This is a genomic window from Streptomyces sp. NPDC012827 (assembly GCF_042900905.1).
Taxonomy (GTDB): domain Bacteria; phylum Actinomycetota; class Actinomycetes; order Streptomycetales; family Streptomycetaceae; genus Streptomyces; species Streptomyces gulbargensis.
The window spans coordinates 5,214-61,676 of the sequence record NZ_JBIBBY010000009.1 but is presented as its reverse complement, the minus strand read 5'-3'; the positions used below and the strand labels follow the sequence as shown (position 1 = coordinate 61,676).

The following is a 56,463-nucleotide window of genomic DNA, read 5'->3' as shown; positions in this document are numbered from 1 at the left end:
AGGACCAGGTCCTCGCCGCTGGTGGTGTGGGCGGCGGGCAGGTGGTCGACGGTGACGGCGGAGACCGTGCCGTGGGAGAAGTCGAGGTGCAGCCGGTCCAGGTCCTCGGTGGCGAGCGCCCGGATGCGGGTGACGGCGGCGAGCGGCTCGCTGTTGGTGCCGGGGTAGGTGAGGGCGATGTCGTACGCGAGGACGTCGTAGCCGGGGTTGCCCAGAGTGGGGAACAGCCGGTCCCCGATGCCCAGCGGCTCGGGCACGGTGCCGGGCGCCGCAGCGGTGCCGCCCGGCGGCGCGAACGGCGTGCCGGGTCCAGGAGCGGTGCCGGTGTCCGCCCGAGGCGCCGGCGCACCGGGGGCGGCTTCGGAGGCGGGCAGGGCGGCGGCGACCAGCCCGGCCGAGGAGGCGACGAGGGCGGCGGCACGGAGCCACCGCGCGCGGGGAGCGGTGGGGCGGGGTGTGAGCGGCATGCGCTACCGCTACCAGGGCCTTCCCCACTCCCCCGGGCGGCGCGCTCGCCCGCCACCCGAAGGGGTCACGCCCGGCGGCGGTCCTCCGGTGCTCCACCCCGCTCGCCGGGGGCGCGGTGCCGGGCGCGGGCCACGTCGTACACCCCGGGCACGTCCCGCATGGCGCGCATGAGGGCAGGCAGCCCGGCCGCGTCGGCCAGCTGGAGCGTGTACGTGTGGCGGACCCGCTGCTCGCTGGGCGGCTCGACGGTCGCGGCGACGACCTCGGCCCCGGCGGCGGCGATGGCCTCGGTGAGGTCGGCGAGGAGACCGGGGCGGCCGAAGGCCTCGGCGACGAGCGTCACCCGGCACCGGGCGGTGGCGCCCCAGCGCACGGTGACGGGCGCCCGGCCCAGCCGGCGCATGGCGTCGGCGGCGGCGCAGCCGGTCCGGTGGACGGTGACGGAGCCGCCGCGCACCTGGAAACCGGTGATCTCGTCGGGCGGTACGGGGGTGCAGCAGCCGGCCGGGCGGACGGCGGCGGGTGCCCCGCCGTCCAGTTCGGCGTAAAGCTCGGCGCCCGAGCGCCGGTCGGCCGTGACGCTGAGGGGCGGGCGCGGGTCGCCGGCGGCGGGGGCCTCGGCGGCCTCCGGGTGGGCCCGCAGCCAGGTGGTGATCGCGATCCGGGCGGCGGGGGTGCGGGCGTGCTCCAGCCACTCCGGGGAGGGCCCGGAGACGGTGTCCTGGCGGGCTGCTGCGGGGGTGGCGACGGGTCCGCCGGGGAGCAGGAGCTGGACGGTGTCGCCGTCGGCGAGGACGGTGCCGAGAGGGGTGAGCCGGCCGTTGACGCGGGCGCCGAGACAGGCGTGGGCGGCTTCGCCGTGCTGGGCGTAGGCGGCGTCGACGCAGGTGGCGCCGGCGGGGAGGCCGAGGGTGCCGCCGTCGGCGCGGAACACGGTGATCTCGCGGTCCTCGGCCAGGTCGGCGCGGAGCGAGGTCCAGAAGGTGTCGGGGTCGGGGACGGCCTGCTGCCAGTCGAGGAGGCGGGCGAGCCAGCCGGGGCGGGTGGGGTCGACGCGCTCCCCGTCGAGCGGTTCCCGTCCCGCGGACGGCTCCGGGGCCGCGGACGGCTCCGGGCCCGGGGAACGCGGAGGTCCCGCGGCCGGCCCGGGCCCGGGGGCGGCGGGGGCCGGTTCGTGGCCCACGTACGGGTTGCCCAGGGCGACGACGCCCGCCTCGGCCACCTTGTGCATCCGGTGGGTCCGGATGAGGACCTCGGCGACGGAGCCGTCGGGAGCGGCGACGGCGGTGTGGAGGGACTGGTACAGGTTGAACTTGGGGGCTGCGATGAAGTCCTTGAACTCGGAGATCACCGGGGTGAAACAGGTGTGCAGTTCACCGAGGACGGCGTAGCAGTCGGCGTCCTCGGCGACGAGGACGAGGAGCCGGCCGAAGTCGCAGCCGCGCAGCTCGCCGCGCTTGAGCCGGACGCGGTGGACGGAGACGAAGTGGCGCGGCCGGACGAGTACCTCGGCGTCGATGCCGGCCTCGCGGAGCACGGTGGAGACCTGGTCGGCGACGGCACCGAGGGTGTCCCCGGACCGGGCGTCCTCGGCGACGAGCGCGCGGGTGTTCTCGTACTCCTCGGGGTGGAGGATGGCGAAGACGAGGTCCTCGAGCTCCGTCTTGAGGGCCTGGACGCCGAGCCGTTCGGCGAGGGGGATGAGGACGTCCCGGGTGACCCGGGCGATCCTGGCCTGTTTCTCCGGCCGCATGACCCCGAGGGTGCGCATGTTGTGGAGGCGGTCGGCGAGCTTGATGGACATGACCCGGACGTCGTTGCCGGTGGCGACGAGCATCTTGCGGAAGGTCTCGGGTTCGGCGGCGGCGCCGTAGTCGATCTTCTCGACCTTGGTCACGCCGTCGACGAGGTACGCGACCTCGTCGCCGAACTCCCGCCGCACCTGATCGAGCGTCACCTCCGTGTCCTCGACGGTGTCATGGAGGAGGGAGGCGGTCAGGGTGGTGGTCTCCGCGCCGAGTTCGGCGAGGATGAGCGTGACGGCCAGCGGGTGCGTGATGTACGGCTCGCCGCTCTTGCGGAACTGGCCGCGGTGGGAGGACTCGGCGAGGACGTACGCCCTGCGCAGCACCCCCAGGTCGGCGTCGGGGTGGTGGGCGCGGTGCGCCTCCGCCACATGGCTGATGGCGTCGGGGAGCCGGTCGCGGGGGGTGGGGCCCGCGGTGGCGCCGAGGAGGGCGGCCCGGCCGAGCCGGCGCAGATCGAGCCGGGCGCGTGCGCGTCTGCGGACGGTGGTCCCGTCGGCGGTCTCCGCCGCGCTCACGGGATGGGTGGCCTCTGCGCTCATGGGGCACCTCCGGCAACGTCGACCGGCGGTGGGCGGGCCAGGCGTGCCCGGGGGCCGGTGCTTGATGCTACCGACCCCACCACGCGGCGCAGTCACGCTCTCGCCGAGCGTGAATCGGATCACCCGATCGAGGGACGGGTCAGTCGTTGACCGGAGCGTCCGCGGGGCCCGCGAGCCAGGCGGGGTCGACGGTGCCCTCGGCGACGATCACGGCCGGTCCGGTCATCTCGATCGCGCCGTCGGGGTGCTCGGTGATGACGAGGGTCCCGCCGAGGACGTCGACGGTGTACGTGACGGGGGCGCCGGTCACGGCGGGGTCGGCGCCGTCGCGGCGGGCGGCGGCGACGGCCACGGCGCACGCGCCCGTGCCGCAGGAGCGGGTCTCGGCGGCTCCGCGCTCGTGGACGCGCATGGCGACGTGCCGGGGGCCCCGGTCGACCGCGAATTCGATGTTGACGCCGTCCGGGTAGACGGAGGCGGGCTCGTACGGCGGCTCGTCGTACAGGTCGCCCGCGTGGCTCAGGTCCTCGACGAAGGCGACGGCGTGCGGGTTGCCCATGTTCACGTTGCGCGCGGGCCAGCTGCGGCCGCCGACGGTGACGGTGACCCCGGACTCGGGGAGGGCGGCCCTGCCCATGGAGACGGTGACGGAGCCGTCCTTGTCGAGGTGGACGCGCTTGACGCCGCCGCGGGTGGCGACGGCGACCTCACCGGCGGTGACGTGCCCGGCGTGCTCCAGGTAGCGGGCGAAGACCCGGACCCCGTTGCCGCACATCTCGGCGACGGAGCCGTCGGCGTTCCGGTAGTCCATGAACCACTCGGCCTCGCCGGCCAGGTGCCGGGCCTCGGGGTGGGCGGCGCTGCGCACGACGTGCAGCACCCCGTCGCCTCCGATGCCGGCCCGCCGGTCGCAGAGGCGGGCGACGACCGCGGGGGGCAGGTCGACGGCGTTCTCGGCGTCCGGGACGATCACGAAGTCGTTCTCGGTGCCGTGTCCCTTGAGGAACCGGAGGGCGGGTGAGGTCTGCGCGCTGGTCACACGATCAACTGTACGGGGTCGGGCCGGGCGGGCCGCTTGGTTGTCCACAGGGCGGCGGTCCTGGTCCGGGTGGGGGCGCGGTGGTCAGCGGAGGCGGGCGACACGCCAGACGGCCAGGGCGACCAGCGCCGCGATCGTCACCGTGTAGAGGGCGAGCACGCGCCAGTTCGGGCGCTCCCCCGAGCCCCGCTGCGGGAGCCCCGGCCAGGTGTGGCCGACCTTGCGGGCGGCCATCATGCCCCACCCGGCCGCGCAGGAGCTGATCAGCAGACCGAGCATGGCGACCACGGCCCCGCCGTCGCCGGAACCGAAGGCGAGCGGGAAGGCGAACATCAGGGAGCCGACGGCCGCGAGGGCCACGATCGGCGCGAGCTGCCAGATCCGCAGCCGGCGCTGGGGCCGCAGCTCGACCTCGACCTCGGCGGCGTCCACCTCGACGGCGGTGCCCTCGGCCTCGTCGGGACCGTCCGGGGTCAGCCCCGGCGCGGGGGCGGCGGCGTCACCGTCCGCGCGCAGGACCGCGTCGTGCTGCTCTCTGTCGCGAGGGCCGGCCTCCATCGCCACGCGCCCTCCCACTCGGACTCCACTTGGTCGATCGATGCTCGATGATGGCACGCTCCCGACCGCCGGAATGACGACCGGGGCGTCCCGATGCCATCACGTGATCAGGCTGTAACCGCTCGTTCGACCAACGACAGGGCCTCTCGCGGGAGTTCCCCGCGGTGGTCCGCGGCTCCGCTGAGCCAGTGGACGCGCGGGTCGCGGCGGAACCAGGAGTCCTGACGGCGGGCGAACCGCTTGGTGGCGCGTACGGTCTCGGCGCGCGCCTCCTCCTCGGTGCACTCTCCCGCGAGCGCGGCGAGCACCTGCTGGTAGCCGAGGGCCCGGGAGGCCGTACGCCCCTCGCGCAGACCCAGGGCCTCCAGCGCGCGCACCTCGTCGACGAGGCCGGCCTCCCACATGCTGTCCACGCGCGCGCTGATGCGGGCGTCGAGTTCGGGGCGGGCGACGTCGACGCCGATCTGCACGGTGTCGTAGACGGACTCGTGACCCGGCAGGTTGGCGGTGAAGGGCCTGCCGGTGATCTCGATGACCTCCAGGGCCCGGACGATGCGCCGCCCGTTGCTGGGGAGGATGGCGCGGGCGGCCTCGGGGTCGGCGGCGGCGAGGCGGGCGTGCAGGACGCCGGAGCCGCGCTCGTCGAGCTCCGCCTCCAGGCGGGCCCGGACCTCCGGGTCGGTGCCGGGGAACTCCAGGGCGTCGACGGCCCCGCGTACGTACAGGCCCGAACCGCCGACCAGGACGGGGGTGCGGCCCTCGGCGAGCAGCCGGTCGATCTCGGCGCGGGCCAGGCGCTGGTACTCGGCGACGCTGGCGGCCTCGGTCACGTCCCAGATGTCGAGGAGGTGGTGCGGAACGCCGCCGCGCTCCTCCACCGTCAGTTTGGCGGTCCCGATGTCCATCCCCCGGTAGAGCTGCATGGAGTCGGCGTTGACGACCTCGCCGCCGAGCTGCTGGGCCAGAAAAACGCCCAGATCGGACTTTCCGGCCGCGGTGGGACCGACGACGGCGATGACCCGCGGGGCGGGAGCTGCACTTCTCACCGCCCCAGTCTCGCAAACCTCCCGGCCCGTCCCCGAACGAGCGACGTGACGGGCCCTTCTCCGCCTTCGTTGCCCTGTCGGGGTTTCGGCCCGGCGTTTCGCCGCGAAGCCCTTCCCGCCGAGTACGCTATGGAGTGAATATGGGCGTTTTTGCAATGTTCCGCCGCAAGAAGAAGGACCTGCCGGAGGGCTCCGCCGAGGAGGCCGCGGCCGCCGCACCGGCGGCCGGGTCCGCCGAGGAGGAGGCCCCGGAGGCCACGGCTTCCGCGGGCGGGACGGCGGACGACGCGGCACCGGAGGCCGCCAAGACCACCGGGCAGCCGGCCGAGGCCGTGGACATCCCCCGGCAGCAGTCCACCGGCGCCGACGCCGACAGCGAGGCCGGCGAAGGGGCCCGCAGGTAGCAGGACCGGGCCGCGAGGAGTGGAAAGCGGTCCACGGGCAACAGAGCAGTAGGCAGGAAACGGACGAGGATCCCCCACGGGGTCCGCGGAGGGAAGGTGCCCCATGGGTCTCCTGGATTCGCTGAAGGCCAAGCTCGCCCCGGCCAAGGACAAGGTGGCCGACCTCGCGCACCAGCACGGGGACAAGATCGACCACGGCATCGACAAGGCCGCCCGGATGGTCGACGAGAAGACCAAGGGCAAGTACAGCGACAAGATCCAGTCGGGTACGGGCAAGGCCAAGGACGCGCTGGACCGGATCGGTCACAAGGACGACGGCACGGACGGCACGCCGGGCGCGGGCGGCACGCCGGGAACGCCGGGCACGGGCGGCACGCCCGGTACCGGTGGTACCCCCGGCCCCGGTGGCCCCACCCCGCCGCCCGCCGCCTGAGGCGGCGCCGTCCGGGACGGTCCCCGCACGGCGGACGGCCGCGAAGCACCCTCGCTTCGCGGCCGTCCGCCGTTTCTCGTCGGGAGTCGGGCGTCAGGACCAGGCGGCGACCATGTAGCCGACGCCGTACGGGGCGTCGTCGTGGAGCAGACGGCCGTCGAGACCCGCTCCTTCGGCGGCGCCGGCGAGTACCTGCCAGGGGGCGCGGCCGGCCACCTGGAGCGCGAAGGCGAGTTCCGCGTCGAGCGCGAGGAGCGCGGGCACGTCGGCCGCGCCCAGGGCGCGGGCGGCCTCGGCGTCGAAACCGGCGGCCCGCTCGTCGAAGTAGCCGGGCGCCTTCACACTGCGGCAGGCGCTGCCGTCCCCGAGCACGAGGAGGGCGATCCGGCCGGTGCCGGCGGCGAGTTCGCGCCCGGCCGCGGCGCAGTCCTCCGGGGCGGCGGTCGCGGGCACGCCCCGGCCCTCGACGGGCGCGGCGGCCCACCCGGCCCGGCCGAGCAGCCAGGCGCCGACGGCGAGCGGCGCGGGCAGCGCCCGGTCCCCGCCCGGCCCGGTCCCGAGCCGTACGGAGAGGTCGACCCCGAACCCGGCGAAGGAGCCCTCCGAACCGGCCGGGTAGACGCCCCGGGCGGCGTCCTCCTCGACGGGCCCGACGACGTACAGCCGGTCGGGGCGGGAGGCCGCGAGCACCCCCACGGCGTCGACGCAGGCCGCCCGCGCGGCCTGGAGCTCGGACGCGGCGCCGGTGGCGACCTCGGGCACGAGAAGCGGCGGACAGGGGCAGACGGCTGCGGCGACAAGCATGATCCGCAGCCTACTGGCCCGGCCCGCCGCCGGGGGCGGACGCGCAGGACGGCGCGGGGCGGGTGTCCCCCGCGCCCCGGAGGCCCGGGCCCCCGGGTGTCAGGGCATCCGGGCCCGGGCGGCCCCCGTCGTCCGTTCAGTGGGTCCCGCAGGCCGGGACGTCGGCCGCCGGGAGCGGCTCCGGGACGCCGATCTTCGGAAGGCCGAGCAGGACGCCGGCCGGCTTGGCGGCGGCGGCCGTGGTGCGGCGCTCCCAGGCGTCGCCCGCGCGGGTGCGGCGCACCGCGTGCGTCGGGCCCTCGGCGAGGAGGTGGTGCGGGGCCGCGTAGGTGATCCCGACGGTGACCACGTCGCCGGGGCGGACCTCCTCCGCCGGCTTGGTGAAGTGGACGAGCCGGTTGTCGGGGGCCCGGCCGGAGAGGCGGTGGGTCGCGCCGTCCTTGCGGCCCTCCCCCTCGGCCACCATGACCTCCAGGGTGCGGCCGACCTGCTTCTTGTTCTCCTCCCAGGAGATCTCCTCCTGGAGGGCGACGAGGCGCTCGTAGCGCGCCTGCACGACCTCCTTGGGGATCTGGTTCTCCATCTCGGCGGCCGGGGTGCCGGGCCGCTTCGAGTACTGGAAGGTGAACGCGTTCGCGAAGCGGGCCTCGCGGACGGTGTGCATGGTCTGCTCGAAGTCCTCCTCGGTCTCGCCGGGGAAGCCCACGATGATGTCGGTGGAGATGGCGGCGTGCGGGATGGCCGCGCGGACCTTCTCGATGATGCCGAGGAAACGCTCCTGCCGGTACGAGCGGCGCATCGCCTTCAGGATGGTGTCCGAGCCGGACTGGAGCGGCATGTGCAGCTGCGGCATGACGTTGGGGGTCTCGGCCATCGCCGCGATCACGTCGTCGGTGAAGTCGCGCGGGTGCGGGGAGGTGAACCGGACCCGCTCCAGGCCCTCGATCTTCCCGCAGGCGCGCAGCAGCTTGGAGAAGGCCTCGCGGTCGCCGATGTCGGAGCCGTACGCGTTGACGTTCTGACCGAGGAGGGTGATCTCGCAGACGCCCTCGGCGACCAGTGCCTCGATCTCGGCGAGGATGTCGCCGGGGCGGCGGTCCTTCTCCTTGCCGCGCAGGGCCGGGACGATGCAGAACGTACAGGTGTTGTTGCAGCCGACGGAGATGGAGACCCAGGCCGCGTACGCGGACTCGCGGCGGGTCGGCAGCGTGGAGGGGAACGCCTCCAGGGACTCGGCGATCTCGATCTGCGCCTCCTCCTGCACGCGGGCGCGCTCCAGGAGGACCGGCAGCTTGCCGATGTTGTGCGTGCCGAAGACCACGTCGACCCAGGGGGCCTTCTTGACGATGGTGTCGCGGTCCTTCTGCGCGAGGCAGCCGCCCACGGCGATCTGCATGCCGGGGCGCGCGGTCTTCATGGGGGCGAGCCGGCCGAGGTTGCCGTAGAGCTTGTTGTCGGCGTTCTCGCGGACCGCGCAGGTGTTGAAGACGACGACGTCGGCGTCGCCGTCCGAGCCGCCGGGGGCGCGGACGTAGCCGGCGTCCTCCAGCAGACCGGAGAGCCGCTCGGAGTCGTGGACGTTCATCTGGCACCCGTAGGTGCGGATCTCGTAGGTCTTGGGTACCTCAACGCTCACTGCGGGGCTCCGGTCGCTGCTGCTCGTCATGCGTCAAGGGTAGGCGGTCCGGGAGAGGCCTCCGTCCGGCCCGGGCGCCCGCCGCCGACGGGTCGCCGGCCCCGGGCGGTTTCACGTCGGGGTCCCCCGGTGCGGTTTTCCGCAGGGTCGGGGGTACGGGGAACGGCACGGGACCGGGCGGGAAGACGCATACCGCCGCCGGGCCGGCGTTCCTAGCGTGGAGGGCGCCGGCGCGGACACCGCTCCGGTTCCCTTGCCCCGTCCCCTGCCGACTGGAGTCCCACGATGCGTCTTCTGTCCTCGGTCACCACCGCCGCCCGGGAACCCCTGCCCCGTCCACCGGGAGAGATCCTCGCCCGAGCCGCCGAACCCGCCGGCGGGGTGGCCGGCTGGGCGACCGACCTGGTCGAGACCCTGGGCGGGCCGGGGGCCGGACTCGCCATCGCCCTGGAGAACCTCTTCCCGCCGCTGCCGAGCGAGGTGATCCTCCCGCTGACCGGCTTCGCCGCCGGGCAGGGCTCGATCACCCTCGTCTCCGCCCTGTTCTGGACGACGCTCGGCTCGGTGGTCGGCGCGGTGGCGCTCTACTGGATCGGCGCGCTGTTCGGCCGCGAGCGCATGTACGCCCTCTGGGAGCGGCTCCCGCTGGTGAAGGTGTCGGACCTGGAGCGCACCGAGGAGTGGTTCGGCCGGCACGGCACCAAGGCGGTGTTCCTGGGGCGGATGGTGCCGATCTTCCGCAGCCTCATCTCCGTGCCGGCCGGCCTCGAACGCATGCCGACGCACGTCTTCCTCCTCCTCACCGCCCTCGGCAGCCTCATCTGGAACAGCGTCCTGATCACGGCCGGTTATCTGCTCGGCGACCAGTGGGACCTGGTGGAGCGGTACGTGGGGATCCTGTCGAAGGTGGTCCTCGTCCTCGTGGTGGTGGCGGTGGGTGCCTGGATCGCGGTACGGGTCCGGGGGCGCCGGTCGGGTGCGGACTCCGGTGCGGGTTCGGGTTCGGGGTCCGGTTCGGGTGCGGACTCCGGGTCGGGGTCGGGGTCCCGGTCGGCGTCCGGCCGGGGCGCACAGCGCGACCGGGCGCGCGGGCGGCAGGCGCAGCACCGCCGGACGCCGTGAGCGGAAGGGCCCGGCGTGAGGTCCTGCGGACGGCGGCCGCCGCGGACGGGGCACGCGCGGGACCGGGAGCCGGCGGCCCCGGCGCCCCCGGCTCCCGCTCCGGTCGTCCCGGGGCGGCTCCCGGACGATCTTGTCCGGCCCCGGCGCCCGCACTAGGGTCGGGTGCCGTGCGGCAGGACGGAGAAGGCGAGCCGACGGCGCCGGCCGTCCGTCGGGGTGCCGCGCCGCGGGCCCTCGGCGTCCTCGCGGGCGTTCCGACCGCCCTCCTCGTCGTGCTGCACCTGCTGCTGGTGGGCGGCGGGCTCGGTCCCTTCCTCCTGTGGCCCCGCACGCGGGCGCGTGCCCGGACGGTCCTGGTGGCCGGGGCGCGGCGGCTCGCGGGCCTGGAGCGCGCCCGGCGGGCCTTCTTCTTCGGCGACCGCTTCCCCACCGCGTACAAGACCTCCGACCGGCGGCTGCTGCGGTACGTGGCGGTGCGCGGCTGGACCGGCCTCGTGTGCGGGGTCGTGCTCGGACTCCTCGGCTTCGGTGCCGCCCTGGCCGCCCTGCTCGCGGTGGCGGTGGTCCGTGGTTCGGTCGGCTGGGCGGAGCTGCTCGGCCAACTGCTCCTCGGCGGAGTGCTGCTGTTCCTCGACCTCCAGGGCCTGTACGCGCTGACCGCCCTGGACGCGCGCCTCGCCCGCGACTGCTTCGGCCCGTCCGAGGGCGAACTGCTGCGCCGGCGGATCGACGAACTCGCGGGCAGCCGGGCCGCCGTGGTGCAGGCCGTGGACACCGAGCGGCGGCGCATCGAGCGCGACCTGCACGACGGGGTCCAGCAGCGGCTGGTGGCCCTCGCCATGCTGATCGGACGGGCACGCCGGGGCCGGGAGCGGGACCCCGGGCGGGCGGACGCGCTGCTGCGCCAGGCGCACGAGGAAGCGCGCGGGGTCCTGGCCGAACTGCGGGACGTGGCCTGGCGCGTGTACCCCTCGGCCCTCGACAGCCTCGGCCTCGAAGAGGCGCTGGGCGGGGTGGCGCAGCGGTGCGCGCTGCCGCTGCTGATCCGGTTCGAGGTGGACGCCCCGCTCCCCCGGCCGGTGGAGACGGCCGCCTACTTCGTGGTCTCGGAGGCCGTGACGAACGCGGCCAAGCACGCTGCCGCGACCGCCGTCTCCGTCCGCGTCACGCTGGCCGGAGGCGTGCTGACGGTACGCATCGAGGACGACGGGCGGGGCGGCGCGGACCCGGGCGGCACGGGCCTGACCGGACTGCGCAGCCGCGTCGCCGCCCTGGACGGCGCGCTGCGGATCGACAGCCCCCTCGGGGGACCCACCACTCTCACCGCGGAGCTGCCGTGCGCGTGATCCTGGCCGAGGACTCGACCCTGCTGCGGGAGGGGCTGGTACGGCTGCTCGTCGAGGAGGGCCACGAGGTGCTGGCCGCCCTGGGGGACGCGCGGACGCTGGTCGCCGAGGTGGAGGCCCGGCGTCCGGACGTCGTCGTCGCCGACATCCGCATGCCGCCCACGCACACGGACGAAGGGCTGCGGGCGGCCGTGGCCATCCGCGAGCGCTGCCCGGAGGTGGGGGTCCTCGTGCTCTCGCAGCACGTGGAGCGGAGCTACGCGGCGCGGCTGCTCTCGGCGGGCGCCGAGCGGGTCGGGTACCTGTTGAAGGACCGGGTGGCCGAGGTGGACGAGTTCCTGGGGGCGCTGGAGCGGATCGAGGCGGGCGGGGCGGCGATCGACCCGGAGGTCGTCCGGCAGCTGGTCGTCCGCAGCGGGCACGCCGACCCCCTGGCCCGGCTGACCCCGCGCGAGCGCGAGGTCCTGGAGGTGCTGGCGCAGGGGTACACGAACACGGCCATCGCCGGACAGCTGCACATCTCGCTGAGCGCGGTGGAGAAGCACCTCAACTCGGTCTTCGACAAGCTGAAGCTGCGCGGGACGGAGGGGTACAGCCCTCGCATCCTGGCCGTGCTCCGCTACCTGGAGTCCTGACCGCCGGCGCGGAGGAGGGCGCACAGGCGCAGCAGGGTGTCCTCGTCCCCGAAGCCTCCGGCCTTGATCAGGACGGGGACGCGGGCGGGAACGGGGGCGCCTTCGGGGGCGGGGGCCAGGAGGGTGCCGCGGGCGACGCCGGGTTCGGGTTCGTCGTGGAGGTGGACGCCGTGGACCCCGAGGGCGCGCAGGACGGCCTCGGCGGTGGCGCCGCCGGTGAGGACGAGGCCGTCGACACCCTCGCCGGCGGCGAGCCGGGCGGCGGCCGACGCCAGCCGCGCGGTCAGCTCGTCCGGGTCCGCGTGCCGCTCGTCCGGCGTGTGCAGGATCCGTACGGGCGCCTGGGCCGCCCGCAGCTTGCCGGCGGCGGTCTCGGGGTCGTCCGCCACGGCCGCGGCGGTTCCGGGTTCCGCCGAGAGCCGGGCGAGCTGGCGGCGGGTCGCCGGGTTCGCGCTGCCGACGGCGATCAGGGGACGCGCGGCGGCCGGGAGACGGCCCGGCGGAACGGCGGGGGTACGGGGGTGGCGCCGGGCCAGGGCGGCGGCGAGCCCCGGCGAGCCGACCCACAGCACGTCACGCGGATCGGGCACGGCGGCCACGATCCGGTCGAGGTCGGCGTCCGTGGCGGCCGAACAGACCACCAGCCCGCCGGCGGCGAGCAGCCCGGGCAGTGCGTCGAGCCCGGCCGGCCCCTCGCCCCGGAGCGCCCGCTCCGGCCGGGCCTGCCCCGCGTGGCCGTCCCCATGGGCCCACCCCTGCGGGCCGGCGTGACCGGCCCTGCCGGGAAGTCCGTCTGCGCCGGGCCCGGTCCGCCGGCCGGCGGAGTCGTCCCCGACGCGGCGGTCGCGTTCGGCGGAGGTGTCCGTACCGGCCGGGCCGTCCGGTTCGACGAGGACCGCTTCGGGCAGCAGCCGGGTCAGGTCGGCGGTGCGGACGGGGTGGACCGGGTCGCGGGCGAAGTCGCTCACGTCGACGCGTACGCCGTGGACGTACTGCACCCCCGCGATCGTGGTCCGGCCCTCCGCGGGGAACGCGGGGGCGACCAGGACCGCTCGCCGGCCCGAAGCCTCGCGCGCCGCGCGGAGTTCGGCCGCCACATGGCCGCGGAGGGTGGAGTCGACCGTCTTGAACACCAGGTCCGCCCCCGCGAAAACCCGGGCCGCGCCCCGGGTCCTGGCGACGGCGGCGGCCTCGTCGAGCAGCCGGCTGCCGAGGTCGACGGCGAGGACCCCGCTCTCCTCCGCGACGCCCCCGAGGTCCGTGCCCGCCAGCATGACGCGGGCCGGGTGCCCGGCCCGGCGGAACGGAGCGGCTCCGTCCCCCGCGCTCGTCAGGTCGTCGGCGAGGACGGCGACACGCGACGGGGAGGCGGGGGCGGGAAGTGGCATCGTCGTCGTTCCTCGGCTCGCGGGTGGTCCACGGCCGCCACCCTGACACCCACCACCCTGGCGGCCACCGGGGGTGGAGGGCAACCGCCTCTCCCGTACCGGACTCCGCCGGCGGCCCCACGGGCGGCGGTCAACTCACCGGGATGCAGAGGACGTTGCCGCTCCATGGGCGCGCCGCGAGGGCGATCCGGGCAACGCTCCCGAGATCGGCGAGCGCGTACCGGTGCCGGGCACCCCCTCCCCGGTCGCCGCCGTCAGACGCGTACGAAACGTCCGGCGGGCGCGCCCCGGAGCCGGCCCGGCGGCACCGTACGCCCGAAGGCGAGGAGCAGCAGCTCCTGGGCGGGCCCGGTGACCGGCTCCCCCGAGCCGAAGGACCAGTCGAGGTCGTCCGCGCGCAGGGCCACGCCGGAGAGGTCGGCGCCGAAGAAGCGGGCGCTGCGCGGGCCGACGCGGGCGAGGACCGTCCGGAGCCGGTCCTCCGGGATCCGCCGGTCGAGGCCGAGGGCCACCGTGATGTCCAGGCCGTGCACGACGTCGTGGGCGAGAACCATGTCGTACCCGCCGATCGGCATCTTCCACGGGTGCTCGGCGTCCGCCCGCAGGGCTTCGGCGAGTTCCCGGGCGCCGAGGACGGCGGTGTCGGCCCGCGCCAGGCGGTCCGTCACCCGGTCCATGCTGCCGCGCGCCCGGAGGAGTTCCCGTGCGAGCCGCCGGGCGGGGTGACGCATGGCCATGGTGAGGTGGGCGGCCACCTCCCGTACCCGCCATCCCTCGCAGAGGCTGGGCGCGTCCCACTGCGCCTCGGTGAGCGTGTCGAGGAGGTCCGCGAGGTCCCTCCGCTCGGCCGCGATCTTGTCCCTGATACCCATGCGACCAGCCTCCGCGCGGCCGCTCCGTACGTCCAAGACCGGTCGGTGCTCGTTCCTAGAATCGGCGCTTATGGAACTGCACCGGCTGCGCTACTTCGTCACGGTGGTCGAGGAGGGCAGCTTCACCCGGGCCGCCGCCCGGCTGCGGCTCGCCCAACCGGGCCTCAGCGCCCAGATCGCGCGCCTGGAACGTGAGCTGGGGCAGCGGCTCCTCGACCGGGCCGGCCGCACGGTGACCCCGACCGAGGTCGGGACGGCGGTCCTGCCGTACGCGCGCGCGGCGCTGGCGGCGGCCGAGGCGGTGCGGGACACCGCGGCCGAGTTCGCCGGGCTGCTGCGGGGCCGGGTCTCCCTCGGTCTGGTTCCCGGCGCCGGTACCCACCTCTTCGACCTCGCGGGGCTCCTCGCCGATTTCCACGCGGACCATCCGGGGGTGGAGGTGGCCCTCTCGGAGGGCGGCTCCGAGGAGATGCTGACGGCGGTACGGGAGGGGCGGCTGGACCTCGCCCTCGCCGGGCTGCCGGGGCCCGGCCCGCTGCCCGGCCTGCGGCTGCGGCCCGTGGTCGACTGCCCGCTGGTCGCGGCCGTGGCGCCGGGCGATCCCCTGGCCGGGGTGACCGGCACCGGCGACGGGCTGCCCCTCACGGCGCTGCGTGACCGGCGCCTGATCTCGCTGCCGCGCGGGACGGGGGTGCGCGGGGTACTCGACGGGCTGTGCGCCGAGGCCGGGTTCACCGCGGAGGTCGGTTTCGAGGCGGCCGCTCCCCGGATGCTGGCCCGGCTGGCCGCCCGCGGGATGGGCGTGGCGGTGCTGCCCGCCCTGGACCCGGAGGTGGCCCGGGAGCTGGGGGTCGTCACCGTGCGGCTCGCCGCTCCGGGGGCCCGCGGGCGGGTGGCCCTCGCCTGGCGGACCGGCATCCCTCCCGCCCCGGCAGCGCGGGAGCTCCTGGGGCGCCTGCGGGAGGCGCTTCCGACTCCGTACGGGACGGCGGTTCGAGAACCGGGCTCCGGACGGACCCCGCAGCGCATGTACGGCCCGGTCCCGGAGCCGATGTACAGCCGGGTGTCCGAACCTTCCCCGGTCCCGGCTCCGGTGCCCGGCCCCCTCACGGACGCCCCGGACGGCGGCCGGTGACGGGCCCCGAGCGGAGGAATCTGGCCAGGAGCGGCGGTGAGCTGGCAGGATCGCGGCATGCTCGCCTCCCTCTCCAGTGCCGCCCGTCGCCGCCTCCTGGCGGGTGCCGCCGCGCTGCTCGTGGTGTGCGGGCTCCTGGTGTGGTGGCTGGTGCCCTTCGGCGGCTCGGCCCCGAGCGGTTCCGTCACCTTCAGCACCGGCGTGCCCACCGGCGTCTACCAGCGGTACGGGGAGCTGCTCCGCCAGGCCCTGGCCCGCGACCTGCCGGAGGTGTCCGTCACGCTGAAGGACAGCGAGGGCTCCCAGCAGAACCTGGCCCGGGTCGCCACCGGGGAGGCCGATTTCACCGTGGCGACGGCCGATGCGGTCGCCGAGTACGAGCGGGAGCGCCGGCCCGGCCACGAGCGGCTGCGGGGCTGTGCGCGGCTCTACGACGACTACGTGCAGCTGGTGGTGCGCGAGGGCTCGCCGCTGTGGAAGGTGTCGGACCTGCGCGGCCTGCGGGTGGGGGTCGGCCAGGACGGTTCGGGTGTCCGGCTGATCGCCGACCGGGTCCTGGCTGCGGCCGGACTGGCGCCCGACCGGGACGTGCGGGCGGTCTCGGCGGGCATCGACACGATGCCCGGCCTGCTGGAGCGCGGTGAGCTCGACGCCTTCTTCTGGTCGGGCGGTCTGCCCACCCACGCCGTGCAGGAGCTGTCGGAGCGGTTCCCGATCCGGCTGATCACGCTGGAGGCGGATCTGGTGGAGAAGCTGCACGAGGCGGGCGATTCGACCCGCCACTACCGCTCGGCGGTGATCCCCGCCGACGCGTACGCGGACGCGCAGGACGGCCGGCCGGTGGAGACGCTGGCCGTCGCCAACCTCCTCGTCACCACGGACGCGGCCGACCCGGACCTGGTGGAGGGCTTCACCCGTACGGTGATCGGGAGCCGGGACCGGATCGGCAGCCAGGTCCACCCGGCCCAGCTGGTGGACCTGCGCACCGCGATCTACACGGAGCCGCTGACGCTCCACGAGGGCGCACGCACGTATTACCGGTCGGTCAAACCCTGACGGTACGGGCGGCCCCGGGGCGGCGACGGCCCGTGACCGGTGCCCGGAGCCTGCCGGACCGCACCGGCCCGTCCCGTAACGCGGGCCCCGGCCCCGTCGCGTACCCGCGTCAGTCCGCCCGGCTCTCCGGGTCCGGGGCGTCGGTGGGGCCGTACCGGGGGACCGTGACGGTGACGCGCAGGCCGTGCGGCTCGTTCGGGGCGAAGGTCATGCCGCCGCCGCCCGCGGCGAGCAGGACGCGGGCGATGGAGAGGCCGAGGCCGGAGCCCTTGACGTTCTGGTGACGGCCGGAGCGCCAGAAGCGGTCGCCGACGCGGCCGAGTTCCTCCTCGGTGAGGCCGGGGCCCCGGTCCGAGACGACGACGGCGATGTTCTCCCCGCTGGGGACCACCGAGACGGTGACCTCCTCTCCCGCCGGGGTGAACTTCAGCGCGTTGTCGATCACCGCGTCGAGCGCGCTGGAGAGGGCCACCGGGTCCGCCCAGGCCGTGGCGGCGCCGCAGGAGCCGGCGAGGCGGACGCCCTTGTCCTCGGCGACCGGCCGCCAGGAGGCGACCCGCTCGGCGGTGAGCGCACCCACGTCGGTGAGGCGCGGCTCCGGCCTGGTGTGCTCGGCGAGCGCCAGGTCGAGGAGGTCGTCGAGGACCTGGGCCAGCCGCTTGCCCTCGGTACGGACGGAGGCGATCTCCTCGTTGTCCTCGGGCAGTTCCAGAGCCAGCAGCTCGATGCGCAGGAGCAGCGCGGAGAGCGGGTTGCGCAACTGGTGGGAGGCGTCGGCGACGAAGGCCCGCTGCTGCTCCAGAGACTCCTCGACGTTGTCGGCCATCTCGTTGAACGAGCGGGCGAGGCGGCGGAGTTCGGGCGGGCCGCCGGCCGCGGCGACACGGGAGTTCATGCGGCCGGTGGCGATGTCGTGGGTGACGGCGTCCAGGACGCGGACCGGGCGCAGGACCCAGCCGGTGAGCCGGAAGGCGGCGCCGACGGCGAGCAGCATCGCCGCCGCCTCCCCGGCGAAGATCAGCAGCCAGCCGCGCAGGATGCGGGAGCGGAGGTGTCCGGTGGGCGAGTCGGTCACGACGACGGCGACGACGTCGCCGTCCCGCACGACCGGCGAGGCGACGAACAGCCGGGCGTCGCTCTGCCACGGCCAGACCTGCGGGGGGTCGTGGCTGCGGCGGCCGAGCAGGGACTCGTGGTAGGCGCGGCGGCCCTCGCCCTCGGCGGGGACGGTCCAGTCGGTGGGGGCGGTGGCCATGGCACGGTCGTCGCGGTAGAAGACGCCGGCCCGGATGTCGTACACGCCGTGGTAGCTGTCGAGCTCGCCCCGCAGGGTGGTGCGCCGTTCGTCGATGCCGGGGCCGTTCTCGCTGACGAACTGGGCGAGGGCGGCGAAGCGGGCGGTGTCGTCGAGCCGGTCGACGACGACCCGCTGCTGCTCGGAGGCGGCGAGGCTGGCGGCGAGCGGGAAGCCGAGGGCGAGCAGCACGCCCGCCATCAGGACGATGAGGAGCGGGAGGAGTCGGGTGCGCACGGGTCGGCCGGCCAGTCGTCGGGGGTCGGTGGTCGTGGGTCAGGACGCGGGGGCGACCAGGCGGTAGCCGACGCCCCGCACGGTCTCGATGAGGGCCGGCATCCGCAGTTTGGAGCGGAGGGAGGCGACGTGCACCTCCAGGGTGCGGCCGGTGCCCTCCCAACTGGTGTGCCAGACCTCGCTGATGATCTGTTCGCGCCGGAAGACGACGCCCGGGCGCTGGGCGAGCAGGGCGAGCAGGTCGAACTCCTTGCGGGTGAGGGCGACGCTCTCGCCGTCCACGCTGACGCGCCGGGTGGGCAGTTCGATGGTGACGGATCCGAGGCGCAGGAGGCTGCCGGAGCCGGCGGCGGTCTCCTCGGGGCCGGTGCTGCGCCGGCTGACGGCGTGGATGCGGGCGAGGAGCTCGCCCGTGTCGTACGGCTTGACGACGTAGTCGTCGGCGCCGAGGTTGAGGCCGTGGATCCGGGAGCGTACGTCGGCGCGGGCGGTCACCATGATCACGGGGGTGGTGGTGAGCTTCCGGATGCGGCCGCAGACCTGGTAGCCGTCCTGGTCGGGCAGGCCCAGGTCGAGCAGGATCACTCCGAAGGAGGGCCGTTCACCCTGGGCGGTGGGCAGGACGGCCTGGAGGGCCTCCTCCCCGTTGCGGGCGTGGGTGACGGCGAATCCGTGCCGGGCGAGCACCGCGGAGAGGGCGGCGGCGACGTGGTCGTCGTCCTCGACGAGCAGCAGTCGCATGCGTTCCTCCTCCGTGGGTGGTGGGCGGCCGGGGGCGGCCCGGTCGCCGGCCGGCCGCGGCCGGGTGCCGCACGGCACCGTGGTCGGCGGCACCGTGGCGCTCTCTGTGTACCAGGTGGTACCAGGGCATGAACGCCGATGGTCGGCGTCACAGTCAAGTGTCCCCCGGACGCGGGGGTGCTTCCGTTACGCAGCCGGTACGGACGGAAGCGGTGCGTACCGGTTCACCCCGGGCACGGCGCACGGACGGACGGGTTCACCCTCCTGCGGTGCCCGGAGCCGCGTTCACCCACTGTGTCCGTTTGCGGCCGTATCGTTATCCTCAATTTCCGCTCAGATGTGATGACGGTCGTCACACCGGGTCTCTAGTGTCCTCCCCAACCGAGGAGGACGGAGCAAGAGGCCGATGAGCGGAGTGTCAGTGTCCAAGGGTCCGGGGGACGCACCGCGGGCCGCGGACGATCTGGTCGTACTGTCCGGTGTCAACAAGCACTTCGGCGCGCTGCATGTCCTCCAGGACATCGATCTCACGATCGCCCGCGGTGAAGTCGTCGTCGTCATCGGCCCCTCCGGGTCCGGCAAGTCGACGCTGTGCCGGACGATCAACCGTCTGGAGAGCATCGACTCCGGGACGATCACCATCGACGGCAAGCCGCTGCCGGCCGAGGGCAAGGAGCTGGCCCGGCTCCGTTCCGACGTGGGCATGGTCTTCCAGTCGTTCAACCTCTTCGCGCACAAGACGGTGCTCGAGAACGTGATGCTGGGTCAGATCAAGGTCCGCAGGACGGAGAAGAAGGCGGCGGAGGCGAAGGCCCGCTCGCTGCTCGACCGGGTCGGCGTCGGAACACAGGCGGACAAGTACCCGGCGCAGCTGTCCGGCGGCCAGCAGCAGCGTGTGGCGATCGCCCGCGCGCTGGCCATGGATCCGAAGGTCATGCTGTTCGACGAGCCGACCTCGGCGCTGGACCCGGAGATGATCAACGAGGTCCTGGAGGTCATGCAGCAGCTGGCCCGGGAGGGCATGACGATGGTGGTGGTCACGCACGAGATGGGCTTCGCCCGCTCCGCGGCCAACCGGGTCGTGTTCATGGCCGACGGCCGGATCGTCGAGCAGGCGACGCCCGACGAGTTCTTCAGCAATCCGCGCAGCGATCGCGCCAAGGACTTCCTGTCCAAGATCCTTCACCACTGAGTGAGTTCGGACCTATCCTTCCCAACTCAACGCTACTCAAGGGACGTTCCTCCATGAAGCTCCGCAAGATCTCCGCCGCCGCCTCGGCCGCCGTCGTCCTCGCGCTCACCGCCACCGCCTGCGGCTCCGGTTCCGACTCCGGCAGCAACGGCGACAAGATCAACATCGGCATCAAGTTCGACCAGCCCGGCCTGGGCCTGAAGACGCCGGACGGCACGTACGCCGGTTTCGACGTGGACGTGGCCCGTTACGTCGCCAAGGAGCTCGGTTACGCCGAGGAGAAGATCAACTGGAAGCAGGCGCCCAGCGCCGAGCGCGAGAACATGATCAAGAACGGCGACGTGAAGTTCATCGTCGGCACGTACTCGATCACCGAGAAGCGCCTCAAGGAGGTCGACTTCGCCGGCCCGTACTTCGTGACCCACCAGGACCTGCTGGTGCGCGCCGACGACAACTCGATCACCAAGGTCGAGGACCTCAACTCCAAGAAGCTCTGCTCGGTGACCGGTTCCACCTCCGCTCAGAACGTCCGGGACAAGCTCGCCCCGAAGGCCGACCTCCAGCAGCTCGGCGGCTACTCCGAGTGCCTGACCGGCCTGGAGAACAAGGCTGTCGACGCGCTGACCACGGACGCCTCCATCCTCGCCGGCTACGCCGCGCAGAAGGAGCACCAGGGCAAGTTCAAGCTGGCCGGCCTCAGCCTCAGCGACGAGAAGTACGGCGTCGGCCTGAAGAAGGGCGACGCCGACCTCAAGGGCAAGGTCAACAAGGCCCTGGAGAAGATGATCTCGGACGGCACCTGGGACAAGCTCGTCAAGCAGCACTTCGGTCCCTCGGGCTACAAGAACGACCCGGCGCCGAAGATCACCGGCTGACCCACCCCGCCCGGTCCGTGACGGCCGCCCCGTTCGCGGACGGCCGTCACACCGGCACCGGCCGCTGCCCACGCACCGGCCTCCACACCGACCGACCACCAGGGGAGAGCGCGGGGCATCGTGTTCGACTTTTTTGATTCCGGGCAGTACGACCTGCTCGGCGCCTTCTGGGTGACGGCGAAACTCGCCCTCTACTCGGCGATCGGCTCGCTGGTCTGGGGCACGGCCCTGGTCGCCATGCGGGTCAGCCCGGTCCCGCTGATGCGCGGTTTCGCCACCGCGTACGTGAACATCGTCCGGAACACCCCGCTGACGGTGGTCATCGTCGGCTGCCTGCTGGGCCTCAACCAGACCCTGCTCATCACGCTCGGCGGGGAGCGCTCCGAGGACATCGGCTTCCGGCTGGCCGTCCTCGGCCTCATCGCGTACACCGGCACCTTCGTCTGCGAGGCGCTGCGCTCGGGCATCAACACCGTGCCGCCGGGGCAGGCCGAGGCCGCCCGCGCGCTGGGCCTGACCTTCACCCAGGTCCTCGCCCTGGTCGTCCTCCCGCAGGCCTTCCGCGCCGCGGTGGCCCCGCTCGCCAACGTCCTGATCGCCCTCACCAAGAACACCACCGTGGCAGCCGCGATCGGCGCCGCCGAGGCGGCGTTCCTGATGAAGGAGATGATCGAGAACGAGGCCGACGCGCTCTTCGCCGTCTTCGCCCTCTTCGCCTTCGGCTTCATCGTTCTCACCCTCCCCACCGGCCTGATCCTCGGCTGGGCGGCCAAGCGACTGGCGGTGAAGCGATGAGTTCCGTCCTGTTCGACACTCCCGGCCCGCGTGCCAAGCGGCGCAACGTCCTCTACACGATCGCCTTCGTGGCGGTCCTGGGTCTGGTGGCCTACTGGGTGCTCTCCGCCCTGGCCGCCAAGAACCAGCTGGACGCGGACAAGTGGAGCCCCTTCGTCACCGATGCCGAGGTCTGGACGACGTACCTCCTGCCCGGCCTCACCGAGACCCTCAAGGCCGCCGCGCTCGCCATCCTGATCGCGCTGCCCCTCGGCGCGGCCCTGGGCATCGGCCGGCTCTCCGACCACGCGTGGGTGCGGGTCCCCGTCGGAGCGATCGTCGAGTTCTTCCGCGCCATCCCGGTCCTGATCCTGATGATCTTCGCGAGCCAGCTCTACGCGAAGTTCACCACCGTCAGCTCGGACTTCCGCCCGTTGTACGCGGTCGTCACCGGCCTGGTGCTCTACAACGCCTCGGTGATCGCCGAGGTCGTCCGGGCCGGCGTGCTCTCGCTGCCCCGGGGCCAGAGCGACGCGGCCGTGGCGCTCGGCATGCGCAAGGGCCAGAGCATGCTGTACGTCCTGCTGCCGCAGGCGGTGACCGTCATGCTGCCGGCCCTCGTCAGCCAGCTCGTGGTCATCGTCAAGGACACGGCGCTCGGCGGCGCGGTGCTCGGCTTCGGCGAGCTGCTCAGCCAGAACCGTCAGATCACGGCCAACTACGGCGCCAACACGATCGCCACCCTCACGGTGATCGCGCTGATCTACATCGTCCTCAACGCGCTCCTGACCAGCTTCGCCGGATGGCTGGAGAAGCGGCTCCGGCAGGGCCGGAAGACCCCGGTCGCGCAGGTCCCCGCCCAGGGCGGCGCGCCCGAGCTGCCGTCGCGGGCCGTCAGCGACGTCTGACCCGGACGGGGCCCGCGACACGACCGAAGTGGGCGGGTGCGGCACTGACCTCACGTCAGCCGCACCACGCCCACCCCGTCACTTGACGCGAAACCCTCCGGTGGGTTGCATACGGTCTGTGATCAAGCACCGGGCCCGTGCCACACTCAGCTGTGCTGCCCCCATGACCGTCCGGCCGTCAGGAGCCGTGCCGTGGACCCGGTGATCGTCGTGGGCGCGGGGCCGGTCGGTCTCGCGCTCTCCCTCGCCCTCGCGGCGCAGGGCGTGCCCAGCGTCGTGCTCGACGAGGGTCCTGGCACGGAGGAACCCCGTCCCGCGCGGACGGTCGTGCTCCGCGCCGACATGGCCGCCATGGTCGAACGGCTCGGCTGCACCACCCTGCGTGACGAGGGGCTCCGCTGGGTCGCCTGGCGCGGTGCGCGCCGGCGTCAGGTGGTCCGCCGGCTCACCCTGGACCTGGGGCTTTCCGGTACGGGCGGGGACGGGGCGGACGGGCCGGCGGCCCCCCTCCACATCCCGCAGCACGCGCTCGCCCGGGGCCTGCGGGACGCCGTCTCCCGGGAGAAGCTGATCCAGCTGGTGACCGGGGCCCGACTCGACACGATCGAGCAGGACCGTGACGGGGTCACCGCCCGCACCCGCGGCCCGGCGGGGACCTGGTGGCGCGGCAGCCACCTCGTGGGCTGCGACGGCGCCCGCTCCACCGTGCGCAAGCTGCTCGGCGTCCGCTTCCCCGGCCGTACGGCGGTGGAACGGCACGCCGTCGCCGCGCTCCGCACCGAACTCCCCTGGCCCGGCGAGGCCCTGCTGCACCGTCAGCCGCCGTGGCGCGGCGGCGGCGAGGAGATCGCGGCCCGGCCGCTGCCCGACGGGGTGTGGCGGATCGACTGGCTGCTGCCGCCCCGGGGCGAGCTGGTCACGCCGGACGTGCTGGTGAGCCGGATCCGCGAGACCCTGGCCGGCTGGTGCGACGGCGCCACTCCCCCGTACGAACTCCTCGACACCGGCGTGTACACGCTGCACCACCGGCTGGCCCGGCGCTGGCGGGTGGACCGGGTGCTGCTCGCCGGGGAGGCGGCGCACCTGCTCGGCGCGGTCGGCACGCAGGGCCTCGACGAGGGACTGCGGGACGTGGACAACCTCGCCTGGAAGCTCGCCCTGACCTGGCACCAGGGGGCCTCGGACACGCTGCTCGACAGCTACCAGAGCGAACGCCGTTCGGCCGTCGCCTCCCGCCTGCGCGCGGCGGACCACTCGCTGCCGGTGCTGCGCGGCGGCGGGGGGCTGCGGAGCTACCTGCCGGGGGCCGTGCGCGGCCACGACGCCCTCCTCGCCGACGCTCAGGTGGGGCGCGGCCCGCTGGGCGCGCCTCCGTCGTATCCCCATTCCCCACTCGCGCCGCCGCCCGCCGAGGGGAACGCCCCGGTGGGCACACCGGCCGGTTCGCCGGTCGAGGACGTCCGCGTGACGGCGCCGGACGGGACGACCGTACGGCTCCGGGACCGGCTGGGGCAGGGCCGCCTGCTCGTGCTGCTGGTCGCCCCGGGCACGGGGGTGTGGGACCGGCGGCACTGGCGCGGCGCCGGGGTGATGCCGCGCCTGGAGGAAGCGGTACGCGCCCTGCCGGCGAAGGCCGAGGTCCTGGTGACGGAGGCGTACCCGGGCGCCGCCGCCCACGCCGTCCTGCTCATCCGGCCCGACGGCCACCTCGCCGCCTCCTTCGCGGGGGTCCGCCCCGAGGAGTTGTACGCGGCGGCGGACGCGGTGCGCGGCGGCGCTCCGGAGACCCCGGTGGCCGCCGGCAGCGACCGTACGGCGGACGTGCGTTGATTCCGGCGGGCGCGCGTGGTGTACTCCGGAGCGTGACCGACACCGATGTGCGCCTGTGGCGGAGGGTTCATATGGACCTTCTGCGGTACGCGGGCTGCGTGTGTCGTCCGTCCTGCTGATTTCGCCGATCTTCCGCGCGCGCCCTGCCGCCTTCCCGTCCTGACGCCTGCCCGGCCGTCCCCGGCTTCGCCTTGCCGACTCCCGGACAGCTGCGGACGGTGCCGTGCCGGCGCGCGTCCCTTCGCGCTTCCCAGGACGGTCCTCCGTGTCACAGTCTCCTTCCCTGCCCCCGCACGTCCCGGCGCCCTCGTCCGGTGCCGTTCCCGAACTCCCCGCCGGCCGGGGGGTGTCCGCCGCCGCCGGTGCTTCCCACGGCGCCTCCTCCGGTGCTCCGACCGCGGCCGATCTCCTCGACTTCGTGCGCCGCACCGCCGCCGACCGCGCGCTCGTGGCCTCCCTGCCCCTCGACCCGGAGGGCCGTACCTGGGTACGGCTCGACGGCCCCGGCGGCAGTGAGGCCTGGCTCATCGGCTGGCCGCCCGGCACGGGAACCGGCTGGCACGACCACGCCGAGTCGGTCGGCGCCTTCGCCACGGCGGCCGGTTCTCTGACCGAGCACGCGCTGGCGGTCCGGCTGCCGGCACGCGGCTGGAGGACGCTGGAGCTGGCGGAGGGCGTCGACCGCTCGCGGCGCCTCCCGGCGGGCGAGGGCCGCGCCTTCGGCCGTCACCATGTGCACGAGGTGCTCAACGAGTCCGCCGACACCCACGCGGTGTCGGTGCACGCCTACTACCCGCCGCTGCCCCTGATCCGGCGCTTCAGCCGGACCGGCGCGGTGCTCCGCCTGGAGCAGGTCGAGCGCCCGGAGGACTGGCAGTGAGCGCGACGACGAGGAGGGACGGTTCGGTGGCCGGGGAACGGACGGACGGTGACGGGGTGAACGCGGGCGCGCCGGTGGGGATCGACGAGTTGCTGGAGCGGGTCCGGTCGGGCCTCGACCGGATCGAGCCGCGCGCCGCCTACGAGGCGTACCGGGCGGGTGACGCGCTCCTGGTGGACACGCGCTACGCCGCGCTGCGCGAGCGGGACGGTCTGATCCCGGGGGCGCTGGTCGTGGAGCGCAACGAGCTGGAGTGGCGGCTGGACCCCCTGGGCAGCCACCGCGCGCCCGAGGCGGTCGGCCACGACCTGCGGGTGGTGGTCCTGTGCAACGAGGGCTACGCCTCCTCCCTGGCGGCCGAATCCCTCCGCCGCCTGGGGCTCCACCGGGCCACCGATCTCATCGGTGGCTTCCAGGCCTGGAAGGCGGCGGGCCTCCCGGTCCTGTTGCCGGCCAGAGGTCTCTGAGGGGCTGGGGCCCGAGGGGCCGGGGACGCGGAGGCGCCGGAACCGACGTGTCGGGGGCGGCCGGGCGCCCGGCGAGGCGGGGACGTGGCGGTGCCGGGGAGTGAGCGGTCCGGCACCGGGCGGCCCCGGACCGGGCAGTACCGGGGGTCGGGCGGTCCGGCACCGGGCGGCCCGGGACCGGGCAGTACCGGGGGTCGGGCGGTCCAGCACCGAGCGGTCCTGGGCACCGGGTGGCCCGGGGACTTGGCGGTCCGGCACCGGGCGGTCCCGACGGGGGCCGGGCCGGGTGGCGGCGGGCACGCGGGGCGGGGCGCCGGGGCGGGTCGCGTCGGCGCGCGGCAGGTCAGAAGGGCTCGTCGAGACCCTCCGTGTCCTCGCCCTCGGCCTCCAGGGCCTGGCGGACCACACGGAGCGCCATGCCCTCGGGGTAGCCCTTGCGGGCGAGCATCCCGGCGAGCCGGCGCAGGCGCCGGTCGCGGTCGAGCCCCCGGGTGGCACGGAGCTTGCGGGCGACCAGGTCGCGGGCGGTGGCCTCCTCCCGCTCGGAGTCCAGTCGCTCCACCGCCTCCTGGATCAGGGCGGGCTCGACCCCCTTGGTCCGCAGCTCCCGGGCGAGGGCACGGCGGGCCAGGCCGCGGCCGTGGTGGCGGGACTCGACCCAGGCACCGGCGAAGGCGGCGTCGTCGATGAGCCCCACGTCCTCGAAGCGGGAGAGCACCTCCTCCGCCACCTCGTCGGGGATCTCCCGCTTGCGCAGGGCGTCGGCGAGCTGCTTCCGGGTGCGCGGGGTCCCGGTGAGCAGGCGCAAGCAAATCGCCCGCGCCCGCTCAGCCGGATCCTGGGGTGACAGCTCCTTCTCGGCCCTCGACGAGTCGGGGCTGTCACCCGGCCATTCGGTGCGACCGGTCACCGGTTCAGCTCTTGGCCGCGGTGGCCTTGGTCGCCTTCACGGCCTTGGCCGCCGGAGCCGGGACGCTCTTGGCGGCGTCGTCCGCGCCCGCCGCCTCCGCACCGGCGGCCGCGTCCGCGGCGGGCTCGGCCGACGGGGCCTCCGGCCGGACACCGACGCCGAGCTTCTCCTTGATCTTCCTCTCGATCTCGTTGGCGAGGTCGGGGTTGTCCTTCAGGAAGTTGCGGGCGTTCTCCTTGCCCTGGCCCAGCTGGTCGCCCTCGTACGTGTACCAGGCACCGGCCTTGCGGACGAAGCCGTGCTCCACGCCCATGTCGATCAGGCCGCCCTCGCGGCTGATGCCCTGGCCGTAGAGGATGTCGAACTCGGCCTGCTTGAAGGGGGGCGCGACCTTGTTCTTGACGACCTTGCAGCGGGTACGGTTGCCGACCGCCTCGGTGCCGTCCTTGAGGGTCTCGATGCGCCGGATGTCGATGCGCACGGAGGCGTAGAACTTCAGGGCGCGGCCACCGGTCGTGGTCTCCGGCGAGCCGAACATCACGCCGATCTTCTCGCGGAGCTGGTTGATGAAGATCGCGGTGGTCTTGGACTGGTTGAGCGCACTGGTGATCTTCCGGAGCGCCTGGCTCATCAGGCGGGCCTGGAGACCGACGTGCGAGTCGCCCATCTCGCCCTCGATCTCCGCGCGGGGGACGAGCGCGGCGACCGAGTCGATGACGATCAGGTCGAGCGCGCCGGAGCGCACCAGCATGTCGACGATCTCGAGCGCCTGCTCACCGTTGTCCGGCTGGGACAGGATGAGGTTGTCGATGTCGACGCCCAGCTTGCGGGCGTACTCGGGGTCGAGGGCGTGCTCGGCGTCCACGAAGGCGACCTGGCCGCCGGCCTTCTGCGCGTTGGCCACGGCGTGCAGGGTCAGGGTCGTCTTACCGGAGGACTCGGGGCCGTAGATCTCCACGACACGGCCGCGCGGGAGGCCGCCGACGCCGAGGGCGACGTCGAGGGCGGTCGATCCGGTGGGGATCACCTCGATCGGCTCCTGGGTCCGGTCACCCATGCGCATCACGGCGCCCTTGCCGAATTGGCGTTCAATCTGTGCGAGCGCGGCGTCGAGCGCCTTCTCGCGGTCGGTTCCTGCCATGGGTTCCACCCGGTTTGCTTGAGTCGATCGCTTCATGTGAAAGACGCTAACCCCTGCCACTGACAATGGGCCCCGGCGTCCCCTCCGGCCTGTGGACAACTCGGCGGCGAGCCCGTGATTCCAGGGGCCGGACCCTCATGAGAAAGCATGTTCGATTTTAGTGTCAAGCGCGCCACGCGGGGTCCGGGGGTGGGACGGCGCGGCCCTCCCCGCCCGGCCGTCACCGCCGCCGAACCGCGTCACGGGCCCGTTGTCCGACCCGTGTGCGAGCGTGGGTGCGACGCGGACGACATCACAGGGGGGAACGGTGACCGGAGACAGGGGCGGCTGGGCCGGGATGGGCTGGAACTGGACGGATGCCGGCGACATCCGCCGTCGTCTCGACGCGGGCGCGGACCCGGAGCACTGGCCCGGGGGCCGGCCGCTGCACCGGGCCGCGCTGTTCGGGTCCCCGGAGGTCGTGGCCGAGCTGGCCGCCCGCGTGGCGGACGTGGATGCCCTGGAGAACGGCGTGACGGCCCTGTGGGAGGCCGTCATGTCCAGAAGACCGGAGAACGCGCGCGTCCTCGCCGCCGCCGGGGCCGACCCCTGGCGCGTGTCGATCGGCGGCTGGTCGCCGGGCCGGCTGAACATGGCCGGGCCGACGCCGGACCTGTTCCCGGCGCCGGAGGGGATGCGTCTGACCGAGGCCGAGCGGGCGGCGGCGGAGGAGGCCCGGCTGCTGACCGCGGCCCTGGGCGTCTTCCCTGTCGACGGGACGGGCCTCGCCTGCGTGGCCGGGATCGACGCGGAGGAAGCCGTGCGCCGTCTCGACGGGCAGCCCGTGGACGACGCCTTCGTCGACGAGCTGAGGGAGGACCCGTACGCGTACGACATGGACGAGACCCTGAGGATCGTCGGCGTGACGTCCGTGCCGGGCGGCTGCGTCGTCACCCAGCCCTGGGGCTACGCGCCGCAGCTGCCGGGCGTACTGACCCGGCTGTCCGCCGGAACGGTCTGCTACGGCCTCTACGCCAACCCCAAGAGCGGCAACCAGGGCAGCATCGCCCGCGACGGCAGGACGGAAGGCGGGGACCTGCACCCCGGCGGAGGACCGGACGTGCACGACAGCCCCTCCGAAGTGCTGGCCTCGTACCTCTACCGGCACGATCCCGTGGCCTACTCCTGCGCCCGTACAGGGCTGCGTCCGACCGACAGGCGCGCCGTGGTCGGCCCCGCCGACGTCTGGATCGAACTTCCGCACACCGACCGCCGGAGCCACTGACACGGCGGACGGCCCGGCCGGACGGCGCCGGGACCACCCGGGCCCACCCACCCGTTCGGCCGAACGGCAAGATCACCCGATCGTGAGTTCCGCCGTGTTCTCCCCCCGCCCCGCGCGATGCTCTGAGGCGGCGGCGCGACCGGTGCCGCCCGGAGATGCGGGACGGAAGGCGACATGCGAGAAGCGGGACGGCGCGGTCCGGAGGAGCAGGCCGTGCTGGTGGCGGCCGGGCTGGCCGATCTGGCGGTGAGCGCCCTGGGCACGGCCTTGGGGACCGTACGGGGGCTGCTGCGCCGCTCGGACGCCTCGGAGCTGGCGGCACAGGCCGAGCAGGACCTCGCCGCGCGCGGACGGCTCGTGCTCGACCGGTACGCCTCGGCGCCACCTGCCCACCTGGAGGTGCTGGCCCGGCACGCCCTGGCCGCCCGGGAGCGGACCGCCCATGACGTCTGACCGGTGGGAGCCGGCCGCCTTCAAGGCCCGCGTGGACGAGGTCCTGCGCCGGTTCGTCGCCGAGGAGGCCGACCGGTTCGCCGAGATCGACCCGGCCCTCGCGCCGGTCGCCGCCCAGCTGGAGGCGGCCGTCGCGGACGGCAAACGGCTGCGGGCGGCGTTCTGCTACTGGGGCTGGCGCGCGGCCGGCCAGCCGGACAGCGACGCACTGGTACGGGCGGCGGCGTCCATGGAGCTGGTGCACGCCGCCGCCGTCGTGCACGACGACCTGATCGACGACAGCGCCCTGCGGCACGGGCGGCCCACCGTCCACGTCGCCCTGCGCGGAGCCGTACGGAACCGTCCCCCGGACGACCTCCGCACCGGCGCCGGCACCGACGCCGCCGCGCGGTCGCTCGCGATGCTCGTGGGCGACCTGCTGATGGCGCTGGCCGGGCAGCTGTTCGCCACCTGCGGGCTGCCCGCCGCCTATCTGGGCCGGGCCCGCCCGCTGTGGACCCTGATGGCCCGGGAGCTCATCGCGGGCGAGTGCCTGGAGATCCTCCGTACCGGAGCCGTCCACGACACGGAGATGTCGCTGAAGGTGATCCGCTACAAGACCGCCAAGTACACCGTCGAACAGCCCCTCCTGATCGGGGGCGCCCTCGCCGGCGCCGGCGCGCGGCTCCGCGAGGGCTACTCGGCGTACGGGCTGCCGCTCGGCGAGGCCTTCCAGCTGCGCGACGACCTGCTCGGCCTGTTCGGCGACCCGGCCGTGACCGGGAAGGCCGGCACCGACGACGTCCGGGGCCACCGGCCCACGGCCCTTCTCGCGGAGACCTGGCGCCTCGCCGGCGACGAGGACCGGGAGCGGCTGCGCGCCCTCCTCGGCCGGCATCCGGACGGGGAGGCGCTGGCGACCGTCCGCGGGGTGATGCGACGGCTGAGGTCGCCCGACCGCGTGGAGGACATGATCGGCGCCCGGGTCGAGGAGGCGCTCGGTGCCCTCCACGACCTGGTGCTGCCCGCGCACGCCGCCACCGCCCTGACCGCCCTGGCCCGCTCCGTGGCGGTCCGCCTGGCCTGACCCCGCGCCGAGCCCGGACGCCCCCGCCGCCCGGACGGTTCGCCGGCCTCGCCGCCCCTCCCGTACCGCCGCACCCGCCCAGCACATCCGCACCGCCGGCCCCACGGGCCCGGCCCTCCGTCACCGGGCCCGTCCCGCACCACGTGCCCGTCCCGTTCCAGACAAGGAGCCCCCTTCCGTGACCTACACCGAGGCGTCGATGGCCGCCCTGCGCCAGGCCGGTGACGAACTCGCCGACGCGACCGTCGCCGCACTCTTCGAGAGCGGCCAGGTGGGCACGTTCAACACCCTCATGCGCTACGTCTCCACCGCCGGCGCGCCCCTCCCCGAGGGACTGCCCGACGTCGCGCGGGAGTACCTGGAAGCCACCCGCACCCCGCCGAGCTGGGTGGACTGGGCGGAGATGGAGAAGGCACGGCTGTTCTTCATCGACAACAACGTGCACATCTCCACAGCCCTCTCCTTCGCCGCGATGCCCGCCTGTTACGTCGTCCCGCACGTGGCCAAGCTGCTGTCGGCGACACACGGCCTGAACTACCCCTCCAAGCGCATGGCGGAGACGGGCCAGTTCACCGTCTACCTGATGCAGCCGGACGCCTTCGAGGCCGGCAGCCGTTTCATCCCGGCCGCCCAGAAGGTCCGTCTCCTGCACGCCTCCATCCGCCACCACCTCCTGCGCGAGAACCGGTGGGACAGCGCCGCGCTCGGCACGCCGATCTGTCAGGAGGACATGATCGGCGGGCAGATGTTCTTCTCGATGCTCGTCCTGGACAGCCTCCACCGCCTCGGCATCCACATGTCGACGGAGGGGGCGCGTGCCTACTACTACGCGTGGCGGGTCGTCGGCGCGATGCTCGGAGTCGACCAGGACGCCGTCCCCAAGTCCCTCGAGGAGGCCCGGCAGTTCCTCGACCTGTACATGATCCGGCACATGGGGCCCTCCGAGGAGGGCGTCCGGCTGACCCGCCAGCTGATCGACCTGTACGAGGAGGTCGTGCCCGGCACCTTCTTCGACCCGATCGTCTCGGCCCTGATCCGTCACCTCGTCGGCGACACCTGCGCGGACTGGCTCGACGTGCCGCGCACCCGCTGGGACACCCTCGTCAAGGCGGTGCCCCACCTCCTCGGCGTCCTGGAGACCGTCGAGGACCGCTTCCCGCTCGGCGCCTGGGCCCTGGACCGCCTCGGCCACCTCACCACGGTCTTCGAGCTGTCCTCCCTGACCCGTGGCCGCGTCATGCACTACGCCATCCCCGAGGAACTGAGGAAGGACTACGACGTCCCGGGCACCGTGCCGCCCACCCACCGGTGGACCCCGCCGCCGGCGACCGTCTCCTGACCCGCGGGCCCACCGGGGACCAGGCCCACCAGACCACGGGCGAGGTCCCGCGCCTCCAGGGAAGGCCGCGCCGCACGGCGCGCGGGGCCGCGTCCGGGTCTGCCCCCTCCGTTCAGGCCCCGGTCACCGGGAGCGGTTCCGGTCGCTTGGCGTGGCGGTCGTCGCCGGAGGACCGGCCGCGCAGGCGGCGGCCGAGCCAGGGTCCCAGGAAGGTGCCCGCCCACCGCAGTTCGGCGCCGAGGGCGGCGAGGGGAGAGGGCAGCGGGGTCCGCGGCGGGGGCAGCGGGTGCGTCCAGGCGTCGTCGCTGCCGGGCAGGCCGAGGGCGTGCGCGACGGCCGCCGCGATGCGGGCGTGGCCCAGCGGGGAGGCGTGCAGCCGGTCGGGGCTCCACAGCCGCGGATCGGTGACGACGGGAGGGCCGGCCGTCTCCGCGACGACGACGCCGTGCCGGTCGGCGGCCTGCCGGATGCGCGCGTTGAGGGCCTGGACGCGGGGGCCGAGCGGCCGGGCGAGGGGGACCAGCCGGCCGACGTCGGGGAAGGTGAGCGTCGCCACGCGGGCGCCATGCGCGGTCAGTTCGGCGAACATCGCCTCCAGGTGGCCGGCCACCTCGTCCGCGTCGAACCGGGGCCGCATCAGGTCGTTGACTCCGGCGACGACGGTCGCGAGGTCCGGCCGCAGGGCAAGGGCGGGGCCCAGCTGCCCGGCGCGCACCTGGCCGGCGAGACGGCCCCGTACGGCCAGGTTGGCGTACCGCAGGTCCGGGTTCCGCCGGGCCAGCAGTTCGGCGAGCCGGTCCGCCCAGCCGCGCAGGCCGTGGGTGTCGTCGCCGTCCCCCACGCCTTCCGTCTGGCTGTCGCCCAGCGCGACGTAGCGCCCGTAGGCTCTCGGCCCGCCGTCGTATTCCATCCCGCACCTATTCACTTTTTTGAGTGTACCGGTGGGCGGCAGGCCTCGTCCCACTTCCAGGACTCCTCCTCTACAGGTCCTTCTTGTGGTGCAGGGCCTTCTGCAGCCGGGCCACCACAGCCTCCCCGTACCGCCGGTGGCCGTGCACGCGCGGGTCGTCCGTCACGTCGTACCGCTTCACATAGGCGCCCAGGAACGCCTGGAGGGTGGCGACGGCAGGGATGGCGATCAGCGCGCCGACGGCGCCGAGGAGGGCCGTCCCCGCGATGACGGAGCCGAAGGCCACCGCCGGATGGATGTCCACCGTCTTGGAGGTGAGCTTCGGCTGCAGCACGTAGTTCTCGAACTGCTGGTAGATCACGACGAAGCCGAGCACCCACACCGCGTACCAGGGGTTGACGGTGAAGGCGATCAGCATCGGCAGGGCGCCGGCGAGATACGTGCCGATGGTCGGGATGAACTGCGAGACGAGACCGACCCACACGGCGAGCGCGGGCGCGTAGGGCACGTCGAGGATCTCGAACAGGACGAAGTGCGCGGCGCCGGAGATGAGGGCCATGAGGCCGCGCGAGTAGAGGTACCCGCCGGTCTTGTCGACGGCGATCTCCCAGGCGCGCAGCACCTCGGCCTGGCGGGCGGGCGGCAGGACGGAGCAGAGCGCCCTGCGCAGCCGGGGCCCGTCGGCCGCGAAGTAGAACGCGAAGAGGAAGATCGTCAGAAGCCGGAACAGCCCGCCGAGGACGGTGGCGGAGACGTCGAGCACACCGCTCGCGCTGTTCTGCACGTACTTCTGCAGCCATTCGGAGCTGAGCACGCTGTCCTGGACCTCGACCCGGGACAGGTCGGTGTGGAAGGTGACGTTGGCCCACTTGATCAGCGCGTCGAGGTACTTCGGGAAGTCCTCGACCATGGCGACGATCTGCCCGGCGAGCATCGAGCCGAGCAGGACGACGAAGCCGACGCCGACGACGAGGACGCCGAAGAAGACCAGGAAGGTGGCGAGGCCGCGCCGCATTCCGCGTGCCGCCATGCGGCCGACCGCCGGTTCGATGGCGAGGGCGAGGAAGAAGGCGAGCAGGACGTTGACGAGCAGGCCGATGAGCTGGTGGAAGGCCCAGCTCCCGAGCTGGAAGCAGGCGTAGAGGGCCAGGGCCAGGACCAGCGCGCGCGGCAGCCAGCGCGGCATGCGCGCGGGGCCGGGGACGGACTCGGCCGGCCTCCCGGCCGCGGGCGCGGAACCGGAGACCGCCGTGGAGCCGGAGGCGGACGCCGGACCGGAGCCCGGATCGGTGACGGACGCCGGACCGGAGCCCGGAGCCGCACCGGAGGCGGACGCCGGACCTGAGCCGGTGGCGGACGCCGGGGCTGCGGCCGGGTCTGCGGCACGGCGGTGGTCGGGGGCGCCGGCCGGGGCCGGTCCGGATCCGCCGTGCGCCGTCCGCGCGTCGGACGCGGCCCGCTCCGCCGGCGAATCGTCCGGTGCCGCCGGGTCGTTCGGGCGGCTCACGCCGCGCGGCACTGTGCTGTCGGGGTTCTCGGTCGTGTCGTGGTGGGCGGGCGTCTCGGGCTTCTCGTTGTCGTCAGTCGGGGCCACCCCGCCAGTCTCGCGCACCGCACGGACATTCCCGCCCGGACCCCTCGCGTCCCCGCGTCTCCTCCCCGGCGGCCACCGCCGCCTCCCCCGCACGCGGGTCAGCGCTTGTCGGCCGGTACGTCCACGGCGGCGCAGACGGCCCGCCACACGTCCTTCGCCTCCCAGCCCGCCTCCAGCGCCTCCCGTACCGTCCGGCCCCCCAGCTCGGACATCACGTGGTCGCGCGCGAAGGACTCCGCGTAGGCCGCACCGAAGTGATCGGCCATGCGTTCCCAGAAAATCGTCAACCGCATGACACCAGTATCCCGCTCCGAAGAGTGCAGCCCGGCCCATGGGCCTTGTCTCCGCGCCTGCGCCCCCTAACGTCGGACCATGGCCGAAAAACCCACCTCCTCCCCTCCCGCCCCGCCGTCGACGCCCGTGGCCCGCGCCGAGCGTTTCGTCTGGCTGACGGCCCGCGTCCTCGAACAGCGCCGGTTCGCCTACCACTTCCTGCGCGGTGGCGCGGACCAGGTCGAGGCCGCCCTGGCCGCGTACCTCAACGAGGACGGCGGCTACGGCCACGCACTCGAACCGGATCTGCGCGGGCCGGTCAGCCAGCCGCTGCACACCGCGCACGCGCTCCGGGTCCTGGACACCATCGGCCGCTGCGGCGGGCTGCGCGTGGAGCGGATCTGCCGGCACCTCACCGATATGTCCACGCACGAGGGCGCGCTGCCCGCGGTCCATCCCTCCCAGCGCGGCTACCCGGCGGCGCCCTTCGTCCCCGTCGAGGACGCGCCGCCGGCCTCCCTGCTCACGACCGGCCCGGTGGTCGGGCTGCTGCACCGCAACCAGGTCTGGAACGCCTGGCTGTTCCGGGCGACGGAGTTCTGCTGGGCGGCCGTGGAGTCGCTGGAGGAGTCGCATCCGTACGAGATCGAGGCGGCCGTCGCCTTCCTCGACGGGGCGCCGGACCGGCCGCGGGCCGAGAAGGCGGCGGACCGGCTCGGGCGGCTGGTGAGGGAGCGGCGGCTCGCCGTTCTGGACGCGGACCGGCAGGACGAGTACCCGGTCGCGGAGGGCTACGCGCCCGGCGAGCACCACTTCCCGCACGACTACGCGCGCGTGCCGGACTCGCTGGCGCGCCGCTGGTTCACGGACGAGGAGATGGCCCGGTCGCTCGACCGTCTCGCGGCCGACCAGCAGGAGGACGGGGGGTGGCCGGTCACCTGGCGGGTCTGGGCGCCCGGCACCGCCCTGGAGTGGCGGCCGATCGTCACGATCGAGGCCCTGCGCACGCTCCGCGCGCACGGCCGCCCCATCGGGTGACCCGCCCTCGGTCCGGGGCCACGCCCGCGTGGCGCCCCCGTGCGGGACGCCGGGGGCGCGGGGGTGGTCAGCCGGCCAGGGCGCGCACCCCGGCCGTGACGAGGACGGCGGCGCCCACGACGACCAGGAAGGGGGCCCGCAGGACGAGGGCGAGGGCCGCCGCGCCGAGTCCGGCGGCCCGGGCGTCCAGGACGAGCCCGGTGCCCTGGCCGAAGGTCTGCTGGGCGGTGAGCGCGGCGAGCAGGGCGACGGGCAGCAGGGCCGCGAGCCGCTGCACGAGGGGGCGTTCCAGGGCCCCGGCAGGGACGAGGAGGCCGAGGAGCTTGACCAGGTAGCAGGCGGCGGCGGTCAGGCCGATCGCGATCCAGACGTTCACCGGCCGTGTCCCTTCGCGTCGTCGCGCCGGGCCCGGCGGCCCTGAAGCCAGAGCACGGTGGGCGCGGCCAGGGCGGCCGCGAGCACGGGGACGCCGGCGGGCAGCACGGGGAGCAGTCCGAGCCCGAGGAGGACGGCGAGGCCCGCGGTGGCCCGTTCGGTCGCCGTCCGCAGCATGGGGGCGAGCAGGGCGAGGAAGACCGCCGGTCCGGCCGCGTCGAGGCCCCAGGCGGCCGTGTCACCGAGCGCCTCCGCGCCCAGGGCGCCGAGCAGGGTGGTCAGGTTCCACAGGACGTACAGCGTGAGGCCGGTGACGGTGAAGCCGAGGCGCGCGGCCCGCCGGTCCGGCTGGGCGAGCGCGACGGCCGTCGTCTCGTCGATCACCCAGTGCGCGGCGAAGGGCCGCACGAGCCGCGGCAGCGCGAGGAGCTGGGAGAGGCGCAGGCCGTAGAAGGCGTTGCGGGTGCCCAGGAAGAAGGCTCCGGCGGCGGCGGTGAAGGGGTTCCCGCCGGCGGCGAGCGCGCCGACGAGGGCGAACTGCGAGGCGCCGGTGAACACCAGCAGGCTGAGCGCACACGTCTGGAGCAGGGTGAGCCCGGAGCCCGCGGCGGTCACGCCGAAGGCGAAGCCGGAGAGTCCCACGGCGATGCCGACGCCGAGCGCGTCGCGGACGACGGCGGCGTCCGACTTGGCGGGTCCGTCGTCCCGTATGACTGGAGGTGCTGATTGTTCTGCCACGACAGGGACGCTATGAGACCGGGGGGCGTCCGGTCTTGTACGTTCTTGCGCGCTCCACCGTCGTCAGTCGGCCGGGCCCGCGCCCCTTCGGGATCCCTTACGTCCTGTTCGCATACGTCCCCACCCCCCGCGCGCGCTGGTACGCCCCCGGCGGCACGCCGACACTGCGCGTGAAGTGGCGGTTGAGGTGCGGCTGGTCCGTGAAACCGACCGCCACGGCCGCCTCCGCCGGGGAGGTCCCGGCGTCCAGCAGCCGTCTGGCCCGCCGCACGCGCGCGTCCGTGAGCCAGGTGTGCGGGGGCATTCCGTACGCCCGGCGGAAGGCTCGGAGCAGCGCGAAGGGGCTGGTGCCGAGGTCGGCGGCGAGCCGTTCCAGGGTCGGCGGGTCCGCCATCCGCTCCTCCAGGACGGCACGCGCGCGTGCCGCGTTCCGCGCGCCCGCCGAGCGGGGCGGCAGCGGGGCGGCCGGGCCGCCGTGGGTGCGCAGCAGCCGTGCCGTGACCAGCCGCAGCAGACTGTCGGCGGCGAGCGCGTTGCCCTCCTCGGCGGCACGGTGGACACCGACCACGAGCCGGGCCGCGTGCGGGTCGTCGACCACGGGCGAGGTGAAGCCGACGGAACCGTGCAGGGCGAGGGTGTCGGCGGCGATGGACCGGATCAGCTCCGCGTCCGGGTAGATCGTGCGGTACGTCCAGCCCTCGGGCACGCCCGCGTGGCCGGTGTGCGGAGTGTCCGGATTCACCAGGGCGATCTGGCCGGGACCCGCGCGCACCAGTTCGTCGCGGTGGTGGAAGGCCTCGACGCCCTCGGTGATCGCGGCGAACACGAAGGTCTCGTGGGTGTGCCGGGCGAAGGCCTTGCGGACGTAGTGGGCGTGCAGCAGGTCGACGCCGGGCAGCTCGGGACACCGCCAGTACCGTGCCCGTTCACCGCCGCCCGCCATGGCCCCATTCTCCCGCCGTGCTGCCGTTCCGCGGCGGGCCGCCCCGGCGGTCCTCCGGCCCGGCCGGCGCCCGCGCGGTCCCCGGCCCGGCGGACACCCGGCCGGCGCACGCCACCGGCGGCGGATTCCCGCAGGTCCGGGCGGTTGTCAGTGGGCGGGTGCACGATGGGGGGCATGGTCAGGTCCGCGCTCGACTCGTTCTCCCCCGCGACCCGTGGTTGGTTCACCGGGGCCTTCACCGCGCCCACGGCCGCTCAGGAGGGTGCCTGGCGGGCCATCGGTGCCGGTTCGGACGTGCTCGTGGTGGCCCCCACCGGCTCGGGCAAGACGCTGGCCGCGTTCCTCGCCTCCCTCGACCGGCTCGCGTCGTCCCCGCCGCCCGCCGAGCCCCGCAAGCGGTGCCGCGTGCTGTACGTGTCGCCGCTGAAGGCACTGGCCGTGGACGTCGAGCGCAATCTGCGCTCCCCGCTGACCGGCATCCGCCAGGAGTCGGTCCGGCTCGGCCTGCCCGAACCGGACATCCGGGTCGGCATCCGTTCCGGCGACACCCCGCCCGCCGAGCGCCGCGCGCTCGCGACCCGGCCGCCGGACATCCTCATCACCACGCCCGAGTCGCTGTTCCTGATGCTCACCTCGGCCGCGCGCGAAGCCCTCGCCGGCGTGGAGACGGTCATCCTCGACGAGGTCCACGCGGTCGCGGGGACCAAGCGCGGCGCGCATCTGGCCCTGTCCCTGGAGCGGCTCGACGAGCTGCTGCCCCGGCCCGCGCGCCGGATCGGTCTGTCGGCGACGGTCCGGCCGGTGGACGAGGTGGCCCGCTATCTCTCCCCCGGCCGGGCCGTGGAGATCGTCCAGCCGCCGTCGGGGAAGGAGTTCGACCTCTCGGTCGTCGTCCCGGTCGAGGACATGGGCGAGCTGGGCGGCTCGCCCGCCTCCGAGGGGAAGGAGGGCGGCGACAAGCCGTCCATCTGGCCGCACGTCGAGGAGCGGATCGCCGACCTCGTCCAGGCCCACCGTTCCACCATCGTCTTCGCCAATTCCCGGCGCCTGGCCGAGCGCCTGTGCAACCGGCTCAACGAGATCGCGTACGAGCGGGCGACCGGAGAGGCCCCGCCCGAGGGCGCGCCGCCGGCGGAGATCATGGCCCAGTCGGGCGCGGCGCAGGGCGCCCCGCCGCTGCTGGCACGGGCGCACCACGGCTCGGTGTCGAAGGAGCAGCGCGCCCAGGTCGAGGAGGATCTGAAGGCGGGCCGGCTGCCCGCCGTGGTGGCGACCTCCAGCCTGGAGCTGGGCATCGACATGGGCGCGGTCGATCTGGTCGTCCAGGTCGAGTCGCCGCCCTCCGTGGCCTCCGGGCTCCAGCGCGTCGGCCGCGCGGGGCACCAGGTGGGGGCGGTCTCCACGGGCGTGGTCTTCCCCAAGTACCGGGGGGACCTGGTGCAGGCGGCCGTGGTGACCGAGCGGATGCGCAGCGGTTCCATCGAGTCGCTGCGGATCCCGGCCAACCCGCTGGACGTACTGGCGCAGCAGCTCGTGGCCATGGTGGCGCTCGACACCTGGCAGGTGGACGACCTGCTGGCCGTGGTGCGCCGGGCGGCGCCCTTCGCCTCGCTGCCGGAGTCCGCGTTCACCGCCGTCCTCGACATGCTGGCGGGCCGCTACCCGTCGGACGCCTTCGCCGAACTGCGGCCGCGCGTGGTGTGGGACCGCGTCGCCGGGACGGTCACGGGGCGGCCGGGCGCGCAGCGGCTCGCGGTGACCTCCGGCGGCACCATCCCCGACCGGGGCCTGTTCGGTGTGTTCCTGGCGGGCGCGGACCCGAAGAAGGGCGGTGGCCGGGTCGGGGAGCTGGACGAGGAGATGGTGTACGAGTCGCGGGTCGGCGACGTGTTCACCCTGGGCACCACCTCGTGGCGGATCGAGGACATCACTCGCGACCGGGTCCTGGTGTCACCGGCGCCCGGCGTGCCGGGCCGGCTGCCGTTCTGGAAGGGCGATCAACTGGGGCGGCCGCTGGAGCTGGGGCGGGCGGTCGGTGCCTTCCTGCGCGAGGTGGGCGCGCTGGGGCCGGAGGACGCCCGGCTGCGGCTGCTCGCCGCGGGGCTCGACGCCTGGGCGGCGGACAACGTCCTCGCGTACCTCACCGAGCAGCGGGAGTCCTGCGGCCACGTCCCGGACGACCGGACGATCCTGGTCGAGCGTTTCCGGGACGAGCTCGGGGACTGGCGGGTCGTGATCCACTCGCCGTTCGGCGCCCAGGTGCACGCGCCGTGGGCGCTGGCGCTCGGCGCGCGGCTCGCGGAGCGGTACGGCATGGACGCCCAGGTGATGCACGCCGACGACGGCATCGTGCTCAGGCTGCCGGACGCCGACCTGATGGGCCTGGAGATGGGCCTGGACCTGCTGGACCACGATCCGGTCGACCCGGGGCGCCACCAGGACACGACGTACGACGCCGACCGGGCTCCCGTCGGCGCGGCGGACGCCCTCTTCGACAAGGGCGAGATCGCGCAGATCGTCACGGACCAGGTGGGCGGCTCGGCGCTGTTCGCCTCCCGCTTCCGGGAGTGCGCGGCCCGCGCGCTCCTGCTGCCGAAGCGGAACCCGGGCAAGCGCACCCCGCTCTGGCAGCAGCGGCAGCGCGCGGCGCAGCTGCTCCAGGTGGCGAGCGAGTTCGGTTCCTTCCCGATCGTCCTGGAGGCCGTCCGCGAATGCCTCCAGGACGTCTTCGACGTGCCCGGCCTGACCGAGCTCATGGGGGACATCGAGGCCCGCCGGGTGCGCCTGGTCGAGGTGACGACCCCGGAGCCCTCACCCTTCGCCCGTTCGCTCCTCTTCGGGTACGTGGCGCAGTTCCTGTACGAGGGCGACTCACCGCTCGCGGAGCGGCGGGCGGCCGCGCTCTCGCTCGACTCGCGGCTCCTGGCCGAGCTGCTCGGGCAGGCGGAGCTGCGGGAGCTGCTGGACGCGGACGTCCTCACGGAGCTGGAGCGGGAGCTCCAGTGGCTGACGGAGGACCGCCGGATCAAGGACGTGGAGGGCGTCGCCGACCTGCTGCGGGTGCTGGGGCCGCTGACCGAGGCCGAGCTGGCCGAGCGGGGTGCCGACGCCGCCTGGGCGTCCGAGCTGGGCCGGGCCCGGCGGGCGATCCGGGTCCGGATCGGCGGCGCGGAGCACTGGGCGGCGGTCGAGGACGCGGGCCGGCTGCGGGACGCGCTCGGCACGGCCCTGCCGGTCGGTGTGCCGGAGGCCTTCACCGAGCCGGTGAAGGACCCGCTGGGCGACCTCCTCGCCCGGTACGCGCGGACGCACGGGCCGTTCACCTCCGCCCAGGCCGCGGCGCGCTTCGGCCTGGGGGCGGCGGTCACGGACGGGGCGCTCCAGCGGCTCGCCGCCGCGGGCCGGGTGGTGCAGGGCGAGTTCCACCCGTCCGGGATCGGTCAGGAGTGGTGCGACGCCGCCGTGCTGCGGCGGCTGCGGCGCCGTTCCCTCGCGGCCCTGCGCCACGAGCTGGAGCCGGTGCCGCCCGCGGCGCTCGCGACGTTCCTGCCGCAGTGGCAGCACGTCGGCGGCGGGGCTCTGCGCGGGATCGACGGCCTGGCCCGGGCGGTCGAGCAGCTCCAGGGGGCACCCGTTCCGGCCTCCGCGCTGGAGAGGCTGATCCTGCCGTCCCGGGTCCGGGACTACGCGCCGGGGCTGCTCGACGAGCTGACCACCACCGGTGAGGTGGTGTGGGCGGGCGCGGGTGCGCTGCCCGGCAAGGACGGCTGGGTCTCGCTGTACCTGGCGGACGCGGCGCCGCTGCTCCTGCCGCCGCCGCACCCGCTGGAGCTGACCGCCCTGCACGAGTCGGTGCTGTCCGCGCTGTCCGGCGGGTACGGCCTGTTCTTCCGGCAGATCGCGGACCAGATCCGGGCCACCACCCACCCGGAGGCGACCGATCCGCAGCTCGCCGACGCCCTGTGGGAGCTGGCCTGGTCGGGCCGGCTCACCAACGACACCCTGGCCCCGCTGCGCGCCCTGCTCGGCTCGGGGCGCACGGCCGGCTCGACGGCGCACCGCGCGCGGCGCACGGTCCCCCGGGGCCGGTTCGGCGCCCTCGGCACGACCGCCCGCACGGCGTCCCGTACGGGGCCGCCGACCGTCTCCGGCCGCTGGTCGCTGCTGCCGGGGGCCGCTTCGGAGCCCACCCACCGGGCGCACGCCCTGGCCCGTACCCTCCTGGACCGGCACGGTGTCGTCACCCGGGGGGCGGTGGCCGCCGAGGGGGTGGAGGGCGGTTTCTCGGCCGTCTACCGGGTGCTGTCCGCTTTCGAGGACAGCGGTCAGGCCCGCCGCGGCTATGTGGTGGAGGGTCTGGGGGCGGCCCAGTTCGCGATGGACGGGGCGGTGGACCGGCTCCGTGCGGCGGCGACCGCCCGCGACCGGGGAGCGGAGGCCGCGGCGGGCCCGCGCGCGGTGGTGCTGGCCGCCGCCGATCCGGCCAACGCGTACGGGGCGGCGCTCTCCTGGCCCGAGCCGCCGACGGACGCGGGCCACAAGCCGGGCCGCAAGGCGGGCGCGCTGGTGGTCCTGGTGGACGGCGAACTGACGCTTTACATGGAGCGCGGCGGCAAGACCCTGCTGGCGTGGCCCGCCGAGCCGGACGATCCCACGCTGACGGCGGCGGCCGAGGCCCTGGCGGCGTCGGCCCGGCAGGGTGTGCTCGGCACGGTCACGGTGGAGCGGATCAACGGTGCCACGGCCCTCACCTCACCGCTGGCCCGCCCGCTGGAGGCCGCCGGTTTCCTCGCCACCCCCCGGGGCCTGCGCCTGCGTGCCTGACCCGGACCCGGCCCGCGCCGCGCCCGCACGGCGCGGGCCCCGGCACCCGGCGCCCCGGCACGGCATCGCACCCGCACCCGCACCCGCACCCGCACCCGCACCCGCACCCGCACCCGCACCCGCACCCGCACCCGGCATGATGGTCGTATGCCCGAAGGAGACACCATCTGGCTGGCGGCCCACCGCCTGCACGCCGCACTGGCCGGACGGGTGCTCACCCGTACGGACCTCCGGGTGCCGCGCTTCGCCACGGCCGACCTCACCGGCCGCACCGTCCTGGACGTCACTCCGCGCGGCAAGCATCTCCTCACCCGCGTGGAGGGCGGGCTCACCGTCCACTCCCATCTACGCATGGACGGCGCCTGGCGGGTGTACGCCACGGGCGAGCGCCCGCGCGGCGGCCCCGACCACCAGATCCGGGCGATCCTCGGGAACGCCGAGAACACCGCGTACGGCTACCGGCTGCCGGTCCTGGAGCTGCTGCGCACCGCCGAGGAGTCCCGGGTGGTGGGCCATCTCGGCCCGGACCTCCTGGGCCCGGACTGGGACCCGCAGGAGGCGCTGCGCCGTCTCCTCGCCGACCCGGACCGCACGCTGGGCGAGGCCCTGCTGGACCAGCGGAACCTCGCCGGGATCGGCAATGTGTTCAAGTGCGAGCTGGCGTTCCTCGCCGGCGTCACCCCGTGGCTCCCGGTGGGCGAGTTGGCGCCGGACGTCCCCGCACGCCTCGTCGCGACCGCGCACCGCCTGCTGGAGGCGAACAAGGACCGGACGGAGCGCCGCACCACCACGTCACGTCATCCCGGCATCCCGCTGTACGTCTACGGCCGCGGCGGGCGCCCGTGTCTGCGCTGCGGGGCCCGGGTCCGCAAGGCCGAACTCGACGACCGGGTCACCTACTGGTGCCCCGGCTGCCAGCAGGGCCCCCAGGGCGAGACCCCGTGAACGCCAAGAGCCCGCAGGCAGCAACCCGCGAGCTCTGTCTACCGTCTGACGGCCCGGCCGGCGGGTGACATCCCGTCACCACGCACGAGCCGGGCCCACCGCAGCGCGCCCCCGCGCCGACTGCGGAGCCTGCCGCCGCGATCCGCCGAGGCGGCGACGTGCACCGGCAGCAGGCTCAGTCCCCAACCACTCGCGGCCAGTGCCCCTTCGACCGGCCCGGCCTCGGCCGGGGTCAGAGCCAGGCGCAGCACCGCCCACCACCAGAATCCCCCGGCCACCAGCCCGACCACGATCAGCGTGAGCGTCGCCAGCGGGAACCGTCGCCGTACCATGGCCGCCTCCTGCCGATCGACGCTAGACCGGCGGGATCACTCGGCGGGAGGGCGCACCGAAGCCAGACGGGGCGTGCGCCGAGCGCGCGACCCCGGGTATGAGCCTCAGCGGCACGCCCCCCACCGGGCGGCTGCGCGGCACGTCACACACCGCTCTTGACGCTCTCCGCCTGGAACATCCAGGCGTGCTTCTCGAGGTCCGCCGTCAGGCCGATGATGATGTCCTGGGTGACCGGGTCGGGCTTTTCGGTCGCCTCGATGCGCTCCCGCATCCGGGTGATGACGGCCCCGAGCGCGCTGACCAGGACCTGGACGGCGTCCTCATCCTTGATCCAGCCCTCCGGGGTCTTCCCGACGGCGCTGGAGGACGCGACGGTCGCCGCCCGCCCGTCAGGGTTGACGCCGAGGGCGGAGGCGCGCTCGGCCACCGTGTCGGAGTGTGTCCGGGCCGTGTCGACGACCTCGTCGAGCTGCAGGTGGACGGACCTGAAGCGCGGCCCGACGACGTTCCAGTGCACCTGCTTGGCGACCAGGGCGAGGTCGACCAGGTCGACGAGGGCCCCCTGGAGCGCGTTGCCGACCGTCTTGAGGTCGGCGTCGGAAAGCGGACTCTTCACGACAGACATGCGGAATCTCCAACCAGTCGTACGTTTCCCCCACCATGGCACGCCTGACCGGAATCCGGCATCTCAAACAATCCTTGGGGAAGCTTCCGACCTGCGCCGGGACGGCGAACCGGGACGGCGAACCGGGACGGCGAAAAGCCCCGGCCGACACCCCCGCAGGGGTGACGACCGGGGCTTCGACCCGTGTCGGTTCAGGCGGCGACGACGTCGACCGCTTCCGCGGGCGCCTTGATGGTCACCCGTTCGGTGGGCACACCGCCCACCGACGTCACCGACACCGAGTTGAGCATCGGACGGACCGGTGGCACCGGTCCGTTCGCCGCTGCCGACGCGGCCAGTTCGGCCAGTGACAGCTCGTCGCTCACTTCGCGCATGAGCTCGGACATCCGTACGTCCAGCGCGTCGCAGATAGCGGAGAGCAGTTCGGAGGAAGCCTCCTTCTGCCCCCGCTCCACCTCGGAGAGATAGCCGAGCGAGACTCGGGCGGACGAGGAGACTTCGCGCAGAGTACGGCCCTGGCGCTGGCGCTGCCGACGCAGCACGTCACCCAGCAGGCGACGGAGCAGAATCATCGGTGGCTCCCTCCTCGGACCGCGTAGCCGCATCCTTCACGCCCCACCGTACCGCCTCGCGCCGCGGCCGTGCGGGGAGCGATGTCGTGTTCACTCAGGGCTGCAAACATCAATTCCCCCCGTTCTGTTCCGTATCCTGTGCCCGCGCATTTCCCGAGAGTTCCTCACGGAGCAGTTCCAGCACGCTCCGTACGCTCTCTCTACGGATTTCCTCGCGGTCGCCGTTCAATCGCAGTGACGCCACTTTCCCGGTCCCTGCCCCGAACCCGGCCGGCCCGGACACCGCCACGTACACCGTGCCGACGGGCTGTCCGTCCTGCGGATCGGGTCCGGCCACACCGGTCGTCGCGATGCCCCGGTCGGCGCCGAGCAGGTCCCGTACCCCCGCCGCCATCTGCAGGGCGACCTCGGGATCCACGGCCCCGCGCTCGGCCAGGAGACCGCCGTCGACCCGCAGGACCTCCCGCTTCACGTCGGTCGCGTAGGCCGTGACGGAGCCCCGGAAGGCCAGGGAGGCACCGGGGACGGCGGTGAGCGCGGCCGCCACGAGACCGCCGGTGAGCGATTCGGCGACGGCCACGGTGCGACCACGCTCCGCGAGCAGCGCCAGGACCTGGGCGGCCTCGCTCATCGGGTCGCCGCCTCCGCGTGTGCCGCGGCGCGTTCGGCGGCGAGCCCACGGCGCCTGAGGACGACGGCCTGGCGCACGTAGTCCAGGCCGGTGACGACGGTCAGCACGACCGCCACGGCCATCACCCAGAACCGCAGGGTGGCGAGCGGACCGGTGAGCATCAGCACGTACATGCCCACCGCCGTGCCCTGGGCCAGCGTTTTCATCTTTCCGCCGCGGCTCGCGGGGATGACTCCGTGCCGGATCACCCAGAAGCGCATGAGGGTGATGCCGAGTTCCCTGGCGAGGATGACCGCCGTCACCCACCAGGGGAGATCCCCGAGCCACGAGAGGCAGATCAGCCCGGCCGCCATGATCGCTTTGTCGGCGATCGGGTCGGCGATCTTCCCGAAGTCGGTGACCAGGTTGTACGCGCGGGCGAGGTGCCCGTCGAAGACGTCCGTGATCATGGCGACCGCGAACGCCGCCCACGCCCAGGCACGCCAGGCGGGGTCGTGCCCGCCGTCCTGGAGCAGCAGGACCACGAATCCGGGCACGAGGACGAGCCGCATCATGGTGAGGATGTTCGCGATGTTCCAGAGGCTGGCCTGATTGACCGCAGCCGCGCCCAGCTTGCCGCGCGGCGCCGGCCTACCGGTCCCGCCCGTCGCGGATGCCGGGACTCCGGTCATCTGCCCGCCTCCTCGGAGAGACACTCGGCGACCAGATCGACACCTTCCGTGCCGACGACCCTGGCCCTGACCATACGGCCGGGCGCCAGGTCGGGCTCCGCCCCGCCATCCGTGGTGAGGAGCACCTGGCCATCCGTCTCGGGGGCCTGGTGGGCGGCGCGGCCGATCCAGCCGTCCTCCTCGTCGAGCGTCTCGACGAGTACTTCCAGGGTCTCGCCGATCCGCTCCTCCGCACGCTGGGCGGTGAGCTCCTCGGCGAGCCGGGACAGGTGGGCGAGCCGGGCGTCGACCACCTCCTGGTCGAGCTTGTTCTCGTACGTGGCGGCCTCGGTGCCGTCCTCGTCGGAGTAGCCGAAGACGCCGATGGCGTCGAGCCGGGCGTGGGTGATGAAGCGTTCCAGCTCGGCGAAGTCGGCCTCGCTCTCGCCGGGGAAGCCGACGATGAAGTTGGAGCGGGCGCCGGCCGTGGGCGCCTTGGACCGGATGGTCTCCAGCAGCTCCAGGAAGCGGTCGGTGTCACCGAAGCGCCGCATGGCCCGCAGCACGTCGGGGGCGCTGTGCTGGAAGGAGAGGTCGAAGTAGGGCGCGACCTTCTCGGTGGAGGTGAGGACGTCGATGAGGCCGGGGCGCATCTCGGCGGGCTGGAGGTAGCTGACCCGGACGCGCTCGATGCCGTCGACCCCGGCCAGCTCGGGCAGCAGGCTCTCCAGGAGCCGGATGTCGCCGAGGTCCTTGCCGTAGGAGGTGTTGTTCTCGGAGACCAGCATGATCTCCTTCACGCCCTGCTCGGCGAGCCACCGCGTCTCGTTGAGCACGTCGGAGGGTCGCCGGGAGACGAAGGAGCCGCGGAAGGACGGGATGGCGCAGAAGGAGCAGCGGCGGTCGCAGCCGGAGGCCAGCTTGACGGAGGCGACGGGGCTGGCGTCCAGGCGGCGGCGGAGCGGCGCACGCGGCCCCGAGGCGGGCGCGAGGCCCTCGGGGAGGTCCTCCGGAACGGCCGCGGGAGCCTCCGCGGCCCCGTGTCCGGGCAGGGCCACGCCGGCGGCGGCCTGCTGGCGCTCCACCGGCGAGAGCGGCAGGAGCTTGCGCCGGTCGCGGGGGGTGTGGGCCTCGACGCTGCCGCCGCTGAGGATGGTCTGGAGGCGGTTGGAGATGTCGGCGTAGTCGTCGAAGCCGAGGACGCCGTCGGCCTCCGGGAGGGCTTCGGCCAGCTCCTTGCCGTACCGCTCGGCCATGCAGCCGACGGCGACGACGGCCTGGGTCCGGCCGTGGTCCTTCAGATCGTTGGCTTCGAGGAGGGCGTCGACGGAGTCCTTCTTGGCGGCCTCGACGAATCCGCAGGTGTTGACGACGGCGACGTCCGCTTCCTCGGCGTTCTCGACGAGCTCCCAGCCGTCCGCTGCCAAGCGGCCTGCGAGCTCCTCCGAGTCCACCTCGTTACGGGCGCAGCCAAGAGTGACAAGGGCGACGGTACGGCGTTCGGGCATGGACTCAAGACTACTTCGTCCCGGCCGTACGTCCGTCGCGCAGGGTTCACCTGCGCGACGGACGTCACACACCGGGACGGAGGGGTGGAGGGGACGGGAGGGCCGGGGGCGGCTCGGTCAGCCGGCCTCGGGGTCGCCCTTGGCGTAGGAGAGCCGCTCGACCTGGCCGTCCTCGAAGGTGTCGGCGATCTTCTTGCCGTTCACGTACAGCTCGATCGCGCCGGCGTTGCCGAGGACCAGGTCGACGCGCTCGCCGTCCTGGAAGGTCTTGGACTCCCCGTCCAGGAGGAGCCCGTCGAAGAGGAGCTTGCCGTCGGCGGCCTTGGCCGAGATCCAGCTCTTGCCCTGCTTGGCGGTGAGCTTGACCGTGACCTTGTCCTTCGGGACCGCGGCGATCGCGCTCTCGGTGGGCTTGGGCACGACGGGCTTGACCGGCTTCGGCTTGCTCGTCGCGGTCGCCTTCTCGGGAGCGGGGGCGGGGCCGCCCTCGGCCGTGACGGTGCCCTTGGGGGCGTCGTTCCCGTTGAACATCGTGAAGCCGACGAAGCCGACGACGGCGACGATGGCCGCCACCATGGCGGCGGTCCAGTTGGGCCGGCGCGGTTCGGGCCGGATGCGTTCGGCCTCGAACAGCGGGGCGGCGGGGGTGGGCGCGGGACGGCCTCCGTGGTCGGCGTCGTACCGTTCGACGAGCGGGGCCGGATCGAGCCCGACGGCGCGCGCGAGGGTACGGATGTGGCCGCGCGCGTAGACGGCGCCGCCGCAGCGCGAGAAGTCGTCCTCCTCGATCGCGTGCACGATCGGGATCCGTACACGCGTGGAGGCACTGACCTCATCGACGGTGAGACCGGCGGCGATACGGGCGTGCTGGAGAGCGCGACCGATCGATTCCCGGTCGTCTGCCGGGAACGTCCGGTCGTCTTCGGGGGAGTTGCCGATGGACACGAGAGCGCCTTTCGAGCGTGTAGCCACCTGCTGGACGTTCAGTCTATGGGTGGTACGAAAGGGTGGGGCAACCGGGCGGGTGCTGTTTGTACGCCATGAGGCTGGGACATCCTTCTGTCCCTCCGTCCAACTTGACGTACGGCCAGGGGAAACGGTTGCCCACTCTTTTCTTACGAGTGAGTCTCGGAGGGATCTCGAACGGGTACCCCCGCTCCCGCCGCGTTACTCCGTCCGGTGCGCCGGGCGCCCCGGCTTCCCCGGGCCGCCGTGCGTCACTCCGCCGACTCGCCGCGGATGACGGCCAGCACACCGTCCAGCTCGTCGGGTTTGACGAGGACGTCCCGCGCCTTGGAGCCCTCGCTCGGGCCCACGATGTTCCGGGACTCCATCAGGTCCATCAGCCGCCCGGCCTTGGCGAAGCCGACGCGGAGCTTGCGCTGGAGCATCGACGTGGAGCCGAACTGGGTCGACACGACCAGTTCCGCCGCCTGGCACAGCAGGTCGAGGTCGTCGCCGATGTCCTCGTCGATCTCCTTCTTCTGCTTGGTGCCGACGGTGACGTCGTCCCGGAAGACCGGGGTCATCTGGTCCTTGCAGTGCCGTACGACGGCGGCGACCTCGTCCTCGGTGACGAAGGCGCCCTGCATGCGGACCGGCTTGTTGGCGCCCATCGGCAGGAAGAGGCCGTCGCCCTTGCCGATGAGCTTCTCGGCGCCGGGCTGGTCGAGGATGACCCGGCTGTCGGCGAGCGAGGAGGTGGCGAAGGCGAGCCGGGAGGGCACGTTGGCCTTGATGAGGCCGGTGACGACGTCCACGGACGGCCGCTGCGTGGCCAGCACCAGATGGATGCCGGCCGCGCGGGCCAACTGGGTGATGCGGACGATCGCGTCCTCGACGTCGCGCGGCGCGACCATCATCAGGTCCGCGAGCTCGTCGACGATGACCAGGAGGTACGGGTAGGGCTGCAGCTCCCGCTCGCTGCCCGGCGGCGGCTTCACCTTGCCGTCGCGGACCGCCTGGTTGAAGTCGTCGATGTGCCGGAAGCCGAAGGCGGCCAGGTCGTCGTAGCGCAGGTCCATCTCGCGCACCACCCACTGGAGGGCCTCGGCGGCCCGCTTGGGGTTGGTGATGATCGGGGTGATCAGGTGCGGGATGCCCTCGTAGGCGGTGAGCTCGACCCGCTTGGGGTCGACCAGCACCATCCGGACGTCCTCGGGAGTCGCTCTTATCATCACCGAGGTGATGAGGCAGTTGATGCACGAGGACTTGCCGGAGCCGGTGGCACCGGCGACCAGGACGTGCGGCATCTTCGCCAGGTTGGCCATCACGTAGCCGCCCTCGACGTCCTTGCCGAGCGCGACGAGCATCGGATGGTCGTCGCCCGCCGCGTCGGCGAGGCGCAGCACGTCGCCGAGGTTCACCATCTCGCGGTCGCTGTTCGGGATCTCGATGCCGACCGCGGACTTGCCGGGGATCGGGGAGATGATCCGCACGTCCGGCGAGGCCACCGCGTAGGCGATGTTCTTCGTCAGGGCGGTGATCTTCTCGACCTTCACGGCGGGCCCGAGCTCGACCTCGTACCGCGTGACCGTCGGGCCCCGGGTGAAGCCGGTGACGGCCGCGTCCACCTTGAACTCGGCGAAGACGGTGGTGAGCGCGTCGACCACGGCGTCGTTGGCGGCGCTGCGGGTCTTGCCCGGCCCGCCGCGTTCGAGCAGGTCGAGCGGCGGCAGGGCGTACGTGATGTCGCCGGACAGCTGGAGCTGCTCGGCCCGGGCGGGCAGTTCGGTCGGTTCGGGCGCGGGCTTGGTCAGGTCCGGTACGGCTCCGCCCTGGCGCTTCTCGCCGCCCCGGGCCGTGGGCACGTTCGGCGGCGCGGCCGGGGCGACCGGTTCGGCGGCCCCGGTGTCCGGGCCGGGGGCCTTGGCGGCGGCCCGTTCGGCGGTGACGTCCCGGGTGAGGTCGGCGACGAGCGGGGACGGCGGCATGCCGTTGAGGACGGCGCCGTCGAGCGCCGCGGCCGCGGCGGCGGCCACGTCGACCGGGTCCATGCCGTGGCCGGGGGCGGGCCGCTCGGCGGGGCGGCGGGGCGCCCGGGGGCGACGGCCGAGCGCCTCCTCCTCGGCCCGGTCCACGTCGTACGGCTCGGCCGGACCGGCCGCCCTGCGCCGTACGGGGCGCGGGTCGCGGGGCGCGGCCTCCCGCCAGTCCTCGTCGTATTCCTCGTATCCCCGGTACTCGGCTGCGGCCGGGTCGGCGGCGCCCTCGACGATGCCGAGCCGGGCGCCGAGCGCGCGCAGCCGCTGCGGGATGGCCGCGACCGGCGTGGCGGTGACCACCAGCAGGCCGAAGACCGTGAGCAGGACGAGCAGCGGGACCGCGAGGACCTCCCCCATCATGAAGACGAGCGGCTTGGAGGCCGCCCAGCCGATGAGGCCGCCCGCGTCCTGCATGGCCTCGGTGCCGTCCCCGCGTCCCGGGGACTCGCAGGCGATGTGGACCTGCCCGAGGACACCGACGACCAGCGCGGTGAGTCCGATGACGATGCGGCCGTTGGCCTCGGGCTTCTCGGGGTGGAGGATCAGCCGCACCGCGACGGCGCCGAGGAGCAGCGGCACCAGCAGGTCCAGCCGGCCGAAGGCCCCGGTCACCAGCATCTCGACCAGGTCGCCGACCGGGCCCCGGAGGTGGGACCAGGTGCCGGCGGCGACGATCAGCGCCAGGCCGAGCAGGAGCAGCGCGAGGCCGTCCTTGCGGTGGGCCGGGTCGAGCCCCTTGGCACCGCGCCCTATTCCCCGGAACATCGCCCCGACGGCGTGGGCGAGGCCCAGCCAGATGCCCCGGACGAGCCGGTAGAGCCCCCCGGTCGGGGAGGGCGCGGGACGGGGCGGGGCCTTCCTCGCCGCGTTCTTCCGGGCGGGCGGGCGTCCGGCGGGCGCCGCCTTCCTGGCCGCCGCCTTCTTCGCGGCCGGTTTGGCGGGGGTCTTCGCCGCCGCCTTCCCGGTCCTGACCGGGGACTTCGCGGGCGCCGCCTTCCTGGCGGCACCCGTCGTCCGGCCGGCGCGCGGTTGTGCGGTGCCCGCCGTGCCCTGGGAACCCTTGCCGGACGTACGTGAAGCCATGGTGCTGAGGTTACCGGTGGAGCGTCGGGCTGTCCGCCTCACCCGAACGTGTCGTCCTTGCGGAGACGGGAAGCTGACGCCGGATCAACGGCCCGACCGTCCCTGACGGTACGTCAGTTCTGTGCGGGCATCGAGGGCGCGCCGCCCGTGCCCGGCTCCAGCGCGTCCAACGCCCGGCGCAGCCCGGTGAGCTTGCGCTCCAGGTGGGCGGCGGTGGCGACGGCCGCCGCGTCGGCGGAGTCGTCGTCGAGCTGCTTCGACAGCGCCTCGGCCTGCTCCTCGACGGCGGCGAGCCGGGCGGACAGCTCGGCCAGCAGGCCCGCGGACTCCTTGCCGTGGCCGCCCTCGCCGCCCTCCAGCTGGAGCCGCAGCAGGGCCGCCTGCTCGCGCAGCTTGCAGTTCTTCATGTAGAGCTCGACGAAGACCGAGACCTTGGCGCGCAGCACCCACGGGTCGAACGGCTTCGAGATGTAGTCGACCGCCCCGGCCGCGTACCCCCGGAAGGTGTGGTGGGGGCCGTGGTTGATCGCGGTCAGGAAGATGATCGGGATGTCCCGCGTCCGCTCACGGCGCTTGATGTGCGCGGCGGTCTCGAATCCGTCCATCCCCGGCATCTGGACGTCGAGGAGAATCACCGCGAAGTCGTCCGTCAGCAGCGCCTTGAGCGCTTCCTCCCCGGACGATGCCCGCACCAGGGTCTGATCGAGCGCGGAGAGAATGGCCTCCAGCGCCAGCAGATTCTCCGGCCGGTCATCGACCAGGAGGATCTTGGCCTTCTGCACCATGCCCCGTCCTCCTCGCCCCGGCAACGGCTCGCCCCGGCTCCCGGAACCGGGGGAAGCACCGGGCGCCGCCCCAGGGGACGGCTTCCTCGCGCCGTCCGTCCTTGTGCCGGTCATCGTAGCCGCACCCCGCCCGTCGCCACACCCTGTCACCGCGATGTCACTGTGCACGGTCGTCGCGCACGTACGGGAAACGCGGTGCGAGACGAGAAGGTTCCCCGCTTCCGGGCCTCTCACACCCGGATGGCGACAGTCCGTCCCGGACGGACCGGGGGGCGGGGGCGGGCGGGCCCCGCCGGCCCGCCCCCGGCGTCACCGGTCCCGCATCCACTGCTCCATGACCGACAGCAGATGGTCCGGATCGACCGGCTTCGTCACGTAGTCCGAGGCGCCCGACTCGATCGCCTTCTCCCGGTCGCCCTTCATCGCCTTCGCGGTGAGCGCGATGATCGGCAGCCCGGCGAACTGCGGCATGCGCCGGATCGCGGTCGTCGTCGCGTATCCGTCCATCTCCGGCATCATGATGTCCATCAGGACGACCGCCACGTCGTCGTGCTGCTCCAGCACCTCGATGCCCTCGCGGCCGTTCTCCGCGTAGAGCACCGACAGCCCGTGCTGCTCCAGGACGCTGGTGAGCGCGAACACGTTGCGGATGTCGTCGTCCACGATGAGGACCCGCTCGCCGGAGAACGAGAAGGTACGGCGCGGCTCGGGCGCCGCCTCCTCCTCCGTACGGTCCGCCGCGCCGCCCCGCGCGGCACGGTCGGCCCCGCCGGCCGCCGAGGACCGCGCCTCCGCCGCCTCCGCCGCCGCCTTCCGCCGGTGCCGGAACAGCGCCCCGGCCCCGGACCGCGCCTCGCCGCGTACGGGAGCGGGCGAGAAGTGCGGGAAGGAGTGGTCGGCCCCCTCCGCGCCCTCCTCCGGCTGGGACCGGTCCTCGTCGGACTCGGCCGTGCCCGTCCCGGACCCGCCCGCGGCCTGCTCGACCGGCTCCAGCGGCAGGTACAGCGTGAAGGTCGAGCCACGGCCCGGCTCGCTCGCCGCGAAGATCTCGCCGCCGAGCAGACGGGCGATCTCCCGGCTGATCGACAGGCCCAGGCCCGTACCGCCGTACTTCCGGCTGGTCGTCCCGTCGGCCTGCTTGAAGGCCTCGAAGATGACCCGCATCTTGCTCGCCGCGATGCCGATCCCGGTGTCGGTGACCGAGAAGGCGATCAGTTCCGCCTCCGGGTCGCGCAGGGAACCGGCCTCCAGGAGCTGTTCCCGGATCGACTGCGGCACGTCCGCGCCCGAGGGCCGGATCACCAGCTCGACGGCTCCCGTGTCGGTGAACTTCACCGCGTTCGACAGCAGGTTCCGCAGCACCTGGAGCAGCCGCTGCTCGTCGGTGTGGAGCGTGGCCGGCAGCTCGGGCGAGACCCGTACCGAGAAGTCGAGGCCCTTCTCCGCGGTGAGCGGCCGGAAGGTCGCCTCCACGTAGTCGACGAGCTGGACGAGGGCGATCCGGGTCGGCGAGACGTCCATCTTGCCCGCCTCGACCTTGGACAGGTCGAGGATGTCGTTGATCAGCTGGAGCAGGTCCGAGCCGGCGCCGTGGATGGTCTCGGCGAACTCGACCTGCTTCGGCGTCAGATTGCTCTCGGCGTTGTCCGCGAGCAGCTTGGCCAGGATCAGCAGCGAGTTGAGCGGGGTGCGCAGCTCGTGCGACATGTTCGCCAGGAACTCGGACTTGTAGCGCATGGAGACCGCGAGCTGTTCGGCGCGCTCCTCCAGGACCTGCCGGGCCTCCTCGATCTCGGTGTTCTTGACCTCGATGTCCCGGTTCTGCCGGGCCAGCAGCTCGGCCTTCTCCTCCAGTTCGGCGTTGGAGCCCTGGAGTTCCTTCTGCCGGTGCTCCAACTCCGCCGACCGCTCCTTGAGCTGTTCGGTCAGCTCCTGCGACTGCTTGAGCAGCACCTCGGTCTTGGTGTTGACGCTGATGGTGTTGACGGTGGTCGCGATCAGCTCGGCGAGCTGGTTGAGGAAGTCCCGCTGGATCTGGGTGAAGGGCTGGAAGGACGCCAGCTCGATGACCCCGAGGACCTTCCCCTCGAAGAGGACCGGCAGCACGATGACGTGGGCGGGCGCGGCCTCCCCGAGGCCGGAGGAGATCTTCAGGTAGCCGGGCGGCACGTTGACCTGGATGGTCCGCTTCTCCTCGGCCGCCGTCCCGATGAGGGTCTCCCCGGGACGGAACGAGGTCGGCATGGAGCCGGCCGAGTAGCCGTAACTCCCGCGCATGCGCAGCTCGTACGAGCCGTCGCCCTCCCCCACGAGTTCGGCGTCGCCGTGGGCGGAGCCGGTCGGCATGGCGACGAAGAAGGCGCCGTGCTGGGCGGAGACCACCGGCGTCAGCTCGCTCATGATGAGGGAGGCGACGTCGTCGAGGTCCCGGCGGCCCTGCATGAGACCGGAGATGCGGGCCAGGTTGCCCTTGAGCCAGTCCTGCTCCTCGTTGGCGAGGGTGGTGTCGCGCAGGTTGGCGATCATCGTGTTGATGTTGTCCTGGAGCGCCTGGATCTCGCCCGCCGCGTCCACCCCGTCGATCTTGAGGTTGAGGTCGCCGCGGGTGACCGCCGTGGCGACGGCCGCGATGGCCCGCACCTGGCGGGTCAGGTTCCCGGCCATCTCGTTCACCGACTCGGTGAGGTCGCGCCAGGTGCCGTCGACGTCCCGGACGCGGGCCTGGCCGCCGAGGATGCCCTCGGTACCCACCTCGCGGGCCACCCGCGTGACCTCCTCGGCGAAGTTCGACAGCTGGTCGACCATCGTGTTGATGGTGTTCTTCAGCTCCTGGATCTCGCCGCGCGCGTCGATGTCGATCTTCTTGGTGAGGTCGCCCTTGGCGATGGCGGTGGTGACCGCGGCGATCTGCCGCACCTGCCCGGTGAGGTTGGAGGCCATCGAGTTCACCGACTCGGTCAGGTCCTTCCACGTACCGGAGACGCCCGGCACGCGGGCCTGACCGCCCAGCTCGCCCTCCGTGCCCACCTCGCGGGCCACGCGCGTGACCTCGTCCGCGAAGTTCGACAGGGTCGCCACCATCGTGTTGACCGTCTCCGCGAGCTCGGCGACCTCGCCGCGCGCCTCGACGGTGACCTTCTTCGTCAGGTCACCGTTGGCCACGGCCGCGGAGACCCGCGAGATGTTCCGCACCTGACTGGTCAGGTTGTTGGCCATCAGGTTGACGTTGTCGCTGAGGTCCTTCCACGTACCGGTGACACCGCGCACGCGGGCCTGGCCGCCGAGGATGCCCTCCGTACCCACCTCGCGGGCCACGCGCGTGACCTCGTCCGCGAAGTTCGACAGCTGGTCGACCATCGTGTTGACGGTCGTGACCAGCTCCAGGATCTCGCCCCGGGCGTCGACCGTGATCTTCTTCGACAGGTCGCCACGGGCGACGGCGGTGGTGACCTCGGCGATGTTCCGCACCTGGCTGGTGAGGTTGTTCGCCATGAAGTTCACCGACTGGGTGAGGTCCTTCCAGGTCCCGGAGACGCCCTGTACCTCGGCCTGGCCGCCGAGGATGCCCTCGGTGCCGACCTCGCGGGCGACCCGCGTCACCTGCTCGGCGAAGTTGGAGAGCTGGTCGACCATCGTGTTGATGGTGTTCTTCAGCTCCAGGATCTCGCCGCGCGCGTCCACGTCGATCTTCTGCGACAGGTCACCCCGCGCCACCGCCGTGGCGACCTGCGCGATGTTGCGCACCTGGGCGGTGAGGTTCCCGGCCATGAAGTTCACCGAGTCGGTGAGGTCGCGCCACACACCGGCCACGCCCGGCACCTGCGCCTGACCGCCCAGCCGCCCGTCCGTGCCCACCTCACGGGCCACCCGCGTCACCTGGTCCGCGAACGCGGACAGCTGGTCGACCATCGTGTTGATGGTGTTCTTCAGCTCCAGGATCTCGCCGCGCGCGTCCACGTCGATCTTCTGCGACAGGTCACCCCGCGCCACCG

At 73.8% G+C, this 56,463-nt stretch carries 51 protein-coding genes (1 of these 51 cut by a window edge); 22 read left to right on the top strand and 29 right to left on the bottom strand.

The genetic code is table 11. From position 1 onward, the window contains the following. From ACFY60_RS20515 to miaA, 5 genes are all read right to left on the bottom strand, one after another. On the bottom strand, positions 1-467 hold the 5' end (the start) of the coding sequence (locus ACFY60_RS20515; RefSeq protein ID WP_388612187.1) for a M1 family metallopeptidase. It extends 1,123 nt beyond the left edge of the window; 467 of the gene's 1,590 nt are visible here — the first part of the coding sequence; it begins with the start codon at positions 465-467; the stop codon falls past the left edge of the window. Positions 468-532: 65 nt separating this feature from the next. Further along, on the bottom strand, positions 533-2,815 hold the full coding sequence (locus ACFY60_RS20510; protein WP_388612186.1) for a RelA/SpoT family protein: 2,283 nt from the start codon (positions 2,813-2,815) through the stop codon (positions 533-535). A gap of 139 nt (positions 2,816-2,954) precedes the next feature. Next, positions 2,955-3,854, bottom strand: coding sequence for a diaminopimelate epimerase (gene dapF, locus ACFY60_RS20505; protein ID WP_388612184.1), 900 nt, complete (start codon positions 3,852-3,854; stop codon positions 2,955-2,957). 84 nt (positions 3,855-3,938) lie between these two features. Then, entirely contained in the window at positions 3,939-4,412 is a 474-nt protein-coding gene (locus ACFY60_RS20500) for a hypothetical protein (protein WP_388612587.1), read from the bottom strand. A 107-nt stretch (positions 4,413-4,519) separates the two neighbouring features. After that, positions 4,520-5,458 (bottom strand): tRNA (adenosine(37)-N6)-dimethylallyltransferase MiaA, encoded by a 939-nt coding sequence (gene miaA / locus ACFY60_RS20495; protein ID WP_388612183.1) that lies wholly within the window; start codon positions 5,456-5,458, stop codon positions 4,520-4,522. Between the two features lie 140 nt (positions 5,459-5,598). On the opposite strand from miaA, the gene ACFY60_RS20490 reads away from it, so the two are divergent. Together ACFY60_RS20490 and ACFY60_RS20485 are read left to right on the top strand one after the other, a co-directional pair. Beyond that, positions 5,599-5,862: a hypothetical protein gene (locus tag ACFY60_RS20490; RefSeq protein ID WP_388612181.1), complete on the top strand. Its 264-nt coding sequence runs from the start codon at positions 5,599-5,601 to the stop codon at positions 5,860-5,862. Between the two features lie 103 nt (positions 5,863-5,965). Further along, the gene (locus ACFY60_RS20485; RefSeq protein ID WP_388612179.1) at positions 5,966-6,295 is read left to right on the top strand and encodes an antitoxin; all 330 of its coding nucleotides are present in this window, start codon (positions 5,966-5,968) and stop codon (positions 6,293-6,295) included. Positions 6,296-6,388: 93 nt separating this feature from the next. Here the strand turns inward: ACFY60_RS20485 and ACFY60_RS20480 are convergent, their stop codons facing one another. Next, positions 6,389-7,099, bottom strand: coding sequence for a class III extradiol dioxygenase subunit B-like domain-containing protein (locus tag ACFY60_RS20480; protein ID WP_388612177.1), 711 nt, complete (start codon positions 7,097-7,099; stop codon positions 6,389-6,391). A gap of 136 nt (positions 7,100-7,235) precedes the next feature. Further along, the gene (gene miaB, locus ACFY60_RS20475) at positions 7,236-8,765 is read right to left on the bottom strand and encodes a tRNA (N6-isopentenyl adenosine(37)-C2)-methylthiotransferase MiaB (protein WP_388612176.1); all 1,530 of its coding nucleotides are present in this window, start codon (positions 8,763-8,765) and stop codon (positions 7,236-7,238) included. Positions 8,766-9,083: 318 nt separating this feature from the next. Here miaB and ACFY60_RS20470 point away from each other — a divergent pair, with 318 nt between their 5' ends. From ACFY60_RS20470 to ACFY60_RS20460, 3 genes are all read left to right on the top strand, one after another. After that, entirely contained in the window at positions 9,084-9,857 is a 774-nt protein-coding gene (locus ACFY60_RS20470) for a DedA family protein (RefSeq protein ID WP_388612585.1), read from the top strand. A 167-nt stretch (positions 9,858-10,024) separates the two neighbouring features. Next, positions 10,025-11,203, top strand: coding sequence for a sensor histidine kinase (locus ACFY60_RS20465; RefSeq protein ID WP_388612174.1), 1,179 nt, complete (start codon positions 10,025-10,027; stop codon positions 11,201-11,203). Further along, on the top strand, positions 11,194-11,838 hold the full coding sequence (locus ACFY60_RS20460) for a response regulator (protein WP_388612172.1): 645 nt from the start codon (positions 11,194-11,196) through the stop codon (positions 11,836-11,838). Before ACFY60_RS20465 ends, ACFY60_RS20460 begins: the two co-directional genes overlap by 10 nt. Here the strand turns inward: ACFY60_RS20460 and ACFY60_RS20455 are convergent. Both ACFY60_RS20455 and ACFY60_RS20450 read right to left on the bottom strand, forming a co-directional pair. After that, positions 11,823-13,226: a four-carbon acid sugar kinase family protein gene (locus tag ACFY60_RS20455; RefSeq protein ID WP_388612170.1), complete on the bottom strand. Its 1,404-nt coding sequence runs from the start codon at positions 13,224-13,226 to the stop codon at positions 11,823-11,825. The genes ACFY60_RS20460 and ACFY60_RS20455 overlap by 16 nt on opposite strands. Before the next feature lie 254 nt (positions 13,227-13,480). Then, positions 13,481-14,098 (bottom strand): maleylpyruvate isomerase family mycothiol-dependent enzyme, encoded by a 618-nt coding sequence (locus tag ACFY60_RS20450; RefSeq protein ID WP_388612169.1) that lies wholly within the window; start codon positions 14,096-14,098, stop codon positions 13,481-13,483. Between the two features lie 70 nt (positions 14,099-14,168). Here ACFY60_RS20450 and ACFY60_RS20445 point away from each other — a divergent pair, with 70 nt between their 5' ends. Both ACFY60_RS20445 and ACFY60_RS20440 read left to right on the top strand, forming a co-directional pair. After that, the gene (locus tag ACFY60_RS20445) at positions 14,169-15,233 is read left to right on the top strand and encodes a LysR substrate-binding domain-containing protein (protein WP_388612168.1); all 1,065 of its coding nucleotides are present in this window, start codon (positions 14,169-14,171) and stop codon (positions 15,231-15,233) included. A gap of 57 nt (positions 15,234-15,290) precedes the next feature. Further along, the gene (locus ACFY60_RS20440; RefSeq protein ID WP_388612583.1) at positions 15,291-16,289 is read left to right on the top strand and encodes a TAXI family TRAP transporter solute-binding subunit; all 999 of its coding nucleotides are present in this window, start codon (positions 15,291-15,293) and stop codon (positions 16,287-16,289) included. 109 nt (positions 16,290-16,398) lie between these two features. Here the strand turns inward: ACFY60_RS20440 and ACFY60_RS20435 are convergent, their stop codons facing one another. Both ACFY60_RS20435 and ACFY60_RS20430 read right to left on the bottom strand, forming a co-directional pair. Continuing rightward, positions 16,399-17,820, bottom strand: a complete 1,422-nt coding sequence (locus ACFY60_RS20435) for a sensor histidine kinase (RefSeq protein WP_388612167.1) — start codon at positions 17,818-17,820, stop codon at positions 16,399-16,401. A gap of 39 nt (positions 17,821-17,859) precedes the next feature. Beyond that, positions 17,860-18,561 carry a response regulator transcription factor gene (locus tag ACFY60_RS20430; protein WP_388612166.1) on the bottom strand — a complete coding sequence of 234 codons (702 nt, stop codon included), beginning with the start codon at positions 18,559-18,561 and terminating at the stop codon, positions 17,860-17,862. 406 nt (positions 18,562-18,967) lie between these two features. Here ACFY60_RS20430 and ACFY60_RS20425 point away from each other — a divergent pair, with 406 nt between their 5' ends. The 8 genes from ACFY60_RS20425 to ACFY60_RS20390 all read left to right on the top strand — a co-directional run bounded on the left by ACFY60_RS20425 (position 18,968) and on the right by ACFY60_RS20390 (position 25,487). Further along, on the top strand, positions 18,968-19,753 hold the full coding sequence (locus tag ACFY60_RS20425) for an amino acid ABC transporter ATP-binding protein (RefSeq protein WP_388612165.1): 786 nt from the start codon (positions 18,968-18,970) through the stop codon (positions 19,751-19,753). Between the two features lie 53 nt (positions 19,754-19,806). Further along, positions 19,807-20,628, top strand: coding sequence for a glutamate ABC transporter substrate-binding protein (locus tag ACFY60_RS20420; protein WP_388612164.1), 822 nt, complete (start codon positions 19,807-19,809; stop codon positions 20,626-20,628). 120 nt (positions 20,629-20,748) lie between these two features. Then, positions 20,749-21,423, top strand: a complete 675-nt coding sequence (locus tag ACFY60_RS20415; protein ID WP_388612163.1) for an amino acid ABC transporter permease — start codon at positions 20,749-20,751, stop codon at positions 21,421-21,423. After that, positions 21,420-22,310, top strand: coding sequence for an amino acid ABC transporter permease (locus tag ACFY60_RS20410; protein WP_388612162.1), 891 nt, complete (start codon positions 21,420-21,422; stop codon positions 22,308-22,310). The genes ACFY60_RS20415 and ACFY60_RS20410 overlap by 4 nt, the downstream gene beginning before the upstream one ends. Before the next feature lie 192 nt (positions 22,311-22,502). Next, positions 22,503-24,140, top strand: a complete 1,638-nt coding sequence (locus ACFY60_RS20405) for an FAD-dependent monooxygenase (protein WP_388612161.1) — start codon at positions 22,503-22,505, stop codon at positions 24,138-24,140. 32 nt (positions 24,141-24,172) lie between these two features. Further along, the gene (locus ACFY60_RS20400; protein WP_311307652.1) at positions 24,173-24,259 is read left to right on the top strand and encodes a putative leader peptide; all 87 of its coding nucleotides are present in this window, start codon (positions 24,173-24,175) and stop codon (positions 24,257-24,259) included. 146 nt (positions 24,260-24,405) lie between these two features. Next, complete coding sequence (locus tag ACFY60_RS20395; RefSeq protein ID WP_388612160.1) at positions 24,406-25,020, top strand: cysteine dioxygenase; 615 nt, start codon at positions 24,406-24,408, stop codon at positions 25,018-25,020. Positions 25,021-25,046: 26 nt separating this feature from the next. Next, on the top strand, positions 25,047-25,487 hold the full coding sequence (locus ACFY60_RS20390; protein WP_388612581.1) for a rhodanese-like domain-containing protein: 441 nt from the start codon (positions 25,047-25,049) through the stop codon (positions 25,485-25,487). A 343-nt stretch (positions 25,488-25,830) separates the two neighbouring features. On the opposite strand, the gene recX is transcribed toward ACFY60_RS20390, so the two are convergent. Together recX and recA are read right to left on the bottom strand one after the other, a co-directional pair. Continuing rightward, a complete protein-coding gene (gene recX / locus ACFY60_RS20385; RefSeq protein ID WP_388612159.1) occupies positions 25,831-26,397 on the bottom strand; it encodes a recombination regulator RecX in 567 nt (188 codons plus the stop codon). A 4-nt stretch (positions 26,398-26,401) separates the two neighbouring features. Next, positions 26,402-27,538, bottom strand: a complete 1,137-nt coding sequence (recA, locus tag ACFY60_RS20380; protein WP_388612158.1) for a recombinase RecA — start codon at positions 27,536-27,538, stop codon at positions 26,402-26,404. Between the two features lie 337 nt (positions 27,539-27,875). Between recA and ACFY60_RS20375 the strand changes: the two genes are divergently transcribed. The 4 genes from ACFY60_RS20375 (at position 27,876) to ACFY60_RS20360 (ending at position 31,660) form a co-directional block, all read left to right on the top strand. Next, positions 27,876-28,802, top strand: a complete 927-nt coding sequence (locus tag ACFY60_RS20375; protein ID WP_388612580.1) for an ankyrin repeat domain-containing protein — start codon at positions 27,876-27,878, stop codon at positions 28,800-28,802. A gap of 174 nt (positions 28,803-28,976) precedes the next feature. Next, positions 28,977-29,255, top strand: coding sequence for a polyprenyl synthetase (locus ACFY60_RS20370; RefSeq protein WP_388612157.1), 279 nt, complete (start codon positions 28,977-28,979; stop codon positions 29,253-29,255). Next, positions 29,245-30,321: a polyprenyl synthetase family protein gene (locus tag ACFY60_RS20365; protein WP_388612156.1), complete on the top strand. Its 1,077-nt coding sequence runs from the start codon at positions 29,245-29,247 to the stop codon at positions 30,319-30,321. Before ACFY60_RS20370 ends, ACFY60_RS20365 begins: the two co-directional genes overlap by 11 nt. 178 nt (positions 30,322-30,499) lie before the next feature. Continuing rightward, entirely contained in the window at positions 30,500-31,660 is a 1,161-nt protein-coding gene (locus ACFY60_RS20360) for an oxygenase MpaB family protein (RefSeq protein ID WP_388612155.1), read from the top strand. 112 nt (positions 31,661-31,772) lie between these two features. On the opposite strand, the gene ACFY60_RS20355 is transcribed toward ACFY60_RS20360, so the two are convergent. From ACFY60_RS20355 to ACFY60_RS20345, 3 genes are all read right to left on the bottom strand, one after another. After that, on the bottom strand, positions 31,773-32,570 hold the full coding sequence (locus ACFY60_RS20355; protein ID WP_388612154.1) for an SGNH/GDSL hydrolase family protein: 798 nt from the start codon (positions 32,568-32,570) through the stop codon (positions 31,773-31,775). Between the two features lie 70 nt (positions 32,571-32,640). Continuing rightward, positions 32,641-33,756 carry an AI-2E family transporter gene (locus tag ACFY60_RS20350; RefSeq protein WP_388612578.1) on the bottom strand — a complete coding sequence of 372 codons (1,116 nt, stop codon included), beginning with the start codon at positions 33,754-33,756 and terminating at the stop codon, positions 32,641-32,643. A 506-nt stretch (positions 33,757-34,262) separates the two neighbouring features. After that, on the bottom strand, positions 34,263-34,457 hold the full coding sequence (locus ACFY60_RS20345) for a DUF3046 domain-containing protein (RefSeq protein ID WP_388612153.1): 195 nt from the start codon (positions 34,455-34,457) through the stop codon (positions 34,263-34,265). Positions 34,458-34,536: 79 nt separating this feature from the next. On the opposite strand from ACFY60_RS20345, the gene ACFY60_RS20340 reads away from it, so the two are divergent. Further along, the gene (locus ACFY60_RS20340; protein WP_388612152.1) at positions 34,537-35,475 is read left to right on the top strand and encodes a hypothetical protein; all 939 of its coding nucleotides are present in this window, start codon (positions 34,537-34,539) and stop codon (positions 35,473-35,475) included. Positions 35,476-35,542: 67 nt separating this feature from the next. Here the strand turns inward: ACFY60_RS20340 and ACFY60_RS20335 are convergent, their stop codons facing one another. The 3 genes from ACFY60_RS20335 to ACFY60_RS20325 all read right to left on the bottom strand — a co-directional run bounded on the left by ACFY60_RS20335 (position 35,543) and on the right by ACFY60_RS20325 (position 37,531). After that, positions 35,543-35,851, bottom strand: a complete 309-nt coding sequence (locus ACFY60_RS20335; RefSeq protein ID WP_345289334.1) for an AzlD domain-containing protein — start codon at positions 35,849-35,851, stop codon at positions 35,543-35,545. Continuing rightward, positions 35,848-36,588: an AzlC family ABC transporter permease gene (locus ACFY60_RS20330; protein ID WP_388612151.1), complete on the bottom strand. Its 741-nt coding sequence runs from the start codon at positions 36,586-36,588 to the stop codon at positions 35,848-35,850. The genes ACFY60_RS20335 and ACFY60_RS20330 overlap by 4 nt, the downstream gene beginning before the upstream one ends. Positions 36,589-36,685: 97 nt before the next feature. Then, entirely contained in the window at positions 36,686-37,531 is an 846-nt protein-coding gene (locus ACFY60_RS20325) for an AraC family transcriptional regulator (protein WP_388612150.1), read from the bottom strand. 174 nt (positions 37,532-37,705) lie between these two features. Between ACFY60_RS20325 and ACFY60_RS20320 the strand changes: the two genes are divergently transcribed. After that, positions 37,706-42,355 carry a DEAD/DEAH box helicase gene (locus ACFY60_RS20320; protein WP_388612149.1) on the top strand — a complete coding sequence of 1,550 codons (4,650 nt, stop codon included), beginning with the start codon at positions 37,706-37,708 and terminating at the stop codon, positions 42,353-42,355. A gap of 147 nt (positions 42,356-42,502) precedes the next feature. Then, entirely contained in the window at positions 42,503-43,300 is a 798-nt protein-coding gene (locus ACFY60_RS20315; RefSeq protein WP_388612148.1) for a DNA-formamidopyrimidine glycosylase family protein, read from the top strand. 38 nt (positions 43,301-43,338) lie between these two features. Here ACFY60_RS20315 and ACFY60_RS20310 read toward each other — a convergent pair whose 3' ends face one another. The 10 genes from ACFY60_RS20310 to ACFY60_RS20265 form a co-directional block, all read right to left on the bottom strand. Continuing rightward, positions 43,339-43,632: a hypothetical protein gene (locus ACFY60_RS20310; protein ID WP_388612147.1), complete on the bottom strand. Its 294-nt coding sequence runs from the start codon at positions 43,630-43,632 to the stop codon at positions 43,339-43,341. 143 nt (positions 43,633-43,775) lie between these two features. Then, the gene (locus ACFY60_RS20305; protein WP_388612146.1) at positions 43,776-44,258 is read right to left on the bottom strand and encodes a Dps family protein; all 483 of its coding nucleotides are present in this window, start codon (positions 44,256-44,258) and stop codon (positions 43,776-43,778) included. Between the two features lie 191 nt (positions 44,259-44,449). Beyond that, positions 44,450-44,830: a helix-turn-helix domain-containing protein gene (locus tag ACFY60_RS20300; protein ID WP_388612145.1), complete on the bottom strand. Its 381-nt coding sequence runs from the start codon at positions 44,828-44,830 to the stop codon at positions 44,450-44,452. Between the two features lie 109 nt (positions 44,831-44,939). Then, complete coding sequence (locus ACFY60_RS20295; protein ID WP_388612144.1) at positions 44,940-45,461, bottom strand: CinA family protein; 522 nt, start codon at positions 45,459-45,461, stop codon at positions 44,940-44,942. Further along, positions 45,458-46,132 (bottom strand): CDP-diacylglycerol--glycerol-3-phosphate 3-phosphatidyltransferase, encoded by a 675-nt coding sequence (gene pgsA / locus ACFY60_RS20290; RefSeq protein WP_388612143.1) that lies wholly within the window; start codon positions 46,130-46,132, stop codon positions 45,458-45,460. Before pgsA ends, ACFY60_RS20295 begins: the two co-directional genes overlap by 4 nt. Next, positions 46,129-47,619 carry a 30S ribosomal protein S12 methylthiotransferase RimO gene (gene rimO / locus ACFY60_RS20285; protein WP_388612142.1) on the bottom strand — a complete coding sequence of 497 codons (1,491 nt, stop codon included), beginning with the start codon at positions 47,617-47,619 and terminating at the stop codon, positions 46,129-46,131. Before rimO ends, pgsA begins: the two co-directional genes overlap by 4 nt. Positions 47,620-47,736: 117 nt before the next feature. Then, the gene (locus ACFY60_RS20280; RefSeq protein WP_388612141.1) at positions 47,737-48,564 is read right to left on the bottom strand and encodes a helix-turn-helix domain-containing protein; all 828 of its coding nucleotides are present in this window, start codon (positions 48,562-48,564) and stop codon (positions 47,737-47,739) included. A 272-nt stretch (positions 48,565-48,836) separates the two neighbouring features. Next, positions 48,837-51,686 (bottom strand): DNA translocase FtsK, encoded by a 2,850-nt coding sequence (locus ACFY60_RS20275; protein WP_388612140.1) that lies wholly within the window; start codon positions 51,684-51,686, stop codon positions 48,837-48,839. Between the two features lie 113 nt (positions 51,687-51,799). After that, a complete protein-coding gene (locus ACFY60_RS20270; RefSeq protein ID WP_309055917.1) occupies positions 51,800-52,471 on the bottom strand; it encodes a response regulator in 672 nt (223 codons plus the stop codon). Between the two features lie 309 nt (positions 52,472-52,780). Then, the coding region (locus tag ACFY60_RS20265; RefSeq protein ID WP_389458947.1) for a HAMP domain-containing protein at positions 52,781-56,463 on the bottom strand (3,683 nt) is incomplete at its 5' end.

Excerpts from the sequence above, each read along its gene's own strand:
- ACFY60_RS20510 (WP_388612186.1), bottom strand. The coding sequence starts at position 2,815 with ATGAGCGCAGAGGCCACCCATCCCGTGAGCGCGGCGGAGACCGCCGAC.
- ACFY60_RS20500 (WP_388612587.1), bottom strand. The coding sequence starts at position 4,412 with ATGGAGGCCGGCCCTCGCGACAGAGAGCAGCACGACGCGGTCCTGCGC.
- ACFY60_RS20490 (WP_388612181.1), top strand. The coding sequence starts at position 5,599 with ATGGGCGTTTTTGCAATGTTCCGCCGCAAGAAGAAGGACCTGCCGGAG.
- ACFY60_RS20485 (WP_388612179.1), top strand. The coding sequence starts at position 5,966 with ATGGGTCTCCTGGATTCGCTGAAGGCCAAGCTCGCCCCGGCCAAGGAC.
- ACFY60_RS20480 (WP_388612177.1), bottom strand. The coding sequence starts at position 7,099 with ATGCTTGTCGCCGCAGCCGTCTGCCCCTGTCCGCCGCTTCTCGTGCCC.
- miaB (WP_388612176.1), bottom strand. The coding sequence starts at position 8,765 with ATGACGAGCAGCAGCGACCGGAGCCCCGCAGTGAGCGTTGAGGTACCC.
- ACFY60_RS20455 (WP_388612170.1), bottom strand. The coding sequence starts at position 13,226 with ATGCCACTTCCCGCCCCCGCCTCCCCGTCGCGTGTCGCCGTCCTCGCC.
- ACFY60_RS20450 (WP_388612169.1), bottom strand. The coding sequence starts at position 14,098 with ATGGGTATCAGGGACAAGATCGCGGCCGAGCGGAGGGACCTCGCGGAC.
- ACFY60_RS20445 (WP_388612168.1), top strand. The coding sequence starts at position 14,169 with ATGGAACTGCACCGGCTGCGCTACTTCGTCACGGTGGTCGAGGAGGGC.
- ACFY60_RS20440 (WP_388612583.1), top strand. The coding sequence starts at position 15,291 with ATGCTCGCCTCCCTCTCCAGTGCCGCCCGTCGCCGCCTCCTGGCGGGT.
- ACFY60_RS20430 (WP_388612166.1), bottom strand. The coding sequence starts at position 18,561 with ATGCGACTGCTGCTCGTCGAGGACGACGACCACGTCGCCGCCGCCCTC.
- ACFY60_RS20425 (WP_388612165.1), top strand. The coding sequence starts at position 18,968 with ATGAGCGGAGTGTCAGTGTCCAAGGGTCCGGGGGACGCACCGCGGGCC.
- ACFY60_RS20420 (WP_388612164.1), top strand. The coding sequence starts at position 19,807 with ATGAAGCTCCGCAAGATCTCCGCCGCCGCCTCGGCCGCCGTCGTCCTC.
- ACFY60_RS20410 (WP_388612162.1), top strand. The coding sequence starts at position 21,420 with ATGAGTTCCGTCCTGTTCGACACTCCCGGCCCGCGTGCCAAGCGGCGC.
- recA (WP_388612158.1), bottom strand. The coding sequence starts at position 27,538 with ATGGCAGGAACCGACCGCGAGAAGGCGCTCGACGCCGCGCTCGCACAG.
- ACFY60_RS20375 (WP_388612580.1), top strand. The coding sequence starts at position 27,876 with ATGGGCTGGAACTGGACGGATGCCGGCGACATCCGCCGTCGTCTCGAC.
- ACFY60_RS20370 (WP_388612157.1), top strand. The coding sequence starts at position 28,977 with ATGCGAGAAGCGGGACGGCGCGGTCCGGAGGAGCAGGCCGTGCTGGTG.
- ACFY60_RS20365 (WP_388612156.1), top strand. The coding sequence starts at position 29,245 with ATGACGTCTGACCGGTGGGAGCCGGCCGCCTTCAAGGCCCGCGTGGAC.
- ACFY60_RS20355 (WP_388612154.1), bottom strand. The coding sequence starts at position 32,570 with ATGGAATACGACGGCGGGCCGAGAGCCTACGGGCGCTACGTCGCGCTG.
- ACFY60_RS20350 (WP_388612578.1), bottom strand. The coding sequence starts at position 33,756 with ATGCCGCGCTGGCTGCCGCGCGCGCTGGTCCTGGCCCTGGCCCTCTAC.
- ACFY60_RS20345 (WP_388612153.1), bottom strand. The coding sequence starts at position 34,457 with ATGCGGTTGACGATTTTCTGGGAACGCATGGCCGATCACTTCGGTGCG.
- ACFY60_RS20340 (WP_388612152.1), top strand. The coding sequence starts at position 34,537 with ATGGCCGAAAAACCCACCTCCTCCCCTCCCGCCCCGCCGTCGACGCCC.
- ACFY60_RS20325 (WP_388612150.1), bottom strand. The coding sequence starts at position 37,531 with ATGGCGGGCGGCGGTGAACGGGCACGGTACTGGCGGTGTCCCGAGCTG.
- ACFY60_RS20320 (WP_388612149.1), top strand. The coding sequence starts at position 37,706 with ATGGTCAGGTCCGCGCTCGACTCGTTCTCCCCCGCGACCCGTGGTTGG.
- ACFY60_RS20315 (WP_388612148.1), top strand. The coding sequence starts at position 42,503 with ATGCCCGAAGGAGACACCATCTGGCTGGCGGCCCACCGCCTGCACGCC.
- ACFY60_RS20310 (WP_388612147.1), bottom strand. The coding sequence starts at position 43,632 with ATGGTACGGCGACGGTTCCCGCTGGCGACGCTCACGCTGATCGTGGTC.
- ACFY60_RS20305 (WP_388612146.1), bottom strand. The coding sequence starts at position 44,258 with ATGTCTGTCGTGAAGAGTCCGCTTTCCGACGCCGACCTCAAGACGGTC.
- ACFY60_RS20300 (WP_388612145.1), bottom strand. The coding sequence starts at position 44,830 with ATGATTCTGCTCCGTCGCCTGCTGGGTGACGTGCTGCGTCGGCAGCGC.
- ACFY60_RS20295 (WP_388612144.1), bottom strand. The coding sequence starts at position 45,461 with ATGAGCGAGGCCGCCCAGGTCCTGGCGCTGCTCGCGGAGCGTGGTCGC.
- pgsA (WP_388612143.1), bottom strand. The coding sequence starts at position 46,132 with ATGACCGGAGTCCCGGCATCCGCGACGGGCGGGACCGGTAGGCCGGCG.
- rimO (WP_388612142.1), bottom strand. The coding sequence starts at position 47,619 with ATGCCCGAACGCCGTACCGTCGCCCTTGTCACTCTTGGCTGCGCCCGT.
- ACFY60_RS20275 (WP_388612140.1), bottom strand. The coding sequence starts at position 51,686 with ATGGCTTCACGTACGTCCGGCAAGGGTTCCCAGGGCACGGCGGGCACC.
- ACFY60_RS20270 (WP_309055917.1), bottom strand. The coding sequence starts at position 52,471 with ATGGTGCAGAAGGCCAAGATCCTCCTGGTCGATGACCGGCCGGAGAAT.